Annotated in this window: 39 protein-coding genes, 2 rRNA genes and 1 riboswitch; of the genes, 3 read left to right on the forward strand and 38 right to left on the reverse strand. The window is 47.8% G+C overall.

The window, feature by feature from the left end:
- Positions 1-382 precede the first annotated feature (382 nt).
- Positions 383-1852, reverse strand: coding sequence for an MDR family MFS transporter (locus tag BLQ32_RS18265; RefSeq protein WP_053166942.1), 1470 nt, complete (start codon positions 1850-1852; stop codon positions 383-385).
- 162 nt (positions 1853-2014) lie between these two features.
- Here BLQ32_RS18265 and BLQ32_RS18270 point away from each other — a divergent pair, with 162 nt between their 5' ends.
- Positions 2015-2866, forward strand: a complete 852-nt coding sequence (locus BLQ32_RS18270; protein ID WP_074511592.1) for a TetR/AcrR family transcriptional regulator — start codon at positions 2015-2017, stop codon at positions 2864-2866.
- A 37-nt stretch (positions 2867-2903) separates the two neighbouring features.
- Here BLQ32_RS18270 and BLQ32_RS18275 read toward each other — a convergent pair whose 3' ends face one another.
- The 8 genes from BLQ32_RS18275 to BLQ32_RS18310 form a co-directional block, all read right to left on the reverse strand.
- Complete coding sequence (locus tag BLQ32_RS18275; RefSeq protein WP_074511594.1) at positions 2904-4355, reverse strand: amidase family protein; 1452 nt, start codon at positions 4353-4355, stop codon at positions 2904-2906.
- A gap of 75 nt (positions 4356-4430) precedes the next feature.
- Complete coding sequence (locus tag BLQ32_RS18280) at positions 4431-4580, reverse strand: Fur-regulated basic protein FbpA (RefSeq protein ID WP_074511596.1); 150 nt, start codon at positions 4578-4580, stop codon at positions 4431-4433.
- Between the two features lie 79 nt (positions 4581-4659).
- Positions 4660-5427: an ion channel gene (locus tag BLQ32_RS18285; RefSeq protein ID WP_053166944.1), complete on the reverse strand. Its 768-nt coding sequence runs from the start codon at positions 5425-5427 to the stop codon at positions 4660-4662.
- A 784-nt stretch (positions 5428-6211) separates the two neighbouring features.
- Entirely contained in the window at positions 6212-7204 is a 993-nt protein-coding gene (locus tag BLQ32_RS18295; RefSeq protein ID WP_036805905.1) for a tRNA dihydrouridine synthase, read from the reverse strand.
- A gap of 144 nt (positions 7205-7348) precedes the next feature.
- Positions 7349-8713 carry a 23S rRNA (uracil(1939)-C(5))-methyltransferase RlmD gene (gene rlmD / locus BLQ32_RS18300; protein WP_036805908.1) on the reverse strand — a complete coding sequence of 455 codons (1365 nt, stop codon included), beginning with the start codon at positions 8711-8713 and terminating at the stop codon, positions 7349-7351.
- Between the two features lie 285 nt (positions 8714-8998).
- Positions 8999-9109, reverse strand: coding sequence for a cytochrome bd oxidase small subunit CydS family protein (cydS, locus tag BLQ32_RS20230; RefSeq protein ID WP_407072354.1), 111 nt, complete (start codon positions 9107-9109; stop codon positions 8999-9001).
- A 13-nt stretch (positions 9110-9122) separates the two neighbouring features.
- Positions 9123-10151 (reverse strand): cytochrome d ubiquinol oxidase subunit II, encoded by a 1029-nt coding sequence (locus BLQ32_RS18305; protein ID WP_053166967.1) that lies wholly within the window; start codon positions 10149-10151, stop codon positions 9123-9125.
- 2 nt (positions 10152-10153) lie between these two features.
- Positions 10154-11500 (reverse strand): cytochrome ubiquinol oxidase subunit I, encoded by a 1347-nt coding sequence (locus BLQ32_RS18310; protein ID WP_074511602.1) that lies wholly within the window; start codon positions 11498-11500, stop codon positions 10154-10156.
- Between the two features lie 216 nt (positions 11501-11716).
- Here BLQ32_RS18310 and BLQ32_RS18315 point away from each other — a divergent pair, with 216 nt between their 5' ends.
- Positions 11717-12151 carry an NUDIX hydrolase gene (locus tag BLQ32_RS18315; RefSeq protein WP_036805912.1) on the forward strand — a complete coding sequence of 145 codons (435 nt, stop codon included), beginning with the start codon at positions 11717-11719 and terminating at the stop codon, positions 12149-12151.
- A 580-nt stretch (positions 12152-12731) separates the two neighbouring features.
- Here the strand turns inward: BLQ32_RS18315 and BLQ32_RS18325 are convergent.
- From BLQ32_RS18325 to BLQ32_RS18455, 27 genes are all read right to left on the reverse strand, one after another.
- Positions 12732-13379 carry a metallophosphoesterase family protein gene (locus tag BLQ32_RS18325; RefSeq protein ID WP_074511606.1) on the reverse strand — a complete coding sequence of 216 codons (648 nt, stop codon included), beginning with the start codon at positions 13377-13379 and terminating at the stop codon, positions 12732-12734.
- Positions 13380-13471: 92 nt separating this feature from the next.
- The gene (locus BLQ32_RS18330) at positions 13472-14383 is read right to left on the reverse strand and encodes a diacylglycerol kinase (RefSeq protein ID WP_074511608.1); all 912 of its coding nucleotides are present in this window, start codon (positions 14381-14383) and stop codon (positions 13472-13474) included.
- Positions 14384-14565: 182 nt separating this feature from the next.
- On the reverse strand, positions 14566-15126 hold the full coding sequence (locus BLQ32_RS18335; protein ID WP_074511609.1) for a thioredoxin family protein: 561 nt from the start codon (positions 15124-15126) through the stop codon (positions 14566-14568).
- 227 nt (positions 15127-15353) lie between these two features.
- On the reverse strand, positions 15354-16784 hold the full coding sequence (gene gatB / locus BLQ32_RS18340; protein ID WP_036805924.1) for an Asp-tRNA(Asn)/Glu-tRNA(Gln) amidotransferase subunit GatB: 1431 nt from the start codon (positions 16782-16784) through the stop codon (positions 15354-15356).
- Positions 16781-18250: an Asp-tRNA(Asn)/Glu-tRNA(Gln) amidotransferase subunit GatA gene (gene gatA, locus BLQ32_RS18345; RefSeq protein ID WP_074511611.1), complete on the reverse strand. Its 1470-nt coding sequence runs from the start codon at positions 18248-18250 to the stop codon at positions 16781-16783. The genes gatB and gatA overlap by 4 nt, the downstream gene beginning before the upstream one ends.
- A gap of 19 nt (positions 18251-18269) precedes the next feature.
- The gene (gatC, locus tag BLQ32_RS18350) at positions 18270-18560 is read right to left on the reverse strand and encodes an Asp-tRNA(Asn)/Glu-tRNA(Gln) amidotransferase subunit GatC (protein ID WP_036805930.1); all 291 of its coding nucleotides are present in this window, start codon (positions 18558-18560) and stop codon (positions 18270-18272) included.
- 226 nt (positions 18561-18786) lie between these two features.
- On the reverse strand, positions 18787-19917 hold the full coding sequence (locus BLQ32_RS18355; RefSeq protein ID WP_074511613.1) for a CamS family sex pheromone protein: 1131 nt from the start codon (positions 19915-19917) through the stop codon (positions 18787-18789).
- A gap of 13 nt (positions 19918-19930) precedes the next feature.
- Entirely contained in the window at positions 19931-21937 is a 2007-nt protein-coding gene (gene ligA / locus BLQ32_RS18360) for an NAD-dependent DNA ligase LigA (protein ID WP_074511615.1), read from the reverse strand.
- Positions 21938-21952: 15 nt separating this feature from the next.
- Positions 21953-24166: a DNA helicase PcrA gene (pcrA, locus tag BLQ32_RS18365; RefSeq protein WP_036805938.1), complete on the reverse strand. Its 2214-nt coding sequence runs from the start codon at positions 24164-24166 to the stop codon at positions 21953-21955.
- 31 nt (positions 24167-24197) lie between these two features.
- Positions 24198-24899, reverse strand: a complete 702-nt coding sequence (gene pcrB / locus BLQ32_RS18370; RefSeq protein WP_074511617.1) for a heptaprenylglyceryl phosphate synthase — start codon at positions 24897-24899, stop codon at positions 24198-24200.
- Between the two features lie 195 nt (positions 24900-25094).
- Positions 25095-25415, reverse strand: a complete 321-nt coding sequence (locus tag BLQ32_RS18375) for a YerC/YecD family TrpR-related protein (protein ID WP_036805966.1) — start codon at positions 25413-25415, stop codon at positions 25095-25097.
- Between the two features lie 180 nt (positions 25416-25595).
- The gene (locus BLQ32_RS18380; RefSeq protein WP_425312193.1) at positions 25596-27284 is read right to left on the reverse strand and encodes an adenine deaminase C-terminal domain-containing protein; all 1689 of its coding nucleotides are present in this window, start codon (positions 27282-27284) and stop codon (positions 25596-25598) included.
- Between the two features lie 182 nt (positions 27285-27466).
- The gene (locus BLQ32_RS18385; RefSeq protein WP_074511621.1) at positions 27467-28057 is read right to left on the reverse strand and encodes an N-acetyltransferase; all 591 of its coding nucleotides are present in this window, start codon (positions 28055-28057) and stop codon (positions 27467-27469) included.
- A 209-nt stretch (positions 28058-28266) separates the two neighbouring features.
- Entirely contained in the window at positions 28267-29517 is a 1251-nt protein-coding gene (gene purD / locus BLQ32_RS18390; RefSeq protein ID WP_074511623.1) for a phosphoribosylamine--glycine ligase, read from the reverse strand.
- Positions 29518-29532: 15 nt separating this feature from the next.
- A complete protein-coding gene (purH, locus tag BLQ32_RS18395; protein ID WP_074511625.1) occupies positions 29533-31068 on the reverse strand; it encodes a bifunctional phosphoribosylaminoimidazolecarboxamide formyltransferase/IMP cyclohydrolase in 1536 nt (511 codons plus the stop codon).
- A 34-nt stretch (positions 31069-31102) separates the two neighbouring features.
- Positions 31103-31675: a phosphoribosylglycinamide formyltransferase gene (gene purN, locus BLQ32_RS18400; protein ID WP_074511627.1), complete on the reverse strand. Its 573-nt coding sequence runs from the start codon at positions 31673-31675 to the stop codon at positions 31103-31105.
- Complete coding sequence (gene purM / locus BLQ32_RS18405; protein WP_036805982.1) at positions 31665-32726, reverse strand: phosphoribosylformylglycinamidine cyclo-ligase; 1062 nt, start codon at positions 32724-32726, stop codon at positions 31665-31667. Before purM ends, purN begins: the two co-directional genes overlap by 11 nt.
- 12 nt (positions 32727-32738) lie before the next feature.
- Positions 32739-34160, reverse strand: coding sequence for an amidophosphoribosyltransferase (gene purF / locus BLQ32_RS18410; RefSeq protein WP_036805985.1), 1422 nt, complete (start codon positions 34158-34160; stop codon positions 32739-32741).
- A complete protein-coding gene (gene purL / locus BLQ32_RS18415; RefSeq protein WP_074511628.1) occupies positions 34136-36364 on the reverse strand; it encodes a phosphoribosylformylglycinamidine synthase subunit PurL in 2229 nt (742 codons plus the stop codon). The genes purF and purL overlap by 25 nt, the downstream gene beginning before the upstream one ends.
- On the reverse strand, positions 36348-37031 hold the full coding sequence (purQ, locus tag BLQ32_RS18420; RefSeq protein WP_074511630.1) for a phosphoribosylformylglycinamidine synthase subunit PurQ: 684 nt from the start codon (positions 37029-37031) through the stop codon (positions 36348-36350). Before purQ ends, purL begins: the two co-directional genes overlap by 17 nt.
- The gene (purS, locus tag BLQ32_RS18425) at positions 37028-37282 is read right to left on the reverse strand and encodes a phosphoribosylformylglycinamidine synthase subunit PurS (RefSeq protein ID WP_053166960.1); all 255 of its coding nucleotides are present in this window, start codon (positions 37280-37282) and stop codon (positions 37028-37030) included. Before purS ends, purQ begins: the two co-directional genes overlap by 4 nt.
- A complete protein-coding gene (purC, locus tag BLQ32_RS18430) occupies positions 37279-37995 on the reverse strand; it encodes a phosphoribosylaminoimidazolesuccinocarboxamide synthase (protein WP_053166961.1) in 717 nt (238 codons plus the stop codon). Before purC ends, purS begins: the two co-directional genes overlap by 4 nt.
- 15 nt (positions 37996-38010) lie before the next feature.
- Positions 38011-39306, reverse strand: coding sequence for an adenylosuccinate lyase (gene purB / locus BLQ32_RS18435; protein WP_036805999.1), 1296 nt, complete (start codon positions 39304-39306; stop codon positions 38011-38013).
- A gap of 17 nt (positions 39307-39323) precedes the next feature.
- Complete coding sequence (gene purK, locus BLQ32_RS18440) at positions 39324-40448, reverse strand: 5-(carboxyamino)imidazole ribonucleotide synthase (protein ID WP_053166962.1); 1125 nt, start codon at positions 40446-40448, stop codon at positions 39324-39326.
- The gene (purE, locus tag BLQ32_RS18445; RefSeq protein WP_074511631.1) at positions 40445-40933 is read right to left on the reverse strand and encodes a 5-(carboxyamino)imidazole ribonucleotide mutase; all 489 of its coding nucleotides are present in this window, start codon (positions 40931-40933) and stop codon (positions 40445-40447) included. Before purE ends, purK begins: the two co-directional genes overlap by 4 nt.
- Positions 40934-41073: 140 nt before the next feature.
- Positions 41074-41173: riboswitch (purine riboswitch) on the reverse strand.
- Between the two features lie 89 nt (positions 41174-41262).
- Entirely contained in the window at positions 41263-41448 is a 186-nt protein-coding gene (locus tag BLQ32_RS18450; protein WP_074511633.1) for an NETI motif-containing protein, read from the reverse strand.
- Positions 41445-41966, reverse strand: coding sequence for a DUF2179 domain-containing protein (locus BLQ32_RS18455; RefSeq protein ID WP_036806011.1), 522 nt, complete (start codon positions 41964-41966; stop codon positions 41445-41447). The genes BLQ32_RS18450 and BLQ32_RS18455 overlap by 4 nt, the downstream gene beginning before the upstream one ends.
- Positions 41967-42186: 220 nt before the next feature.
- On the opposite strand from BLQ32_RS18455, the gene BLQ32_RS18460 reads away from it, so the two are divergent.
- Positions 42187-42747, forward strand: a complete 561-nt coding sequence (locus tag BLQ32_RS18460; protein ID WP_036806014.1) for an isochorismatase family protein — start codon at positions 42187-42189, stop codon at positions 42745-42747.
- Between the two features lie 48 nt (positions 42748-42795).
- Here the strand turns inward: BLQ32_RS18460 and rrf are convergent.
- Together rrf and BLQ32_RS18470 are read right to left on the reverse strand one after the other, a co-directional pair.
- Positions 42796-42911: ribosomal RNA gene (gene rrf / locus BLQ32_RS18465) — 5S ribosomal RNA — on the reverse strand.
- A gap of 60 nt (positions 42912-42971) precedes the next feature.
- A 23S ribosomal RNA gene (locus BLQ32_RS18470) occupies positions 42972-43109 on the reverse strand; the annotation flags it as partial.

Below are 43109 nucleotides of genomic sequence, written 5' to 3' on the forward strand. Positions count from 1 at the left end.
TGCTGACTTCTGGTTGTTCAGCTGCCCATCACTGGGCAGGTTACCAAGGGTACTTGGCGTTTCAACCAGACCTCCCCGGGTAAGAACGCAATCTTTCCCTCCACCTATCTGCTTCATTTACTGCATGCGACCTTCGGCAGAAAGGGCTTTGCCTTGTTCAGCAGACTCACCCAATCGCACATAGCCTTGTATGAAGTTCGTGTTCCTCAGACCGGAGGTTTGCCGCCCGCTTCCTTCAGATTCCACGTCGCCGTGGACACCCTTGCGCTTGGCTAACGGTTACTTCTGCCTTCACCGTTCGGGACTTGCACCCTATAGATTACGCCCATGCCGGGCACACTAAAAAAGGCGGATCCAGTAACCTGGACCCGCCTTCCTCAAATTATTCTGTGACTTCTTTTTGTTTGTAGACAATCTCTTTTTCAGCTTCCGTTGCAGGCCGGACCGGCTTTTTGATGAAGAGCGCCAATGCCAATGCGACGAGTGCGATGAAAGTGGAAACAAAGAACGAGAAGTTGATGCCGTCCAGCATCGCCAAATTCAAAATATCAGCTGGGTTGGTTCCGCTGGCAGCCAAGTCTTTTGCAGCAGTTTCCGTACGGGCGTTCATGATGGAGATCAGGAACGCAGAACCGACAGCGCCTGCTACTTGCTGCAGCGTGTTGTTGATGGCTGTACCATGCGGGTATGATTTCATCGGCAATGTGTTCAAGCCGTTCGTCATAACCGGCATCATGACCATTGAAATCCCGAACATCCGCAATGTATAAATCAGCATGATGTTAAGGAAACTCGAATCCAGGCTTAATTGGCTGAACATATAAGTAGTCAGGACAACAATCGCAAGACCTGGAATCGCCAGCACTTTCGCGCCGAAGCGGTCAAACAGCCGTCCGGTGATCGGCGACATCGCGCCCATAACGAGTGCACCCGGCAACATCAAAAGGCCGGATTCAATCGGGGAGATCCCTTTGATCGTCTGAATGTAAATGGGCATCAAAATCATTGCGGAGAACATGGACATCGAAACAACGACAGAAATCGCGGAAGACAAAGCAAACATCGGATATTTGTAAATCCGGATTTGAAGCAAAGGTTCGTCCAGTTTAAGCTGGCGGAAAACGAAAATTACCAGAGAGATGATTCCGACTGCGATGGTGGCCATAACCGTCGGATCGGTCCACCCCATCGTTCCGGCTGAACTGAATCCGTATAAGATTCCGCCAAACCCAAGAGTTGAAAGAATCAATGACCCGGTATCCAATGAGATGTTGCGGTCTTGGAAGGTCAGGTTCTTCAGTTTGAATATTCCCAAAGCAAGCGGGATCAACGCAACCGGCAGCACAATCCAGAATAGGACACGCCATGAGTAGTGTTCAACGATAAATCCTGATAGTGTCGGCCCGATTGCCGGGGCTACGACCATGACAAGTCCGAAAAAGCCCATAGCTGAACCGCGTTTTTCAATTGGGAAAGCAGCCAACATCACATTCATCAGCAATGGCATCATTAAAGCGGCACCTGCTGCCTGAACCATACGTCCGGCAAGAAGCACACTGAAAACAGGGGCTGTCGCAGCCATTAATGTCCCCAGCGCAAACAGAGACATAGCAACGATGAAAATGGAGCGGTTTGAGTAACGTTGGATCAAATAAGCACTGGCCGGAATCAAAATACCATTCACGAGCATATATGCAGTCACAAGCCATTGCGCTGTAGAAGCTTCGATGCCGAAATCAATCATGATGGACGGCAGCGCAATGTTCAATAAAGTCTGGTTAAAAATTGCCACAAAGGCTCCGGTAAAGAGTATGGCGATTATGCCATAAGGCGGTTTTTTCTGTTCTTTCATTCTTTTATTCCTCCGTATATTCCTTGCGTTTTTTCTTCATTTCACCATTCTATACTGCCTGTCTATTATTATCAAGTAAAATATACCATTAGTCTAAAATGATTGATTTGTAAGCCTTTACGGGATATGATGGCAGTAGACTAACAGTATAAAGGTGAAAACATGAATCTAAAAAAACAGCAAATTATCAATGCAGCTTACACCCTGTTCATTAATAAAGGCTACAATGCCTCTTCGATCCAGGATATCCTGGACGAAGCAGGAGTTTCCAAAGGGACTTTCTACAACTATTTCGCTTCGAAAGCAGAGTGCCTGATTGCCATTATGGAATCGATTGGCAGCGAAATCCGCCAAAAGCGGATGGCGGCAGCCGTCGGGAAACCGTTGAACAATAGCGATGTGCTGGCTGAACAATTATGCATCCGCATCCAGATGAACCGTGAAAAGAATTTGTTTTCCTTATATGAAAGCATTTTTTATTCACAAGACGAGGAATTGAAAAAATTCGCGCGGGAAACTTATTCGTCTGAAATCGAATGGATTGCGACACGGATTGTGGACGTCTTTGGCGAGGAATCGCGTCCGTATGCACTGGAAAATGCAGCCGTCGTCCATGGTTCCATTCAGCAACTGACAAACGTCTGGAAACTTACCGCTTCCGAAGAGTTGCCGACAGAACAATTATCGGCTTTCGTCATTAGACGTTTGAAAGAGGCCATTTTGAATCAGATGGCAACAAAAGACCAATTCATCACCAAATCAAAAATTCTTCTCGACAATATGAACGAAACCATGTCGCTCGAAGACCTCAGCACTAAACTAAAAACATTGCTTCTTGAGGAAGAAGAAGACATTAAACAGCTGGTTTCCTTTTTAGCCGATGAACTGGTGTTGAAAACTCCAAGAAAGCCGCTGATTGAAAGCATCTTATCTACTTTGGCCAATAATTACTCTTATGAACACGAGCTGGTCATTGCGCTCGAGAAAGTATGGAAAGAACTGCAGCATATGTAAAACAAAAAAGCAGCGCTGCAATTGGCGCTGCCTTTTTTTATGGTTTTTGCCGTCCTTTTACTGCCTGTTCAAAAGCAAAGGCATATTCTATCAAGGCCGGTTCGCTGAACGCATGTCCCGTAAATGTGATGCCGAACGGCTCGCGATTCGCCGAAAAACTATAAGGAACTGTAATGGATGGAAATCCGGCCGCCGCTCCGATATTGCAGCCGAAATCCTGCGGCAGCACGAGCGCATCAGCACCTAATTCTTTCAGCGTTGCACCGATTCCCTGTTCGGCTGCTAAATAGCGGTTCCGTTCCAATGCTTCTACGTATTCACGTTCATTCAGCTTGCCGCTCATGCTGTTGGCCTGCTCGAGAAGATTCTGGCCAAACTTCAGCATGGTTTCGGCATGTTCCTCATTAAAGGCGATTACGTCTTCCATCGATCGGATCGGGTTTTGCGGATTGGATTTTGCCAAATATGCATTGAGATCTGCTTTAAATTCGTGGAGCAGAACAGCAAATCCCAAATCGTCCTGATCGGCTCCAAGGTCGACATTGTCGATAATCTCCGCTCCGCAGCCGCGCAGCGAGTCCAATGCTCTTTCAAATTGCTCCAGCTGCTCTTTCGGGATGTCTTCATCGAACAGATTTCTCGGCACACCGAATGTTACGCCTTTTAAGCCGTCTTTATTAAAATGGCGCGTCCAATCGTAGCCTTCAAATTTCCCGGCCATGGCAGAGATGGCGTCTTTCGGATCTTGGCCGATCAGTGCTGCGAAAACAGTGACTGCATCCTCCACGGTGCGCGCAAGCGGCCCTGGAATGTCCTGTGTATGGGACAGCGGAATGATGCCGCTTCGGCTAACCAAGCCGACCGTCGGTTTGATGCCAACCAAACTGTTCTGGGCCGCCGGATTGATGATGGAACCTGAGGTCTCCGTTCCGATTGCAGCAGCTGCCAAGTTGGATGCAACTGCTGCTGCAGAGCCGGAACTGGAGCCGCCAACGTCAAATGGCCCGTACGGATTTTTGACTTGTCCGCCGCGGGAGCTATAGCCGTTGGGCATTTTATCTGACATGAAATTGGCCCATTCCGTCATGTTCGTCTTGCCGAGGATGACGGCCCCGGCTTCCCGCAATTTCGCGGCGACATGTGCATCCTGCAAGGCATAATGGTCTTTTAGGGCAAGTGATCCTGCACTTGTATGCATTTTATCTGCCGTATTCATATTGTCTTTCAATAACACCGGGATGCCGTGCAGCGGCGACCGTTCGCCTTTGGACGCCCGCTCATAATCGCGTGCCTGCGCAATCTGCAGCGCATCGGGATTGAGTTCAAGTATGGCCGCGGTATTTTTGTCGCGCCGCGAAATATTCTCTTTGTACATCAGGACCAGTTCTTCTGACGTCAATGTTCCGTTCCGCATTTCCTGCTGCAGTTCGGAAATGGACATTTCATCTAAACGGTCCTTGCGGAATTCCTCCATTTTTTTATGATGCATGCCGTTTCCTCCCATTCTTCTATTGATCAGTGCCTATCCAATTTTTTGTATTGAAAAAAGCCGGAGGGCTCCGGCTTACGCTTCTTCTGTATATGTTTTCATCAATTCATACAAAGACAATTCATATAGCTGTCTGCCGTCGATTTTAAAGACATTCTGCTCGACCAATTGCTCAATGATGGTTGATCGTTTATCTTCGAATTTGGATTCGGGTATTTGGTCCATTGGGTTCGTTCTCTCCTTGTTGAAGTCTCCCTTTTCTTTACCACTAATGTGTTTTTATGAAACCTAAAAAACCACTAATTCACTTTAAAATCGAATCTACAGCCAATTTCGCAATCGTCGCATTTGAAAGAATAAAGTTGTCCACTTTTACGTGCGAGAAATTCGGAATATGCTCTTCCCGCTCCACCTCAACTGTCGTATGCACTTCAGGTGAAATGCGTTCTACAGCACAGGCAATCATCAAGGATTTTCCGTCTGCCAGAACCTGGTCTTCGATTTTATCATCGGAGAAAATCAGCAAAGCATCTGCCTGTTTCACATTGGCTTTGTTCAACACTTCTCCGTCGGTCGCTCTGCCTTTAATAAAATGAATGCGTTCATGGACTTCTTTCGCTTTGTCGATGGTATCGATGATCACAATCTCGACTTTTGGATCTCTTGCTAAAATTTCCTTGATGGCGTTTTCCGCTTTATGCGACCAATCAATGATGACAATATGGTTTTTCCCCTCGTACACCAAACCACCGCTTTCTTTTTGTCTTCTGTAAAGCGTAATGCTGTCAATCGCTTTTCCGATAAATGTCGCAAACAACCCGATGCCGACAATGTAGAGAAAAACGATTGTATAGATTCTGCCAAGCGCCGTTACTGGAAAAAGGTCGCCGTAACCTACTGTCAGCATCGTGGTCATCGTAAACCAGAGCGCGTCAAAGTTCCCCCCAAAGGTTTGCGGCTCAATAAGCGGCAGCAGCAATGTACTCAGCAAAATCAATACCGCTGTACACGATGTCAAAATCACCCAAGAAAGGGTCGTCGCTTTAAAGTACAGTTTTTTTAAAATGATCATCTGTTTCCCGTCCCTTTCTTTTTTTGACAGAAAATTCATTTTTCCTTTAGTATACACTTTCTTCCTGCTGGCATTTGCCATTTTTCAGAAAAAAGCGGCTTTATGAAAACAAAAAAGCCTGACGTCCTTAAGGGACATCAGGCTTAAGCTTCTAGACTAAAGATTTTTTATACTTGAGAGATGAGTTAACATACACCTGGACATCCCGGATCCTCCGTTTCAGCCGGACGCATTCCGCGGGCTCGCACCGAACTAACTCGGAACTGACGTCCCGAGTGGATTTCGGCACTTCACTATCCCGCTGGAGTCGCCGGCTTTCACTCCGGATCCCTAACATGATGGCTATTAAGAGGCGTCGCTTTTCCTCATAAAGATGTTTGTTGAAACTTGAAATTGGATTCAATTCATATTCACTAATGAATCAAAGAGAAGCTCCAACCGGTTCGGCCACGAAGACTCCTGTGGGAGCAGTGAAGGAGCAACGCGACGGAGCGACGAAAGCTGAAGACCCCGCAGGCAAGACATCGGCCGAAGCTAGTGAGGCCATGTCTTTGCGACGAAGCTAGCGCAGCGATGCAACGCTCTTTCATGTTTCGAAGCTAGCGAAGCGATGCAGAAACAGGAGCAGCGGGTTTTCAAAGAGGCGAGGAGGCTGAAGCTGAACCCACGGAAAGCGAAGTGGCCGGTCCGGTTGGTTTTATGCACGCTATACATCTCATCTAGGCTTTGTCTACAGTCTGAAGCCTGACGCCCTCCAGGGACATCAGGCTCAGCCTAGCACTCTTTAATTTTTCAAAACAATGTCGTTTTGCTGTACATCATTCAACTCGAAATTTTCGAGCAGTGCACGCACTTCCTCGGTAGATTTGGTGTTCATTAATTGATTTCTCAATTCGCCCGCTCCCCGGAAGCCTTTGACATATATTTTAAAGAATCGATGAAGCGCCGTTACGGAACGGGGCACTTCTTCAATGTATTGATCATGCAGATCCAGATGCAGGCGCAGAAGATTCAGGTATTCCTCGCTGCTGTGTTCTTGCGGCTCTTTTTCAAAAGCGAACGGATTTTTGAAAATCCCGCGTCCGATCATGACGCCGTCCACTCCGTACTGCTCCACAAGTTTCATTCCCATTTCCCGGTCCAGGATGTCTCCGTTAATGGTGAGCAGCGTATCCGGTGCGATGCGGTCACGCAATTCTTTGATTTCCGGAATCAGCTCCCAGTGTGCATCGGCCTGGCTCATTTCTTTTCGGGTGCGCAAATGGATCGACAGGTTGGCAATATCCTGTTTCAAAATATGCGTCAGCCATTCCCGCCATTCCTCTATTTCGGAATAACCCAGTCTTGTTTTTACACTGACCGGAAGCCCGCCTGCTTTTGCGGCCTGGATGATTTCTGCCGCCACATCCGGGCGCAGGATCAGGCCGCTGCCTTTTCCTCTGGTCGCGACATTTGGAACCGGGCAGCCCATATTCAGGTCAATTCCTTTAAAGCCCAGTTCTGCCATGCCAATGCTCATTTGGCGGAAGTTCTCGGGCTTGTCTCCCCAAATATGGGCAACCATCGGCTGCTCATCTTCCGTAAACATCAAACGTCCGCGTACACTTTTCTGCCCTTCCGGATGGCAATAGCTTTCTGTATTTGTAAACTCCGTGAAAAACACATCCGGCCGTCCTGCTGCGCTGACGACATGGCGGAATACCACATCCGTCACGTCTTCCATGGGAGCAAGCACGAAAAATGGCTTCGGCAAGTCTTGCCAAAAATTTTCTTTCATTGCACTACATATCCTTTCATTTGAAAACAAAAGCAGCTGCTTTAAAAGTACAAGCCGGCACTTTTAAACAGTCTACTTTTGAATCAATCCGTATTCAATTCATTGTCATTTATGATTCATCTATAAAAAGCGTTTCGATAATTGTTATTCAGCCAATTCCAGCCACGCCACTGCTTCGCAATGCGTAGACTGCGGGAACATATCGACCGGCTGCACTTCCTGTGTGCGGTAGCCGCCGTCTTCCAGGATGCGCAAGTCGCGTGCCAGTGTTGCCGGGTTGCAGGAAACGTAAACGACCCGTTTGGGGCGCTGCTTCAAAATCGTCTGCAGCAGCTGCTCGTCACAGCCTTTGCGCGGCGGATCGACCATCAGCACATCGGCCGTTTTGCCTTCTTTATACCAGCGCGGAATCACTTGTTCTGCAGGACCCGCTTCAAATAACGTATTCGAAAAACCGTTCAGAGCCGCATTGCGTTTGGCGTCTTCAATTGCCTGAGGCACGATTTCAACACCCATGACAAATTTAGCGCGTTCTGCTAAAAACAACGAGATGGTCCCGATGCCGCAATACGCGTCAATTACGGTTTCATCTCCAGTCAATTGCGCGTATTCCAATGCCTGTCCGTACAGCACTTCCGTCTGTTCCGGATTGACTTGGTAAAACGAGCGGGCGGAAATTTCAAAACGCACATCACCGATGCGGTCTTCAATAACGTCTTTGCCCCAAAGCGTCAGTGTTTCATTGCCGAAAATGACATTGGTTTTTTCTCCGTTGACGTTCTGGACAATGGACGCCACTTCAGGAACAAGCGACCGGATCAATTCGACAGCCTGGTCTCTTTGTGGGAATTTCTTTTTCTTGGTGACTAACACCACCATGATTTCACCGGTTGCGCGCCCTTTGCGGACCACGACGTGGCGAAGCATGCCGCGGTGCTTTTCTTCCTCATATGGCTCGATGCCCATTCCATGAAGGCTGTTTTTCAAGCCGGTCATAATGGTATCGGCTTCCGGTGTCTGGATCAGGCAAATATCGGTATCCGCAATATTGTGCGAACGCGTCTGGTAAAAGCCCGCCACAACGCGCCCGTTGTCTGTGCCAAAAGGAATCTGGGATTTATTGCGGTAGCGCCACGGATGTTCCATGCCTTTGACTGGATGCACCGGCACGTCCGGCAATTTGCCGATGCGCGTGATGGCGTCGCGGACCAATTTCTGCTTGAACGTCATCTGTCCTTCATAGGACAAATGCTGCACCTGGCAGCCGCCGCATGTATCAAATACCGGGCATGGCGCCGTTACACGGAACGGCGAAGCCTGCTCGATTTGGATCAATTTTGCAAAGCCATAAGACTTTAAAGTTTTCAACACATGGACCTGGACATCTTCCCCTGGCAAAGCACCCTGGATAAAAAGCGGATAGCCGTCGACTTTGGCAACGCCCGCTCCGTCATGCGTCAAATCTTCCACATGAACAAGCAATCGGTCATTTTTTTGTACTGGTTTCAATTCGTTCACTCCATTTCACATTTCACCATTGTACCACAAAAGAAAAGCGAAAGTGACCGTTTAGATTCGATAGGCATAAGACGAACTGGCGAAGCGGCATCTCTTCAGCCGCACAGCCAGATCGGCTTATGACCCGAGAATCTGGTCACTGCAGCTGGACAAGAAAAGCGAAAGTGACCGTTTAGATTCGATACGCAAATGATGGATCAAATGCAGTCAAAGGCATTTTTCACTGACAATTACAGCATTAAAAAACGTGGACAGGATTTTCCCTGCCCACGCTGATTATTTGTCTTCTTTTGATGCCGCTCCGTCTTTCAGGGAAATCCAGAAACCAAACACAATGGATCCGATCAACACTAAAAACGGTGCATAAAATATAAAGAAATCTTGCATTCCTGTTTCCTCCTTATGCGTGGTAATCCGATTTCCCTTTAACGTAGTCTTTATCAAACAAGAACAAACGGAACAACAGATACAGTGATGGCAACAGCAGGCCAAGCCCTGCAATAAATGCAATGATCAAGGCAATCGCCATCGATTCGTTTGTAAAACTGTCATAAATCGTCAAATACGGATACAGCAAATACGGATAATGCGAGAAGCCGTATGCGAAAAACGCTGTAAAGAATTGGCCGATAAGCAAAATGAATGCCCAGCCGTAATTCCGGCGTTTCCAGATCAAGTAGACGGTGCCGACGAACAACAGGAACGAAATCCCGAATACCCACCACAAATCAAGAAGGCGCGCATAATGTTCCGCATTATGGCCACGCAGCTCAAAAATGATGCCCGTAGCGGTAACGATGGCCGGACCTGCCCAGATCAGCGCATATTTGCGCATCAAATCCGTGGCTTTAGCGTCGCCGGCTTTATCTGCATACCAAGTCAGGAATACGGCAGAAATGTAAAGAACCGCTGCCAAACTCAACACGACGATGCTCCATGTTAACGGGCTTGTAAACAGCGCCCAGTAATCCAAGTACGGCTTGTCGTTTGCCATTTTGATAAAGCCGCCTTCAGACATGGCCAGTACAGGAGACAAGGAAGCCGGGAGCAAAAGCCCCGACAAGCCGTACATGAAGATATACCCTCTATGGTTGATTTTTGCTCCATACGTCGCAAACGCGTAATAGGACCCGCGAATGGACAGCAGAACAAGTGCGATGCTCGCCGGCACGAGGAGCGCCGTGCCGTAATAATACGCCGTCTGCGGGAAAAATCCGATGATGCCGACAAAGAAGAAGACGAAAAAGACGTTCGTCACTTCCCATACCGGCGACAAATACCGTTGGATGATATTCGTTAAGATATGCTGTTTGTTTGTAAATGCACTATAGGCGTTAAAGAACCCGGCGCCAAAGTCAATTGACGCCACGATGACGTACAAGAACAGGAATAGCCACAAGACGGAGATTCCGATTATTTCAAGTGTCAAAGTCATTCCTGTTCACCGCCTTTTTGAGCTTCACGGTCTGCCAATTCTTTTTCAACCGGATTGCGTTTGTACATCCGTGATAAGACCACAATCGTTCCGGCCCCGAGAATAAAGTAAAGGCCAGCGAACAAAATAATCATCAAATCGACTTGCCCGCTTGTTGTAGCTGCCTCTGAAGTCTTCATGTAGCCGCGCAGAATCCATGGCTGCCGCCCGACTTCCGTAAACCACCAGCCGGCTTCGATAGCGATGAGCGCCAACGGGCCGCCTGCTACAATCAGCCAACGGAACCATTTCGCTTTGATGAATGACCAGCCGCGCCATGCAGCAGCGACGTAAACAAAGGAGAAGAACGCCAGCCACATGCCGATGGTCACCATCGTATCAAACAAATAATGGATCCAAAGCGGAGGTATTTCATCTTTTGGAAACTCATTAAGGCCGGTAACTTCTGCATTTGGAAGGCTGTGCGCCAGAATGCTAAGCGCGTACGGAACTTTGATGGCGTATTTCACTTCTTCGCCGTCCAATATCCCGAACATGACTAGACCTGCCCCTTCTTCTGTTTCAAAATGCCATTCGGCAGCCGCCAATTTTTCCGGCTGGTATTCTGCCAGGTATTTACCGGAGAAGTCACCGATCAATGCCGTCGCAATCGAGAACACCAATCCTAATTTCATTGTTAAGAACAACGCTTTTTTGTGATAGATATGATTGGAACCGCGGATCATCCGGAATGCCGCAATTGATGCCAGCAAAAATGCGGATGTCATAAACGCAGTTGCCATCACGTGCGCCACTTTCGTCGGCATCGCCGGGCTCAGCATCGCAAGCAGCGGGCTGACATTGACCAGTTCACCGTTCAATACTTCAAACCCTTGCGGTGAGTTCATAAATGCATTAACCACTGTGATGAACAGCGAAGATGCGGCTGCGCCAAGCGCTACCGGAATCAGCAGCAATAAATGCTTGCGCTGGTCTTCAAACCGGTCCCATGTGTATAAATAAATGCCAAGGAAAATCGCTTCAAAGAAAAAGGCGAAAACTTCCATAAACAACGGCAAGGCAATCACGTTACCCGCCAATTGCATAAAATTCGGCCACAACAAGGATAATTGCAGCCCGATGGCTGTTCCGGTTACGACCCCGACAGCGACCGTAATAACGAAACCTCGTGCCCAGCGTCTTGCCAAAAGGATGTAGTGGTCATCGTTTTTCTTAATCCCTACCCACTGGGCAATCATGATCATTAGTGGAACGCCTACACCTACCGTTGCATAAAGAATATGGAATGAAAGCGTCATTAACGTCAATATTCGACTCAATAGCGCTGTATCTTCAAATCCCATCAATTTATTCTCCTTTCAAATTCCCTTATTTCCCGTACTCGTCTCTACACCCCTATTGTACCTTATCTCTCCTTCTTTCTTGGTTTATAAACCCTGTAAAAAGGCAATAATTAAAGGAGCTTTGAATAACTTGTGACAACAAAAAAGGGTCAAGCAATTGAAATATTTCTAAATATTTAGTATTCTGTTAAGAACAATAAAAAAGGATGATGCAGCATGAGAACAAGACGGAAAGTATTTGCTTATATTACAAGAGGTCCCGAAGACCAGAAAGAATTATTGGTATTCGAACACCAAGGAGAACCGGAAGCAGGTCTTCAAGTCCCCGGAGGAACTATCGAAGAAGGCGAAATGCTGATCGATGCCCTGTACCGGGAAGTGCAGGAAGAAACTGGCTTGCCGCGTGCAGTACTGGAATTTGTGGGCAAGGTACACAAATACAATTATTATCCGGACCAGCAAGAAGATAAAGTATATGAACGAAACATCTTCCACTTTGAATACACAGGCGAGCGTGTCGATTACTGGGAACACACAATTGTCAGCGATGGACAGGACAACGGGCGGACATTCATGTTCCACTGGGAGCCGGTAGCCCATTGCCCGAAACTCGCTGCTGACCAGGATGCTGCGCTTGAATTGATGGAATAAGCGATTCATATGGAAGTAAGCAAAAAAACCATGGATTTTTATCCATGGTTTTTTTGAGCTTGTAGACAAAAGAATTTTCACACATGATAGCTGAATCAATATCCGATTGGAGAGAAAATCCCGGATCCTCCGTTACAGCCGGACGCGGTCCGCGGGCTTGCGCCGAACTAACTCGGAACTAGCGTCCCGAGTTAGTTCGGCACTTCGTCGCTACGCTGCCCCGCTGGAGTCGCCGGCTTCCACTTTGGATTCTTAGCGTGGAGGCTACCCGGAGGTATCGCTTTTCTTCTACAATCAGATGGTGGAGAGTCAATCGGATGATCGTTCGCTTTCAAATGAAAGTGACACTCCCAACCGGTCCGGCCACGGAGACTCCTGTGGGACCAGCGAAAGCTGAAGACCCCGCAGGAACGTTAGTGACGAGGAGGCTGAAGCTGAGCCCACGGAAAGCGAAGTGGCCGGTCCGGTTGATTTTATGCATTGCTATACATTTCATCTAGCCTTTGTCTACAGTCTGAAAAAAACCATGGATTTTCATCCATGGTTTTTTTGTCTTTACTTATAGTAGAAAGGTCTTCACTCAAATATCCCGAAGATCTGTTTTTTCATTCACAAATCCGATAATTTCTCCATTCGGCTTCACTTTCACTCCAGTTAAATACCCATTGTATACAGCGCCTGTATCAATATTCCACGCATGGCTTTGCTCCTCGTACAGCGGTTCTTTACGCGGTGTGTGGCCGATGATTTGAAGTTTGCCGATATTCTTCAACGGGCTGCGGTTCCACAGAATGCCGTACACATCCCGTTCAACCAGAGGATTTTCTGCACGCAGAGAAATCCCTGCATGGCTGACAAACAATCCGTCGGTTTCAAAGAATAAAGGCCGGCTTCTCAGCCACTCCATGTCCGACTCAAAATCACGATCCGCCTGTTCGTACTGGGCGAGTGTTTCTGCTCCGCCCTGCCTTAGCCAATTCGGGTTCGGACCATGGAAAACATGCTCTTCCATTTCGAGTTCGTGGTTGCCTTTCAAGAAAATGGCTTGCTCAGGCCACTCCGCATTCATTTGCCTCGCTATAGCCACTACTTCAGGCGCGTGGTTTCCCCTGTCTATCAAATCCCCTACTTGGACCAGCACTTCATTTTCTTTGTCCCATTCGCGGGCAATCAACTGGCTGAACGTGTGATAACAGCCGTGTACATCACCGACCACAAAATAATTCATCTCACCGAGCCTCCTTTGTTAAAAGAAAAAATAAAGATGCGAAAAGACCAAATCGATCCCGATCTGGCCTTTTGCTTATGGAAGTTCCACTCTTATTCTTGGTCTTGTTCTTCAATTGAAGAGATCGGAACCATTACTTCGATATGGCGTGCATGGTTCACAAATGTGGCCGGCAGCAATCCGCCATATTCCCCGTCCAGATTTAAAAGAACCCGTTCATTGGAAGATACGGAAATTTTGCTGGCTTTTGCATAGATGACATGGGGATCGGATAAATGTTCTCCGCGCAAGGCCAAAGACGCCACCCGGATAAACTCCGCCATGTTCAATTCTTTTAAAATCAACAAGGTGAATTTCCCGTCATTGATGCTGGCATCAGGCGCCAGCTTTTCAAATCCGCCAACGGAATTCGTCAGCCCGATTAAAAACAACATGGCCTTGTCGTCAAAAACTTGGCCGTCGTATTCAATCCGGACATTGGAGGCACGGATGGACGGCAGCATTTCGATGCCTTTTAAATAATAGGCCAACTGCCCAAGCACCGTCTTCAATTTGCTTGGCACTTCATACGTAAGTTCGGTCAATCTGCCGCCTCCGGCAATATTGATGAAATAACGTTCATTCATCATGCCGACATCGACGGGGATCGATTTGCCCTGAATAATGATATCAACAGCTTTATTGATATCCCGGGGAATGTGGACGGCACGTGCAAAATCATTTGTCGTCCCCATGGGAATCAAACCAATTTTCGGCCGTTTTTCAAATTGGGATACCCCTGCAACCACTTCGTTCAAGGTTCCGTCTCCGCCAACTGCAACAATCAAGTCATAGTTTCTATTTACTGCAATGGAGGCGGCTACCGTGGCATCACCTTCGCCCGTAGTGGCGTGGCAGGATGTTTCGTATCCCGCTTTCTCCATTTTTTCAAGCACTTCCGGAAGGTGTTTGCGGAACAATTCGCGTCCGGAAGTCGGATTGTAAATGATTCGTGCTCGTTTCATACCCTATTCAGCCTTTCTCAACGTTCTATAGAATAAGACTCCTTTAGTCAGCAGGAAGTTGCCATCAAGAAAACGCCGGCGGCTGAACATAGAACTTTGCAATCTGCCCAGTCTTCGCCCTTAAAAATTTCCGTTTTCTTCTCGCTAAGAAAAAGCCGGCATCGAGCCGGCCATCCCCATTCTTACTTCAGTACGTCAAAAAAAGTCTTGCGCAAGTCTTCATAAACCGCTTGCCAAAAATCACTGTTCCAAGTAAAGCCATCGGATATTTCACCGATTACTGTTTTTAAATTCAAATCAAATTGAGGATCGTCTTTTTCAGGAAGAACCGATCTTTTTTCCATCACGAACTCCTGGACTTTTGGTGCACGCGGTCCCCAGTCCCCCAACACTTCGCCTTCTTTTGAAAGGATAATGTATTTCGGTATGGAGCGGCCGCCGTTCGTCAAATACTGGTCCATCAATTCCAAATTCTGATCGCGGTATACACAGCGCACTTTTACATCCGCCGCTTCTGTAATTTTCCGCAACACCGCATTGTTCATCATCGCATCGCCGCACCAATCTTCTGTAATGACCAAAACATGCGGCTGCTTTTCTTTTAACAAGCTGATGAATTCCGGATCTTCCGGCAGTTCGAATTTCTCGTAGATGGAATAAGATTTTTCCTGGTTCGACTCCATTTGAGCCATATAGCTCTCTAACGTAATCGCATTTTCAAAATACTGCTGTTCCGTTGACATAATAAGATCACTTCTCCTTTATCCTGCTTTCATACCCAGTAGATTACCCTTCTCACACACAGTAAAAACTCAAATGAATCAACTTCACATGGTTCAGTGTTTCAGGTGAAGTTTCTCTTTATCCTTAGTTTACTTGTAGTAAGTGGAAGCTTCAACCTATTTTAAGCTTTAGACCGTTAATATGAAGACATTAAAAAGATGGCCCGTGAAAGGGCCATCTCATCATCTTATCGTTTTGCAATTTCTTCAAGCAGGATTTTATTGAGCAATGGCGGGTTTGCCTGCCCTTTTGTCTGCTTCATAATTTGGCCGACCAAGAAGCCGATTGCACGGTCTTTGCCGTTTTTGAAGTCTTCGATCGATTGCGGGTTGTTGTCCAAAGCGGCTGTAACAAATTCACGCAATGTGCCTTCGTCCGAAATTTGGACAAGCCCTTTTGCTTTGACGATGTCGTTCGCGTCTCCGCCTTTTTCGATCAATTCTTTAAAGACTTTTTTGGCGATTTTCGAAGAAATCGTTCCATCTGTAATCAGCTTGATCATGCCTGCCAAACCTTCAGGAGTCAATTGGGTATCGCTCAATTCCTTTTGCTCGGCATTCAAGTAAGCGGAAACTTCACCCATCAGCCAGTTTGACGCAAGTTTTGAATCAGCGCCGGCTGCAACTGTCGCTTCAAAGAAGTCCGAAATCGGTTTCGCCAGCGTCAGGACCATTGCATCGTATGATGACAAGCCAAGTTCAGAAACGTAGCGCGCTTTGCGGGCATCCGGAAGTTCCGGAATTTCTGCACGTACGCGTTCCAGCCAAGCATCGTCAATGACGATATCGACAAGATCCGGTTCCGGGAAGTAACGGTAATCGTCCGACCCTTCTTTCACACGCATCAAAAGGGTTTTCCCTGTCGATTCATCGTAGCGGCGGGTTTCCTGCTCGATGATGCCGCCTGAAAGCAACACTTGCTCCTGGCGGACTTGTTCGTGCTCAATTCCTTTGCGCACAAAGTTGAATGAATTCAAGTTCTTCAATTCTGTCTTTGTTCCGAATTCCTCTTGCCCGTATGGACGAAGTGAAATGTTGGCGTCGCAGCGAAGCGAACCTTCTTCCATGCGCACATCAGAAACGCCTGTGTACTGGATGATCGCTTTGATTTTTTCCAAGTAAGCATAAGCTTCTTCCGGCGTGCGGATATCCGGCTCTGAAACGATTTCAATCAGCGGCGTGCCTTGGCGGTTCAGGTCTACAAGTGAATGGCCATTGCCGGTATGCGTCAGCTTCCCGGCATCTTCTTCCATATGGAGGCGCGTAATGCCGATGCGTTTTTTCTCGCCTTTTACTTCAATTTCGATCCAGCCGTGTTCACCGATCGGCTCATCAAACTGGGAAATCTGATAAGCTTTCGGGTTGTCCGGATAGAAATAGTTTTTGCGGTCGAATTTCGTGTGGCGGTTGATTTGGCAGTTTAATGCAAGCGCCGCTTTCATCGCCCAATCCACTGCAGTTTTGTTGACTACCGGCAAAACGCCTGGGTAGCCAAGGTCGATCACGTTTGTATTGGTATTCGGTTCTGCACCGAAATGAGCTGGTGCAGGAGAGAACATTTTCGATTCTGTTTTTAGCTCGACGTGTACTTCGAGGCCGATGATTGTTTCAAAATTCATTGTACAGCTCCCTCCCAAACTTGAGGAGTTTTTTTATGGAAATCAGTTGCCTGCTCGAAAACATCAGCAACGCGGTAAACCGTTTCTTCATCAAAATATTTCCCGATGATTTGCAAGCCAAGCGGCAAGCCATTGTCAAAACCGCAAGGAACCGAAATCGCCGGAACCCCTGCCAAGTTGACAGGAATCGTCAAAATATCATTCGCATACATCGTTAGTGGATCGTCGATTTTTTCGCCGATTTTAAATGCTGGCGTCGGCGTTGTTGGCCCGATGATGACATCGTATTGTTCAAACGCTTTATCGAAATCCTGTTTGATCAATGTGCGCACTTTTTGTGCTTTTTTGTAATACGCGTCGTAGTAGCCGGAGCTAAGTGCATATGTCCCAAGCATAATGCGGCGCTTGACTTCATCGCCAAAGCCTTCAGAACGTGTATTCATATAAAACTCAAGCAAATTGCCCGCTTTTTGGGTGCGGTATCCGTATCGGATTCCGTCAAAACGCGACAAGTTTGAAGAAGCTTCAGAAGAAGCGATCAAGTAATACGTCGAAAGAGCATATTTCGAATGCGGCAAGGAAATTTCTTCCCATGTTGCGCCTTTTTCTTCAAGCACTTTCAATGCGTCGCGGACTGCCTGTTTGGCAGCTTCGCCGACGCCTTCTGCGAAATATTCTTTTGGAACGCCGATGCGAAGCCCTTGGATGTCGCCCGTCAACGCAGCAGCAAAATCCGGCACTTCGACGTTTGCAGAAGTTGAATCTTTTTCGTCGTGTCCAGCGATTGTATTCAATAACAAGGCATTGTCTTTAACCGTACGGGTGATTGGCCCAATTTGGTCCAAAGACGAAGCATAAGCAATCAATCCAAAACGGGAAACACGGCCGTATGTTGGCTTCATGCCCACCACGCCGCAAAATGCCGCGGGCTGCCGAATAGATCCACCGGTATCTGATCCAAGCGTAAACGGCACTTCTCCAGCAGCTACAGCTGCTGCAGATCCGCCTGAAGATCCGCCTGGCACAGTTTCAAGGTTCCAAGGGTTTTTTGTATTTTTGTAATACGAGTTCTCATTGGAAGACCCCATCGCAAATTCATCCATGTTCAATTTGCCGACAATGACCATTCCGTCCTTCTTCAGCTTTTCCACTACGGTTGCATCGTAAATCGGGTTAAAGCCTTCAAGAATCCGGCTTGAAGCCGTGGTTTCAATGCCTTCTGTGACGATATTGTCTTTTACGCCAATCGGCAAACCGAATAACGGCCCACGCTCATCAAGAGGCGTGTCTTCCAATTGTGCAGCTTGCTTCAAAGCACCTTCTTTGTCGATAGCCAAGAAAGCATCAACTTTCGAATCAAGCTCTTCAATGCGTTCAAACGCCTGCTCTGCCATTTCAGAAATGGTCATTTCCTTTGTATGTATCAACTTTTGCAGCTCAGCTGCCGTTTTATCTGCTAATGCCATCTTTTTGCTCTCCTCCTTATCAGTCAAGAATCGTCGGAACTTTAATTTGCCCCGCTTCATGTTCTTTTACGTTTTTCAGCACCAATTCACGGTCCAGTCCCGGGATTGATTTATCTTCACGCAGTACATTGACCATTGGAAGTACGTGCGTCGTCGGTTCCACATTCTCAGTGTCCAGCTCATTCAGCAATTCCATTGCGTTTGTGATTGCTTCCAGCTGATCTGCAAAATGCACAGCTTCTTCATCAGTGATCGCCAAGCGCGCCAAATGGGCCACTTCAATTACTTCTTCTTTTGTCATTTTCGCCATTTCTCTACACCTCCGGATTCAGTAAACATACGTAATATCATAGCATTTTTCCATGAAAAGCGAAAGCGACTGCCTAGATTCGACGGGCATAAGACAAATCGGCGAAGCGGCGTATCTTCTGCCGCACAGCCGGGTTGACTTATGACCCCGAGAATCTGGTCGCTGGAGTCTGGACAGAAAAAATGAATAGGGACAGCCGGCATGGCTCCCCCTATTCCCCTGCAAATTATTCATAAATGTGAACAACCGGTTCTTTTTGATCGGCTTTCCGTAAAATCAGCGCTTCGGGACCATTCGTGGAAGTGACACTGATTTCCACTTCCAGGTTTTCAGGGAAATGTTCCAGCACAAGACCGGTCAAATATTGGCTGAATCCGATCAATTCAGCCGAGCCATAAAACTGGATGGGAATATCCACTTGCATTTTGCGCAATTGGTTTTCCTGGTAGAAGCCTGTTCCAATGACGCTTGTGAAGTTTGAGAAATATTCTTCGACATCCATTTTAAAGTTGCGGAAGGTCGTATCCACTTCCCGGTATTTTTCTTCAGCACCTGACGTTGGAAATACGACGTATTCCTCGTTGACTGGAGTCCAATTCGCAACTTTCCCTTGTCCGCCCGGCGCCACACCGTAAGAAAAATAAGTTCCTGGCGTAATGGCTCCGCGGCTGTTTTGCTTATATAGCCCTACGGTGATGGGCACTTTCGCCATTCCTTCTTTTTCACGTAGGCGTTTCACGATTTCGTTGGCGAGGCGCACCCCTTCTTTTTCGATCTGTGCTTGGGGAATGGCTTCTTCATAGGCAATTTCATTGACCGAATTGTAATAAGTCGAGTTCAAGGCCAAGCCGATTGAAACACCGCCTAAGCGAATCGTTTCCTCATTCGTTTTCACCAAATAATTTTGTTCGACAATATGAGCCAGGATTTCAGCCGGCGGGCGTTCCCCCGCTTTTTTCTGCGCTTCTGAACGCGGATCGGCCGGATTCAATCCTAAGGGATTGTCTTTGCTTGCACGTGAAAGCCATGCATTCGCATCTTCATCCGTTAGCTTCTGGCCTTCCTGAAAATAATAGTCATCCGGTGAAAATTGGTTCTGCGACAATCTCAATAGCCCATTTTCCGCTTCTTTGATATCGTAGCGGGAATTCAGCCGGTTAACGATTTTGCCTCTCGTGGCACTTTGTTTATACGGCAGCAAGGTCCGGTAATACCGGTCATCCAGCTGCATGCTCGGAATGATCGCCGTTTCTGCTGCTTCTTCTTCTGTCTTGAGCACTTCCGTTTCATCCGAATCAGAAGGCACACATCCCGAAAGCAGCAATAAGCTGACCGGAATCCACCATAAGCGTTTCATGTTCCAAATCTCCTCATTTACTCAATTCTTCAATGAGACGTTCTTCGTTCCAAACGTCTACTTTCAGTTCCAACGCCTTCGCCAGTTTTGAACCGGCTTCTTCGCCAGCGATGACCAGATCCGTTTTCTTGCTGACACTGCCGGATACTTTTCCGCCCAGCGCTTCAATTTGGGACTGTGCTTCGCCGCGCGTCAGTTTTTCAAGTTTTCCGGTCAAAACGATTTTCTTGCCGGCAAAGGCATTTGCGCCTTCTTCAACTCGAACGCGTGTCCCTGTATAAGTTAAATTGACGTTTGCTTCCGCTAAACGTTGCATCAATTGCTGAACTTCTTCTGTTTCAAAATACGCCACAATCGAATCAGCCATTTTCCCGCCGATTTCATGGATATTGATGAGTTCATCAAAAGTGGCAGTCATCAATTTCTCTATGCTGCCGAAATGCTCGGATAAAATCCGGGCGCCCCGTTCGCCAACGTGGCGGATGCCAAGGCCGAACAATAAGCGCTCCATCGAATTGCTGCGCGAAGCATCAATTGCCGCTATCAAATTGGAGGCGGATTTTTCCCCCATCCGGTCCAGATTCAGCAATTGCTCTTTCGTCAGTTTGTAGATATCCGAAATATCGGCAATCAAGCCTTCCCGGTATAGCTGCTCGATCACTTTTTCTCCGAGCCCTTCGATATTCATCGCATTGCGCGAAACAAAATGGATCAAACCTTCGGTAATTTGGGCCGGGCATTGCGGATTGACGCAGCGAAGCGCCACTTCTCCTTCGATGCGGATCAATTCGCTTCCGCAGGCCGGGCAATTCTCCGGCATTTCAAATGGCAGTTCGTCTCCCGTCCGCTGTTCGACCAGTGCAGACACGACTTCCGGAATGATATCTCCGGCTTTCCGGATGATGACTTTGTCGCCGATGCGAATGTCTTTTTCGCGGATCAAGTCTTCATTGTGAAGCGAAGCGCGCTGAACGGTTGTGCCCGCTACTGACACGGGATCAAGTATGGCAGTCGGCGTCACGACGCCTGTGCGCCCGACGCTGAGTTCAATGTCGCGGACCGTGGTCATTACTTCTTCTGCGGGGAATTTATAAGCGGTTGCCCATTTCGGGCTTTTCGCTGTAAACCCGAGTTCTTGCTGCTGCAAATAGCGGTTTACTTTGATGACGATGCCATCAATTTCATAAGACAAATCCGCACGCTGCTCTGTCCATTTCTCGATATAAGCCAGCACTTCTTCCACACTTCGGCATACTTGGCGTTCGTTATTCGTTTTGAAACCGAGCGCCTCGATAAACTGCAGCGTTTCTTCGTGCTCGCTCAATCCGTGCGATTCAGCGTCTCCGCCGATGCCATAGATAAAGACATCCAAATTCCGGCTCGCTGCGATTTTCGGATCCAGTTGGCGCAGCGATCCGGCAGCGGCGTTTCGGGGATTGGCAAACAATTCCTCGCCGCGCTCCCCGCGTTCCGCGTTCAATGCGTGGAATGATTTTTTCGGCATGAATACTTCACCGCGCACTTCCAAGGATTCGGACTTCCGCAGTTTCAATGGAATGGTGCGCACTGTACGCAGGTTGACGGTGATATCTTCCCCGACACGGCCGTCTCCCCGGGTCGCTCCCCGGACAAATTGGCCATTCTCATAAATCAGGGATACCGCAAGCCCGTCGATTTTCAGTTCACAGACATATTCAATATTGTCCCCGGCGCCGCTTCGCACGCGGCGGTCAAAATCGCGGATGTCTTCTTCATTGAATACGTTTGATAAACTGAGCATCGGCAAAGCATGCGTCACTTTATCAAAGTTGGAAATTGGTGTGCCTCCGACCCGCTGAGTCGGGGAATCGGGAAAAATCAAATCGGGATACAAAGTCTCGAGTTCGATTAATTCATTCATCAATTGATCGTAAACAGAGTCGGGAACAGCCGGTTTATCAAGCACGTAATAGGCGTGGCCATATCCCCGAAGTTGTTCGTTTAACTCAGTAACGCGTTGCTCTGCTTGTATGCGGTCCATTTGGTTTCCTCCCGATTATTCTTTTTCGATCGGCGCAAATTTCGCCAATAGCCGTTTGATGCCCACTGGGCTTGGGAAGGCAATGTCAAGTTCAGTTTGTTCGCCTTCGCCTTTGACGCTGACCACTGTTCCTGTGCCCCATTTTTTGTGTTTCGCGCGGTCGCCTGAGCGCCATCCGAGTTTGTCGCCGCCGGACGGCTCGTAGGCTGGACGGCTGACAGCGGCCCGTCGTGGGACCTGTCTGTAGCTGGTCGCTGCCCCAGCACGGTGAACCGGTGTTGATTGTTCAATCAGCTCTTCCGATATTTCATTGATGAAACGGGAAGGCATATTGTAATTGCTCTTGCCGAACAAGGTCCGGGACGAAGCATGCGTCAAATAGAGGCGCTGTTCAGCCCGTGTGATGCCGACGTAAGCCAAACGGCGTTCTTCTTCCAATTCGTCGTCGTCGTTGTTTGAACGCGAATGCGGGAAGACGTTTTCCTCGAGCCCGATGATGAAGACAACAGGGAATTCAAGCCCTTTTGCAGCGTGCATGGTCATCAAAATGATCGGTCCGTCCGCATCTTCTTCGTCATCGACGGAATCGATATCGGAAATCAAGGCCAAATCCGTCAAGAAAGCGACCAGTGATTTGTCGTCGCTTTGCTTTTCAAATGCCTGGGTAACCGATAAGAACTCGTTCAAGTTTTCCAGGCGGCTTTCGCCTTCAATGGTTTTATCGATCTGCAGCATGTGTTTGTAGCCCGATTTCTTCAAGACTTCTTCAACCAATTCCGTCACCGACAAATATTCCTGCATTTGCGTAAAGCCATTGATCATATTGCGGAATTCGATTGCCGTCTGTGCCGTTTTTGCCGTCAGTCCCATAAAATCGGCTTCCTGCAAGGCATCCATGATCGTGCGGTCCTGATCGATGGCAAAACGGGCCATGCGTTCAAATGAAGTGGCGCCGATGCCGCGTTTCGGTTCATTGATGATGCGGGCAAGCGACAAGTCGTCATCGTTATTGGCAATCAAGCGCAAATAAGCCAACAAATCCTTGATCTCTTTGCGGTCATAGAACTTCGTTCCGCCGACAATCGTATACGACATATTCGATTTGACGAACATTTCCTCCAGCACCCGCGACTGGGCATTGGTGCGGTAAAGAATCGCAAAGTCCGAGGTTTTGTATCCTTCTTCTTGCATCAGCTTCTGGATGGTCTGGACCACATACTGCGCCTCCTGGCGTTCATCTCCCGCTTTATGGAGTGTAATGGCCGGGCCATCCGCATTATCGGTGCGCAATTCTTTCGGATAGCGGCTCTTATTTTTCTTGATGACATCGTTGGCTGCCTGCAAAATGCGTTTGGTCGAGCGGTAGTTCTGCTCCAACATGATGACTTTTGCATTCGGGTAATCTTTTTCGAACGATAGGATATTCGTGATATCCGCTCCACGCCAGCGATAAATCGACTGATCGGAATCTCCGACAACGCAAATGTTCTTGAATTTGCTCGCTAATTTCTGGACGAGCTGGTACTGGGCATTGTTCGTATCCTGGTATTCATCCACGTGGATATAATGGAATTTGTTCTGATAAAACTCCAATACTTCCGGCACCGTGTTGAACAACGTCAGCGTCGTCATGATCAAATCGTCAAAATCAAGCGACTGGTTCTTTTTCAATCGCTTTTCGTAAGCGGCATAGACATCTGCCACCGTTTTTTCATACGGGTTATGCGGATTCATATTCGCTGCAAATTCCGTTGCGCTGATGCATTCGTTTTTCGATGAAGAAATGGCATTCAGCATCGTACGGGGTTCATATTTTTTCGGATCCAGATCAAGCTGTTTCAAGACATTCTTAATAACGGTCAACTGGTCGGTCGTATCCAAAATCGAGAAGTTCTTGGAAAAGCCAAGCCGGTCGATATCCCGGCGCAAAATGCGGACGCACATCGAGTGGAACGTCGAAACCCACATGCGTTCCCCCGTTCCGTGCCCGAGCAGCCCATCAATTCGGCTGCGCATTTCACGTGCGGCTTTGTTCGTAAACGTAATAGCCAAAATATTGGAAGGGTAAACTTCTTTCTCCAGAACTAAATACGCGATGCGATGCGTCAGCACGCGCGTTTTCCCTGATCCTGCACCGGCCATGATCAGCAACGGGCCATCGGTTGCTTTAACCGCCTGTTCTTGCTCGGGATTCATCCCTTTTAATAAATTCTTTGTAATGATTTCCATTGTGCACCACCTCGAACATCTGTTCTTTTTATTATAGCGACTTGTTATCCGTTTCTGCAACCGCCTGTACGGTTGCCATCGCATTTTCGATATTTTCATAAATCAAGTTGCCGACGACGATCGTATCGGCAAGAGCGGCCATTTCTTTCGCCTTCTCCGGCGAATCGATGCCGCCTCCATAAAACAACCGGGTATTGTCCAGCACGCGGCGGACATCCCGGACCCAGCCGGCATCTCCGTATGTACCGCTGTATTCCATATAAAAAATCGGCAGCCGGAAAAAATGTTCCGCCATTCTCGCATATGCCAGCACGTCATCTAATGTTAGATCGGTTTTAGCCTGCGTCAACTTTGCCGCTTTGCAATCGGGATTTAAAATGCAATACCCTTCCGGAATCAATTCTTCCCAGTCCATAATATCTCCGTATTCCCGGATGGCTTCGTGGTGAAGGCCTTTGACCCATAAGGGATTGTCGCTGTTCAAAACGGTCGGAATGAAATAAAAGTCAAACCCGGGCGTTACCGCTTCAATTGCCGAGACTTCCAGTACAACGGGCACTGTGTAGCGGCGTACCCGCGCCATTAAATCAAGGACATTGTCGAGTGTGACATTATCGCTTCCGCCAATCAAGATGGCATCGGTCCCAGATTCGCAAATTCGTTCCAACTGTTCATCCGAAATGGCTTTCGCCGGATCTAATTTAAAGACATGACGCCATGTTTGAAAGTCCACAATCATCCACCTAACCTTGGTTCTTTTTTCATTACTTTATTATAACAAAAAAACGGGTTTAACCGATAAGTCTACACGCGACTTGTCGGCTAGCCCTCCTTTCAAAAAGAGCGTGAAGCAGAATCCTGCTCTACACTGCTTTGCTGGATTCATTGCAAAAGAGTTGCCGCAATAAATTTGCGGCAACTCTTTTGTTCAGTCTTTTGGCAGTTGAAACGGTTTTTCGTCTGGATACAGACGCCCCAGCATTTCATCGTAGCCGTCATTGCCGTAATTCAGGCAGCGGCGCACACGTGAAATCGTGGCTGTACTCGCACCGGTTTCATTCTTAATTTTTTCATATGTTTTTTTCATTCTCAGCATATGCGCCACTTCCAAACGCTGCGACAGCGATTGGATTTCACTGATGGTGCAAAGATCATCGAAAAAACGATAAGCTTCTTCTTTGTCTTTCAGCGCCAAGATTGCTTCGATCAATTGGTCTGTTTGCGGTCCGCGGATTTTATCCACCTGCATGCAGCTTCACCGTCCTTTCCTTCCTCTTCCTGAGCTGGCTCATCCCATGTCAAAGGCATGAAGAAGCCCGCTTCTCCATGCCCGGTATAAGACATTTAATTTAGAAGCCTGTTTCACTAGTTTAGCACTTTAGCCAAGCAGAGAAAAATAATATGGCTATTCTAAAGCTGCAGCCATTCCTCAGCGCATAAATGCCGGGAACAGGATTTTTTTGTTCATGACATCATAAATCCCTTTTTGCGTAATGCGCACATAAGGCAGATGGGTGGCCTGTAAGAACAATAGCGTATAAACGGCGTCGCCATGCTTATAGCCGCGCTCTTTCAGCGCTTCTTTCAAAGCCGCCTCCTGCGGGATCAATTGCTCCATCGGCAGATCGGACATGCCTCCGCCTATTGGCAGCGGCAGCGTGCAGACATTTTCTCCGTCTTCGATTAAGACGATGCCTCCCTTGATGCGCTTCAGTTCTTCAAAAGCAGCCCACATATCCCGCCGGCTTTTTCCGATCAGGATGATGTCCCCTGTATTGGTATACGAAGAAGCAAATCCGCTGACTCCTGCGGCAAAGCCTTTGATCAATGTATTGACGCGCCATTTCCCATGCCGGTCAACCAGCATCATAAAGCTTTCATCGTGGGCCTTCGACAAATTGCCGTCGTGGGTGTCGACATTGACTGAATAAGGTTTGGTAATCACATCGTTGACCATTTCGATTCCGAAAGGCATGGAGAACTGGAAATCGTCTTCCGTCAAGTCAAATTTCATATCGAGGTCCGGCATAACCGACCAGTCGATCGTTGGAAGCGTATATACTTTTTCACCGTTTTTCTTCAGCCAGACGCCTTTTGAAATAACGCCGGACGGCACTGGATTCTCAATATCATCCAGGATATTCAAGTTCGCCATGCGCCCTGTGGCAATCAAGCCATGCAAGTTCGTTACATTGTAGTAACGGGCTACATTGTAAGACGCCATCATGTAAGCATCAATCGGCGGTACTCCTGCATCCAGTGCAATTTGGATGCACAGATCCATGACTCCGTCCTGATGGAAACCAGGAGTAGAGCCATCCGTTGTCATCATCAGCTTATCGAATACATTCAACTCACGTTCGACAATGCCTTTGAGCAAACTCGGCAAATCCGGGCGGATGGAAGAATGGCGAAGCGTCACGCCGTAGCCGTGCAGCAGGCGCATTTCCACTTCGTCCACCGTCATCGCTTCGTGGTCCCCGTCCGCTCCAAGGAGCCGCATGCGTGCCAAAGTCTTTTCAGAAGCTCCTGGGAAATGGCCTTCAATTTTTTTCAGGCCCAGTTTCGCTTTCTGGATCCAGTACAGCATTTGATCATCGCCTGCCATCAGCTTCGGCCAGCCTGTCAATTCGCCGCCTAACAGAACGTCCGGACGGTCCAGCCATTCTCCGACTGACTTGGATGTGAATAAATGGTCCTCGTTATTCATCTCTGTTTGCGAATCAAAGCGGGTCCACCAATAATAATTAAATGGCAGCTTTCGCAGTTCATCCAGCAATGAAAACGCTTTCTCGTTTTCCAATGCTAAAAACAAAGTCAGGTTGTCTGACAGGAACGTCGTGGTTCCGCCTTGCGCGGCGTAATCAGCAAATGTCTGCGGATTATACAGCTGGTAAGGGTGAACATGAGGTTCTATGTATCCCGGTACAATAAACTTGCCAGTCATGTCTGCAACTTCCGTGTCTTTGCCGATGTTCGGCATTTCTTGTCCTGCGTAAACAATCCGGTCATCCTTGATCCAGATATTTCCGGTCATCCATTTTTTGAATATGCCATGTAAATAGGTTGCATTCGTCAGAACAAGATCCGGCGATGCTTCTTTCGTAATTACCTTCATTTGCTGTCTAATTTCGTTGTTTCTCCATAACGGGTTTACCAAGTGCCGGCACCTTCTCTCTCTTCTCTTATAGATAATATCGTAGCATAATATAGGTTGAAAATACAGATAAGACTGTCAAATATAAGAAGAAGGATTTTAGAAGCAGACACAAAAAATCCACGCGAAGGCGTGGATTTTTCTTATTTCGAAATCGGGTTTGAAAATGGTTCCAAGACGTCTTCTTTGCTTCCCTCATCGAAAGTCAAAACTTTATTGACCCCATCATACGATTCGCCGTAAAAATGAGTGTCTTTGTAAGTGTGGATGTCTTCGTACATTTTCTTCATCGCTTCAAAAATCTCTTCTTCGCTTTCGCCGTTTGGAGCCCAATACAGGATTTCCATTGAGTTTTCCTCGCCCGTTGCCAGTGAGCGGCGGCAGTAGCCAATTGATGATGCATGTTCAAATCCTTCGCGTGCATAGAAACGGAGGCGTTTTTCAGAATCCGTATCTTCGTAATTTACCGGCTCCACTTCAAGGATGATCGGTTTCTTTTTGTCTTTCAGCATTTGCAAAGTCTTTTTGCCAAGACCCATGCCGCGTGATTCTTTTGAAACAAATAGATAATCCACAAAAGAAAAGTTCTCGAATTCAGCATACATCAAGACATGGTATGGCCCTTCGTCTTTATGATACACATTACCTTTTTCTTTCAGCAAAGTCTCCATATGCTCTTTTGATTTCATTTCTTCTACCGGGAAATACTGATTTAATTTTTCGTACCAATTCATTCAATTTGCCCCTTTCATAGTGGGAAAGCCTGTTTGCTTTCATTTCTTCGTTGGCGTACTTGTTCTGGAGTGTACAGGGAGGTATAAGTGGGTAAACGCGTTCCTCAACTTGAATGGTATACCCGTTTTTTAAGAGGAAAAAACAAAAATGGCGTATTTTCTTTCGAAATCTACGCCATTTGCTGTTTATTATTATAACACACAAAAAATTACTTTGCACGCCATCCGATGTCCGACCGGTAAAAAAACCCATCCCATCGGAGCTTATTCAGCTGCTCATATACTTTATCCTGAGCTTGGGCAATGCTCGCGCCCGCTGCAGCAACCAACAAAACCCGCCCGCCGTTTCCAGCGAAGCCGGAATCAATCCGCTTCGTTCCGGCATGCGTTATTTCAACACCATCCAGCCGCTGAAGATCCGGCAGCAGCTGGCCTTTTTCGGCGCTTTCCGGATAGCCTTCCGCTGCTAAGACAACACCTAATACCGCTTGTTCATTCCATTCGAGTTCGAACGGCTTCCCTTTCAGCAAACTATCCATAAACGCACCGAAATCGGATTGCATGCGCGGCAGCACTACTTGCGTTTCCGGATCGCCGAAGCGTGCATTAAATTCAATCACTTTCGGTCCTTGCTCCGTTAAAATGATGCCGGCATATAGGATGCCGTTAAACGGCGTGCCTTCGGCTTCCATCGCTTCAACGGCCGGCACCACAATTTTGGCATATGTCTTTTTCACAACGCTGTCGGAGATTTGGGGCACCGGCGAATAAGCGCCCATGCCGCCTGTATTCGGTCCACGGTCCCCGTCATACGCCCGTTTATGGTCCTGTGAAATCACCATCGGGTAAATCCGGCCGTTCTGAACAAAAGACATGAATGAAAATTCTTCCCCGTCCAGAAATTCTTCTATGACGACACGTGACCCGGAGTCGCCGAATTTCTGGCCATCGAGCATGTCTTTGACCGCAGCGATTGCTTCTCCTTCGGATGCAGCTACGACAACCCCTTTACCTGCTGCTAAGCCATCCGCTTTAATGACAATCGGTGCCCCGTGTTTGCGGATAAAGTCAATCGCCGGTTCCGTTTCAGTGAAGGTCTCGTAAGCCGCTGTCGGAATGTCGTATTTTTCCATCAATTCCTTGGCGAATGCTTTGCTGCCTTCAATTTGGGCCGCTGCTTTCGATGGCCCAAAAATCCGCAGTCCGCGTTCTTCAAAAAAGTCGACGATGCCTGCAGCCAATGGCTGTTCAGGTCCTACGAAAGTGAAATCAATATTCTGCTGCTTCGCAAAATCGGCCAATGCTGAAAAATCCATTTCATCGATTGCCGTGACCGCTGCGTCCATTGCCATTCCATCGTTGCCCGGAGCTGCATAAACCTGTTCTACCGAAGCCGACCGTGAAAATTGGCGTGCGATGGCGTGTTCTCTTCCGCCTCTTCCAATAACCATTACTTTCATCCAACTGCACCTCGCTTAGTGTTTGAAATGGCGAACCCCTGTGAAGACCATTGCGATGCCGTGTGCATTGGCCATATCGATTGATTCCTGGTCTTTTTTCGATCCGCCCGGCTGGATGATTGCTTTGATGCCAGCTTTGGCAGCAGCTTCGACCGTATCGGACATCGGGAAAAAGGCATCAGAAGCCATGATGGCGCCTACGGCTTTTTCTCCGGCTTGTTCCAACGCGATTTTTGCAGAACCTACGCGGTTCATCTGTCCCGCACCGATCCCTACTGTCATATCCGAATTAGAGACGACAATGGCATTCGACTTGACGTGCTTGACGACACTCCAGCCAAGTTTCAGCGCTTCAAGCTCTGCGTCAGTCGGCTGGCGTTCTGTTGCAACTTGAATCTCAGCGTCTTCGTAGCCGAACGTATCCGGCTGCTGGACAAGCAAGCCGCCTTCTACGGTAACAGTATTCCATTTATCTTGTTTGGTGCCGTCAAACAGAATCGTCAACAAGCGGATGTTTTTCTTCTGCGTCAAAATTTCCAAGGCCTCTTCCGAAAACGCAGGTGCAATAATGATTTCAAGGAAAATGCCGGCCAGTTGTTTAGCTGTTTCCGCATCGACTTCCCTGTTCAATGCCACAATGCCGCCAAAAATCGAAGTGGAATCCGCTTCGTAGGCTTTTGCAAATGCAGCAGAAATCGTTTCTCCCGTGCCGACGCCGCAAGGATTCATGTGCTTGACCGCAACTGCTGCCGGCATCTTGAATTCCTTAATGATCTGAAGGGCTGCATTTGCATCCTGAATATTGTTGTACGACAGTTCCTTGCCATGCAATTGCTCGGCACTCGCAATCGAAAAGTCTGAGCCAAGCGGACTGCGGTAGAAAGCCGCTTTTTGATGCGGATTTTCGCCGTAGCGAAGCGGCTGCTGCAATTCATATGTAAGCGTCAATTGATCCGGGTATTCTTCACCGGTCAAATCTGTGAGGTAATTAGAGATGTAAGAGTCGTAAGCTGCAGTATGGCGGAAAACTTTCGCTGCTAAACGGCGTCTTGTTTCGGGAGTTGTAGCGTTTTGATCACGCAATTCACTGGTGACGATTGCATAGTCCTCAGAATCGACAATAACCGTGACATACGCATGGTTTTTGGCTGCAGAACGAAGCATCGTCGGACCGCCGATATCAATGTTTTCGATGGCATCTTCAACTGTGACATCGGGCTTTGAAATGGTTTCGCGGAACGGATACAAGTTGACGCAAACGATATCAATCGGGGATATGCCGTTTTCAGCCATTTCACTTTGATGCTGGGCATCATCATGTTTTGCCAAAAGGCCGCCGTGGACTAAAGGATGCAGGGTTTTAACGCGTCCGCCCAGAATTTCGGGGAATTTCGTAATTTCATCAACGGCAGTAATCGAAACGCCGTTTTCTTCCAAAAAGCGTTTTGTTCCGCCTGTCGACAAGATTTCATAGTCCATCTTTTCCAGTTCTTGCGCAAACTCCAAAATGCCTGATTTATCCGATACACTTAGCAAAGCTCTTTTTCTCACGTTAAGTCCTCCTATAAAATACTGCAGATGTGTACTACTTGTTAAATAATCGCTGCAAGGTTGCAGGATACAACTGATGTTCAATCGCATGGATTTCTTGTTCGACCGTTCCCCGGTCCCGTCCGTTTATGGCAAAAGATTGCTGGGCGATGATTTGTCCGGTGTCCATGCCGGCATCGACGTAATGCACGGTAACGCCCGCCGTTTCCACTCCGGAAGCCATCGTTTGGCCAATGGCATCTTTTCCCGGAAAAGCAGGCAAAACGGAAGGATGGATGTTGAGGATCCGGTTTTCGTACGCTTCCAGGAGCACAGGCCCAATCAGCCGCATATAGCCGGCCAGCACAATCCATTCTACGCCTAAGCTTTGCAGTTTCTCCTTCAGCATTTCTTCATATGATTGCTTTGAATCGTATTCTTTCGGGACAAAGGCAAAAGAAGCGATGCCCGCTTTTTTTGCCCGCTCCACGACAAAAGCTTTTGGGCGGTCCGTTACAACAAGCGCCAAGTCTGCTTTCAGCTTCCCTGCTTGAACTGCATCCGCAATCGCTTGAAAATTAGAGCCGTTTCCAGAAGCGAAAACGGCAATTTTGGGTTTATTGTTCATCGAGAGTTCCATCCTGTTCGCCTTTGAATTGCACACCGGCTTTGGCAGATACTTTGCCAATCACATAGGCTTGTTCACCGCTTGCTTCAGCCGACGCCAATACTTGTTTGACGTCTTCCGGAGCTACAGCCAGCACAAAGCCAATCCCGGTATTGAATACCGAAAACATGTCGCGGTCTGTCAATGAACCTTTTTCTTTCAGCATTTCAAAAATGCGCAAAACCGGCCAAGCGCCGAGCTCAATTTCAGCGCCCAAGCCTTCCGGCATCATGCGCGGCAAGTTTTCGATAAAGCCGCCGCCAGTCACATGCGCCATGCCATGGACTTCTGTGTCCTTGGAAATCGCTGCTACGGTTTTCGCATAGATTTTCGTCGGCGTAAGCAATTCATTGCCAAGGGGGCCGAGGTCTTCAAAGCCTTCAATAATTCCATCAAGCTGAAAATGGTTCTGGTCAAAAACAATATTGCGGACAAGCGAATAGCCATTTGAATGGATGCCGCTTGAAGCAAGACCGACCAAAACATCGCCCTGCCGGATCTTTTCGCCTGTAACGATGGCCGACTTTTCCGCAGCGCCTACTGCAAACCCGGCAATGTCGTATTCTTCCACTTCATAAAGCCCGGGCATCTCGGCTGTTTCACCGCCGATTAATGCTGCTCCGGCCTGTACACAGCCATCTGCAACGCCTTTGACAATCTGTTCGATTTTCTCCGGAACCGCTTTGCCGACTGCAATATAGTCAAGGAAAAACAGCGGCTCTGCACCTTGTGCTACGATATCGTTGACGCACATCGCCACACAATCAATGCCGATGGTGTCGTGGCGGTCTGCCATAAAAGCCAACTTCAATTTCGTTCCGACTCCGTCCGTTCCGGAAACAAGAACCGGTTCTTTCAAGTTCAGCTCGGATAAATCAAACATGCCGCCGAAGCCGCCGAATGCACCCAGCATGCCTTTGCGTGCTGTCCGTTCCACATGAGATTTCATGCGGTTTACCGCTTCATAGCCTGCTTCGATATTCACGCCTGCCTTTTCATATGCTTTTGACACACCGGTTCCCCCTTATTTCACTTTCTCTTTTTCATGCGGCAATACCGTATCCGGGTAAATATGGGTCGGATATTCGCCGGTAAAACAGCCTAAACAATGTCCGCAGCTGGAACCCGGATCAGTACGGCCGATGTTTTGCACCATGCCATCCACTGATAAAAATGTCAACGAGTCGGCACCGATGATTTCACGCATTTCTTCTATCGTGTTGTTCGCTGCAATCAACTCGCCTGAAGTGGAAATATCAATGCCGTAAAAACACGGGCTCTTGATAGGCGGCGAACTGATGACCACATGGACTTCCGTCGCTCCCGCTTCTTTCAGTAACTTGACGATGCGGCGGGAAGTCGTCCCGCGGACGATGGAATCATCGACCATAATGACGCGCTTGCCTTTAACGACTTGGCGCACCGGCGACAACTTCATTTTGACGCCTTGCTCGCGAAGATCCTGCGAAGGCTGGATAAACGTCCGGCCGACATAGCGGTTTTTAATCAGGCCCAGTTCATAAGGAATGCCGCTTTCTTCTGAAAAGCCGATCGCTGCCGAGATGCTTGAATCGGGAACACCCGTCACGACATCCGCATCAATCTGTATTTCTTTTGCCAGCTGTTTGCCGAGGCGCTTGCGGGCTGCATGTACATTAATGCCGTCAATGTCCGAATCGGGACGCGAAAAGTAGACATATTCCATCGTGCAGATCGAGCGTTCCTGCGGATAAGCGAAACGTTCAGCCCGCAGACCCTCGTCAGTAATCACCAAAAACTCACCTGGTTCAACCGAGCGGACAAATTCTGCCCCGATGATATCAAAAGCACAAGTTTCGGATGCTACAACCCACGCATCGCCGAGCTTCCCAAGAGACAAGGGGCGCAGGCCGTTCGGGTCAAGCGCGACATACATCGCCTCTTCTTTCAAGATCAAACAGGCAAATGCACCTTTTAATAACGACAAAGCATTTTTTGCCTGTTCTTCAAACGTCGCATAGCCGCTCCGCTTGATCAGATGCGCCAGCACTTCCGTGTCCGAAGTGGTTTGGAAAATGCTGCCTTGCCGTTCCAGGTGGCTTTTCAAGCTATTGGCATTCACCAAGTTGCCGTTATGCGAAATCGCCAGGCTGCCGGTTGTGGAATTGAAGAGCAGCGGCTGCACATTTTCAATGCCGCTGCCGCCGGCTGTGGCATACCGGACGTGTCCAATAGCACCAGTGCCGGCAATGGCATCGATTTTCTCCGGCGTAAACACTTCACTGACCATGCCCTCGCCTTTTAACGCTTTCAGGTAATTTTTATCCGTCGAAACAATCCCTGCGCCTTCCTGGCCTCTGTGCTGCAAAGCGTGCAATCCGTAATAGGTAAGTTGAGTCGCATTCGCGTGGCCCCAAATTCCAAAGATGCCGCATTCTTCATTTAAGCTTCTGATTTCAGCAAGCATGGGATAGCTCCTTTCCAGGCTGAGCGAAGCGTTTCGACTGAATCATTGATCCATACCGCACCGTCTTCACTTCTTATCACTAAATCTTGAGTGTTGGTGACTGTGCCAATTCGTTTGGCATCCGTGACAGCTTGTTCAAACGCTGCTGCATGTTCCGGAGAAACGGTAAGGATAAACCGGGATTGAGATTCACTGAATAGAGCCGTAGTCGCAGCACCGGAAAGTGTCACATCAATTCCCACTCCGTTGCCGAATGCTTTTTCTGCCAGTGCGACGGCAACGCCGCCTTCTGCTACGTCATGGGCGGATGCTACCAGACCGCTCTGGATGGCTGACAAAATCTGCTCCTGGCGCTTCGCTTCAACAGCTAAATCAATGGCAGGCGCCTTGCCGAAAATGCGCCCTTCGACCATTTTCTGGAGTTCACTGCCGCCGAATTCGGTGAAGCTTTCACCAATCAAGTAAACCAAGTCGCCGGCATTTTTTGCATCCTGGGTCGTCACATGGGACAAGTCTTCCACTAAGCCGACCAAGCCGATGGTCGGCGTGGGGTAAATCGCGGTGCCGTTTGTTTCATTATATAAAGAGACGTTTCCGCCAATGACCGGTGCATCAAGAATCGTACAGGCTTCCGACATGCCGTCTGCCGCTTTTTCCAGCTGCCAGAAGATTTCCGGCTTTTCCGGATTTCCGAAGTTCAGGCAGTCCGTAATGGCCAATGGTTTTGCACCGGATACCACCACATTGCGCGCTGCTTCCGCTACGGCAATTTTCCCGCCGGTTTCCGGATCCAAGTAGATATAACGGGAGTTGCAGTCTGTCGTCATGGCCAGGCCTTTGTTCGTGCCGCGCACGCGGATGACTGCCGCATCCGATCCTGGGCTCACAACTGTGCTCGTGCGTACCTGATGGTCGTATTGGTCGTAAACCCATTCTTTCGAAGCAATCGTCGGCTGTTTCAATAAAGCCGTCAGCGTTTCGCCGTAGTTTTCCACTTTCGGTTCCACGTTGTCCATTTGCTGATACTCGTTAAAATAAGCAGGCACACTGGATGGTTTGTGGTAAACCGGTGCGTCTTCTGCCAATGCATCAACCGGCACTTCTGCCACCACTTCGCCTTTATGCAATAAACGCAGCGTCGAATCGTCCGTTACCGTACCGACTGTCACCGCATCCAATCCGTACTTCTCAAACAGTTCCACAATTTCAGGTTCGCGGCCTTTTTTCACAACAATCAGCATGCGTTCCTGTGATTCAGACAACATCATTTCATAAGCCGTCATGCCCGTTTCGCGCTGAGGTACATGGTCCAAATCCATTTCAATGCCGGAACCGGCTTTTGAAGCCATTTCAGCCGAAGAGGAAGTCAGCCCTGCCGCACCCATGTCCTGGATGCCGACCAGTGCATCGGATTTCACAAGTTCCAAACACGCTTCAAGCAATAGTTTCTCCATGAACGGATCTCCAACTTGCACCGCCGGGCGGTTATCGCCCGATGATTCCGTCAATTCTTCCGAAGCAAATGTCGCGCCGTGAATGCCGTCGCGCCCTGTTTTTGCGCCGACATACATCACCGGGTTGCCGACTCCTGAAGCGATCCCTTTTTGAATATCTTTATGATCAATCAACCCGACACACATTGCATTGACGAGTGGATTGCCATCATAGGAATCGTCAAACTGGACTTCGCCGCCGACTGTCGGGATGCCGATGCAGTTGCCGTATCCTGCGATCCCGGCTACCACTTCTTCAAACAGGTATTTCACGCGAGGCGTTGTGAGCTCCCCAAAGCGGAGTGAGTTCAACATCGCGATCGGGCGTGCGCCCATTGAGAAAACGTCGCGGATAATGCCCCCGACCCCTGTCGCTGCGCCTTGGTAAGGCTCAATCGCTGATGGATGGTTATGGGATTCCATTTTAAAGACCACTGCCTGGCCATCCCCAATATCCACAATCCCAGCGCCTTCGCCAGGTCCCTGAAGGACGCGCGGCGCTTTTGTCGGGAATTTCGAAAGAACCGGTTTGGAGTTTTTGTACGAACAATGCTCCGACCACATGACCGAGAACAAACCCGTTTCCGTGTAATTCGGTGTTCTGCCTAAAATGTTTTCCACCATCGCAAACTCTGCATCGGATAATCCCATTTGCTGATAGATTTTCTGCTCTTTGATTTGCTCAGTATTTGGCTCAAGCATGACTGACATTTGCTTCCCTCCACTGTTTCACGATTGATTTAAATAATGCCAAGCCGTCGCTTCCGCCGATCAGTTCGGACACTGCACGTTCCGGATGCGGCATCATGCCAAGCACATTGCCCCGTTCATTGACGATTCCTGCTATGTTGTTGCGGCTGCCGTTAAAGTCATCCGCATAAGAAAAGACGATCTGATTGTTTTGTTTCAGCTGCTCGTAAGTCGCATCATCGCAATAGTAGTTCCCTTCGCCATGTGCGATCGGAATCTGGATTTCCTGGCCTTCTACATATTCATTGGTAAACAGTGTGTTGGCATTTTCAACTTTCAAGCCGACTGTCTTGCACATGAATTTCAAGTTCTTGTTGCGGAGCAAAACGCCGGGAAGCAGGCCCGCTTCCGTCAAAATCTGAAAACCGTTGCAGATGCCGAGAACCGGCTTGCCCGCTTCCACCGCTTTTTTCACTTCATCCATTACGGCTGAAGATTGGGCAATCGCGCCGCAGCGCAAGTAATCGCCATACGAAAATCCGCCCGGCAATAAAATTCCGTCGTAACCGCTCAAATCTGTTGAATCGTGCCAAACGTACTCTGCTTCTTCACCAAGTTCATCCTTGACCGCGTGGTACATATCCAAGTCACAATTGGATCCAGGAAATACGATTACTGCGAATTTCATTGCGAGACAGCCTCCTCAATTTCGAAACGGTAATCTTCAATCACCGTGTTCGTCAATAACTTTTGGCACATTTCATTTACAAGTGCATCAACATCGCGTGCGTCGTCTGAAATCATCAGTTCCAAGTATTTGCCGATCCGGACATCTTCAACTTCCGCGTAGCCCATTTTATGAAGAGATCCCATTACTGCAGACCCTTGCGGATCCAATACGCTTTCGCGCAAAGTGACGTAGATTTTTACTTTTTTCATGAATGTTGTCCTCCCAGTTTAGCTAAAATGAGTTCGTACGCATCCGTTAAATTGCCGAGGTCCCGGCGAAATACATCTTTATCCAGTTTCTGTTTCGTTTTGGCATCCCATAGGCGGCAAGTATCCGGCGAGATTTCGTCTGCCAATAAAATACGTCCTTCGTGGTCACGGCCAAATTCAATCTTAAAGTCCACCAAATCCACGCCCACTTCTTTAAAGAAGCCGATCAGCACTTCATTGACCTTCAGTGCTTTTTCACGCAGTTCCTGCACTTCTTCCGTAGATGCCAATTCCAGCATTTCTATATGGTCTTCTGTAATGATTGGATCTCCCAGTGCATCGTCTTTGTAATAAAATTCAACGATTGGACGCTTCAGGACCGTTCCTTCTTCCAAACCGAGGCGCTTGGCCATACTGCCGGCCACGATATTCCGGGTCACTACTTCAACCGGAATGATCGCGACCTGCTGTACTAACTGTTCATGGTCAGACAATTGTTTAACGAAATGGGAAGCAATGCCCGCTCCCTGCAATCTTTCGAAAATCAATGAGGTAATTTTATTGTTCAGCATGCCTTTGCCGGCGATTTCGGCTTTCTTTTCGCCGTTAAAAGCTGTTGCAGAGTCTTTGTATTCCACCCATAAAATATCTTGTTCGTCCGTTGCATATAAGCGTTTTGCTTTTCCTTCGTACAATAGCTGACCTTTTTCCATGTTCAGAGCCCCCGTTTAGTTTAATCCAAGTCGGTTGAAAATCATGTCCACTTGCTGCAAGTGATGGTTATAGTCAAAGCAATCGTCCAATTCTTCTTTAGACAATTGAGAAGTGATCGTGTCGTTTGCTTCCACGATTTTACGGAAATGCGTCTGGTTTTCCCACGCCTCCATCGCACACGGCTGCACCGTATCGTAAGCTGCTTCACGCGCCATGCCTTTGTCGATCAAAGCCAATAGCACACGCTGCGAATAAATCAAGCCAAGCGTTGAATCCATGTTGCGCTTCATGTTTTCCGGGAAGACCGTCAAGTTTTTCACGATATTCGAGAAGCGGTTCAGCATATAGTTCAACGCAATCGTGGCATCCGGCAAAATCACGCGTTCTGCTGAAGAATGCGAAATGTCGCGTTCGTGCCAAAGCGATACGTTTTCATAAGAAGTGACCATGTATCCGCGGATCAAGCGTGCAAGGCCCGTCATGTTTTCAGATCCGATCGGGTTGCGCTTATGCGGCATCGCCGACGACCCTTTTTGTCCTTTTGCAAAAAACTCTTCCACTTCGCGCGTTTCCGATTTTTGCAGGCCGCGGATTTCTGTCGCGAACTTCTCAATCGATGTCGCAATAAGTGCCAGTGTGCTCATATACTGCGCATGGCGGTCGCGCTGCAAAGTTTGAGTTGAAATCGGTGAAGCGGCAAGTCCCAGCTGTTTGCAGACATATTCTTCAACGAACGGGTCGATATTCGCATACGTTCCGACAGCGCCGGACATTTTGCCTGTTTCAATCGTCGCTGCTGCTGCTTCAAAACGCTCCAGGTTGCGTTTCATTTCTTCATGCCACAAGGCCAGTTTCAAACCGAATGTGGTTGGCTCTGCGTGAACTCCGTGTGTGCGGCCCATCATGACCGTCATTTTATGTTCTTTGGCTTTATTCGCCAAAACTTCGATGAAGTTGTTCAGATCTTTGCGGATAATTTCGTTTGCTTGTTTGATCAAATACGACAATGCCGTATCCACCACATCTGTAGAAGTCAGGCCGTAATGGACCCATTTGCGTTCTTCGCCGAGCGTTTCCGATACGGCCCGTGTGAACGCCACCACATCGTGGCGGGTTTCTTCTTCAATTTCCAGAATGCGGTCTACTGAGAAGGAAGCGTTCTGGCGGATTTTCGCCACATCCTCTTTTGGAATGTCTCCAATTTCAGCCCATGCTTCACATGCTAAAATTTCCACTTCCAGCCAAGCGTTGTAGCGGTTTTCATCTGTCCAAATTGCGCCCATTTCAGGCCGTGTGTAACGTGCGATCATAATTCAAGTTCCTCCAATTATTCCGGCCAGATGCCGGATTCGTCGATTTCTGTCAAAGTCCTTTTCAGGTCTTCCGTTAATATTGTAACATGGCCCATTTTGCGTTTATGCTTGGCTTCGTCTTTGCCGTACAAATGAACCGACCAGTTCGGGTAATGCGAAATTTTCGAAGTCAACGGGGCTACATGCTCCCCGAGAATATTCACCATGACCGTATCCGCCCACAGTTTCGGTTTTCTTAGCGGCCACCCGCAAATGGCCCGGACATGCTGATGAAACTGGGAAATATTCGTTCCTTCTATTGAATAATGCCCTGAATTATGGGGACGGGGTGCAAGTTCGTTAACAATGATCCGCCCATTCTCCAGAACGAACATTTCCACCGCCAAAGTGCCAACCATATTCAGATGGCCAGCGATTTTCTCTGCCGCTTCTTTCGCCTGTTGGATCGTCGCTTCCTTTACCGGTGCCGGTACAATGGTTTGATGAAGAATATGGTCTCTGTGGATATTCTCCCCGATTGGCAGGATCGTCATTTCGCCGTGCACATTGCGCTGAATAATAACCGAGATCTCTTTTGTGAATTCAATGAATGCCTCCGCAACACAGTCGCCATTTTGGAAAAGCGGTTTTGCCAACGGCAGCTCTTCTTTCGATTTCACTGTCTGCTGGCCCTTGCCGTCATAGCCGCCTCTTGCTGTCTTTACGACGAAAGGAAATGATAATTCACTGCTTTTTTGTTCCAGTTCTTCATAAGACGATGCCGTTACATAATCAGCAATCGGTACGCCTGCTTCCGAAATTGCCTGCTTTTCAAAAATGCGGTCCTGTGTAATCCGGATCAATTCAGACCCTTGCGGAACATATGCGATTTCTGTGAGCTTTTCCAAGCCTTCCACATCTATGTTTTCAAATTCATAGGTGATGACATCACTTGCTTCAGCCAGCTCTTCTAATGCATGCATATCATTATAAGGTGCAACGATTTGAACATCGGCCACTTGGCCAGTTGGCGAATCCATTGCCGGATCCAATACCGCAATTTTAAAACCTGCCTCTTTAGCCGCCAGTGCCATCATGCGGCCTAGCTGTCCCCCGCCAATAATGCCAATCGTTTGTCCGGGCAAAATCATTTTTGTCATATTAAATCACCTGTACTTGTTAAGACTTCTGCGTGCGTTCGATCTCTTCTGTCCTGCAATGCCTCGGCAGCCTGCGCATCTGTTGTTCCAAGGATCTGGGCAGCAAGAAGGCCTGCGTTAATGGCTCCTGCTTTGCCAATTGCTACGGTTGCAACAGGTACGCCGCCAGGCATCTGCACGATGGATAACAGTGAATCCAATCCGTTCAGCGCTTTTGATTGGACAGGAACGCCAATGACCGGGAGGGTTGTTTTTGCTGCTACCATTCCGGGCAAATGAGCAGCTCCGCCTGCACCTGCAATGATGACATGCAATCCCTTTTCTCTCGCTTCTTCTGCATAAGAAAACATCAAGTCGGGAGTCCGATGAGCAGAAATTACTTTCTTTTCATAAGCAATGCCCAGTTCATCCAATACGTCACATGCATGCTTCATCGTTTCCCAATCACTTGAACTTCCCATTATCACGCCGATTTTTGGATTCATTTCAAAATCTCTCCTTTAAAACAAATAAAAGCCCTCAAGTAAACTGTTCACATTACGTGAAAAGCAGTTTACTTAAGGACTTTTTAATAAGACGAATTAGTAAATGATGCCGCAAATAAGCCCATTTTTCGCCACGTATCCATTAAGTTGCTTTCCCGCATAGTCCAGACATTCCGGTGTCTTGGTAGAAACGCAGAAGCCAATTCCTCTGCATATATGGGGTATCCTCAATTATCATAACAAGATAGAAAGAGTGCGTCAACTATAAAGTCGAACGATTACTTATTTGCATATTCCATTGTTCGGTTTTAATAAGGGTTTAACCGTTATTACTCCATTTTTGTTCCTTTAAATTTCACAATTTGCCGAATTGGAACCGGTTTGCCGTCAACCTCTTCGAACAAAGGCTCTTCTTTCCGGCCAACTGCCATATAACCATCCTGGTTCATCCTTTGCAGGCAGGCATCCATGGTTTCGTTTTCGGCAACCTCAAACCAGACCGTTTTTTTGCTCATTTAAACAACTTTCCTTTCCGTACTTGTTTCACCCAGAAACCGCCATGAATCGTTTTTGGTTCATAGGCAATGATAAAAGCTTTCGGATCCAGTTCTTGAATCGTTGCATATAATTGAAGCTCCATTTTACGAGGCGTCAAAATTTGCATCGACTGGCGCCCGCCTTCCATCCCGTTGGCAATCCAGTCCGTAACCCCATATCCTTTTTCCCGCAGTTTTGCGGGAAGCAATTGATCAACTTCACTGGTAATAACATTTACCGTAATGTAGCCGAGAGCCAATTTCTCTTCAATCTTCGATCCAACAATAACGCCTGTACCGAAACCGATTGCATAGGCAATTAGATTTTGAATTTGATCTAAATTATCCAATACCAGTCCTAAACCTACTATATAAATAACCGTTTCTACCATACTTACCATTGCAGCGCTATAACGATAGCCTTTCAGCGTCAAAATCATACGTATTGTCAAAAACGCAACATATACGACATTAATAGAGAAAATAATAAGAATCATCAACCACGGATTAAAATCCACTTTTTGCACCCTTTCTTACTCGCTTCTAAAGTTCCATGTCTCATACTAGTAGATATGAACAGTGAATGCAAGACAGAGAATGTCAGTTTCCCATTATATAGAAGGAATCCATTCTTATCGAAAGGATTTTCAACATATGCAGCGAACTATTTATTTAATGAAAGTTGCGAAACCATTCTTGAGTAAAGGGGAGTTGCCGATGAATCAGGCACTTATCGTAATTGATGCCCAGCAGGCCCTTATTGACGGAACCCAGTCCGAGCCGGAAGTTGTGAATAAACAACAGCTAATCCAGACAATCAATGATGTGATCAACAAAGCGAAAGCGGTTTCCGTTCCCATTGTCTTTATACGCGACTTAGATGTAGCAGAGGGCCAGGGTGCTGGTTTTCAAATCCATCCCGACATTGACTCTTCTAACCCTGCCGCAATATTTGATAAAAAAGCGACCAATGCTTTTTATCAAACCCCTTTGCTGAATTTTCTGCAGGATCAGCATATTGAGCACATTGTCATTATGGGATGCAAGACAGAATTCTGCATCGACACAGCTGTCAGAACTGCCACTATTAATAAATTCGATGTCACCTTAATTCAGAACGGTCATTCGACAACCGATTCACCGATACTAAAGGCAGAAGAAATTATTGCCCATCATAACCGGGCACTTCATGGACATGACAATGTCGACCATTTCTCCTTAGTCCGAAACAGCAGCGAGGATATTTTTGTTCCGATCCACAACAACTATCGCGAATAAACACAAAAAAGCCGCCGCCGGAAATACCGGCAACAGCTTTTTTTCTTGGCCCAGCAATGTCCTACTCTCACAGGGGGAAACCCCCAACTACCATCGGCGCAAAAGAGCTTAACTTCCGTGTTCGGGATGGGAACGGGTGTGGCCTCTTTGCCATCATCACTGGACTATTTTTCTTGAGTGCTTGCGCCCTCAAAACTGGATATGCGACATTGAAAACAACGGTGTTGGTTAAGTCCTCGATCGATTAGTATTCGTCAGCTGCACGTGTCGCCACGCTTCCACCCCGAACCTATCTACCTCATCGTCTTTGAGGGATCTTACTTGCTTGCGCAATGGGAAATCTCATCTTGAGGGGGGCTTCG

Origin of the sequence: Planococcus glaciei, assembly GCF_900099655.1 — a bacterium.
Taxonomy (GTDB): Bacteria; Bacillota; Bacilli; order Bacillales_A; family Planococcaceae; genus Planococcus; species Planococcus glaciei.

Excerpts from the sequence above, each read along its gene's own strand:
- gatA (WP_074511611.1), bottom strand. The coding sequence starts at position 18,250 with ATGGCATTAGCAGATAAAACGGCAGCTGAGCTGCAAAAGTTGATACAT.
- BLQ32_RS18325 (WP_074511606.1), bottom strand. The coding sequence starts at position 13,379 with ATGAATTATTTTGTGGTCGGTGATGTACACGGCTGTTATCACACGTTC.
- gatB (WP_036805924.1), bottom strand. The coding sequence starts at position 16,784 with ATGAATTTTGAAACAATCATCGGCCTCGAAGTACACGTCGAGCTAAAA.
- pcrA (WP_036805938.1), bottom strand. The coding sequence starts at position 24,166 with ATGGAAATCATTACAAAGAATTTATTAAAAGGGATGAATCCCGAGCAA.
- purN (WP_074511627.1), bottom strand. The coding sequence starts at position 31,675 with ATGAACAATAAACCCAAAATTGCCGTTTTCGCTTCTGGAAACGGCTCT.
- purD (WP_074511623.1), bottom strand. The coding sequence starts at position 29,517 with ATGAAAGTAATGGTTATTGGAAGAGGCGGAAGAGAACACGCCATCGCA.
- BLQ32_RS18265 (WP_053166942.1), bottom strand. The coding sequence starts at position 1,852 with ATGAAAGAACAGAAAAAACCGCCTTATGGCATAATCGCCATACTCTTT.
- BLQ32_RS18455 (WP_036806011.1), bottom strand. The coding sequence starts at position 41,966 with ATGATTCTTATTATTTTCTCTATTAATGTCGTATATGTTGCGTTTTTG.
- ligA (WP_074511615.1), bottom strand. The coding sequence starts at position 21,937 with ATGGACCGCATACAAGCAGAGCAACGCGTTACTGAGTTAAACGAACAA.
- BLQ32_RS18355 (WP_074511613.1), bottom strand. The coding sequence starts at position 19,917 with ATGAAACGCTTATGGTGGATTCCGGTCAGCTTATTGCTGCTTTCGGGA.
- purQ (WP_074511630.1), bottom strand. The coding sequence starts at position 37,031 with ATGAAATTCGCAGTAATCGTATTTCCTGGATCCAATTGTGACTTGGAT.
- BLQ32_RS18270 (WP_074511592.1), top strand. The coding sequence starts at position 2,015 with ATGAATCTAAAAAAACAGCAAATTATCAATGCAGCTTACACCCTGTTC.
- purC (WP_053166961.1), bottom strand. The coding sequence starts at position 37,995 with ATGGAAAAAGGTCAGCTATTGTACGAAGGAAAAGCAAAACGCTTATAT.
- purS (WP_053166960.1), bottom strand. The coding sequence starts at position 37,282 with ATGAAAAAAGTAAAAATCTACGTCACTTTGCGCGAAAGCGTATTGGAT.
- BLQ32_RS18385 (WP_074511621.1), bottom strand. The coding sequence starts at position 28,057 with ATGAATTGGTACGAAAAATTAAATCAGTATTTCCCGGTAGAAGAAATG.
- BLQ32_RS18330 (WP_074511608.1), bottom strand. The coding sequence starts at position 14,383 with ATGAAACGAGCACGAATCATTTACAATCCGACTTCCGGACGCGAATTG.
- cydS (WP_407072354.1), bottom strand. The coding sequence starts at position 9,109 with ATGCAAGATTTCTTTATATTTTATGCACCGTTTTTAGTGTTGATCGGA.
- BLQ32_RS18375 (WP_036805966.1), bottom strand. The coding sequence starts at position 25,415 with ATGCAGGTGGATAAAATCCGCGGACCGCAAACAGACCAATTGATCGAA.
- purK (WP_053166962.1), bottom strand. The coding sequence starts at position 40,448 with ATGACAAAAATGATTTTGCCCGGACAAACGATTGGCATTATTGGCGGG.
- BLQ32_RS18315 (WP_036805912.1), top strand. The coding sequence starts at position 11,717 with ATGAGAACAAGACGGAAAGTATTTGCTTATATTACAAGAGGTCCCGAA.
- BLQ32_RS18280 (WP_074511596.1), bottom strand. The coding sequence starts at position 4,580 with ATGGACCAAATACCCGAATCCAAATTCGAAGATAAACGATCAACCATC.
- BLQ32_RS18335 (WP_074511609.1), bottom strand. The coding sequence starts at position 15,126 with ATGTCAACGGAACAGCAGTATTTTGAAAATGCGATTACGTTAGAGAGC.
- purB (WP_036805999.1), bottom strand. The coding sequence starts at position 39,306 with ATGATCGCACGTTACACACGGCCTGAAATGGGCGCAATTTGGACAGAT.
- BLQ32_RS18380 (WP_425312193.1), bottom strand. The coding sequence starts at position 27,284 with ATGAAGGTAATTACGAAAGAAGCATCGCCGGATCTTGTTCTGACGAAT.
- BLQ32_RS18450 (WP_074511633.1), bottom strand. The coding sequence starts at position 41,448 with ATGAGCAAAAAAACGGTCTGGTTTGAGGTTGCCGAAAACGAAACCATG.
- BLQ32_RS18295 (WP_036805905.1), bottom strand. The coding sequence starts at position 7,204 with ATGAAAGAAAATTTTTGGCAAGACTTGCCGAAGCCATTTTTCGTGCTT.
- BLQ32_RS18275 (WP_074511594.1), bottom strand. The coding sequence starts at position 4,355 with ATGCATCATAAAAAAATGGAGGAATTCCGCAAGGACCGTTTAGATGAA.
- BLQ32_RS18310 (WP_074511602.1), bottom strand. The coding sequence starts at position 11,500 with ATGGGATTTGAAGATACAGCGCTATTGAGTCGAATATTGACGTTAATG.
- purF (WP_036805985.1), bottom strand. The coding sequence starts at position 34,160 with ATGCTTGCTGAAATCAGAAGCTTAAATGAAGAATGCGGCATCTTTGGA.
- BLQ32_RS18285 (WP_053166944.1), bottom strand. The coding sequence starts at position 5,427 with ATGATCATTTTAAAAAAACTGTACTTTAAAGCGACGACCCTTTCTTGG.
- BLQ32_RS18460 (WP_036806014.1), top strand. The coding sequence starts at position 42,187 with ATGAATCAGGCACTTATCGTAATTGATGCCCAGCAGGCCCTTATTGAC.
- purL (WP_074511628.1), bottom strand. The coding sequence starts at position 36,364 with ATGTCAGTCATGCTTGAGCCAAATACTGAGCAAATCAAAGAGCAGAAA.
- purE (WP_074511631.1), bottom strand. The coding sequence starts at position 40,933 with ATGAATCCAAAAATCGGCGTGATAATGGGAAGTTCAAGTGATTGGGAA.
- gatC (WP_036805930.1), bottom strand. The coding sequence starts at position 18,560 with ATGGCGAAAATGACAAAAGAAGAAGTAATTGAAGTGGCCCATTTGGCG.